Raw genomic sequence first — 57,671 nt, 5'->3', positions numbered from 1 at the left:
AAATAGCGCCGCGGCGGGCGAGCGCGCGGCCGGAAGCCGGATTCGGTGTAGATCGTCGCCATCAGGATCGGAACCGGCACTCCGTATTTGCGTTCCGTTCGTTCGGCAGCCCGTTGCCAGTTGTTGAACCAGCCGTCGCGCTGGTCGAAGATCGCGCAGATGTTACGGGTGTGGCGGGGTGCGGTTGCACAGCCCGCCAGCATGCCGAGCAGCATTACGACCAGAATGGAAACGACGCGGGTACGCATTACTAGAACCTCTTCATTGCTGCGCCGTGCGTCTTTCAAGGGCACGAGATACGCAGCAACAACCTGCCGGCGCATGATCCTTTCCAAAAATTCGAGACCGAGCTTTTGGCGGACCCACGCTCCTAAGATTGCTAGCGCGGAATGATTAAAAACGGGTTGTTTGCCTGTGCCGAAATGGGGCGATTTCAGGGTGTTTTCATGGATTTGCTGCGTCGCGTCATGCCATCAGCGCCAATTCCTCGCGGCGGATTTCATAGAGCAGCGGCTTGCCTTCAATAAAGCGAATGGCTTCATCCACCGCCATCTCGCCGAGGCGCGTCCGTTCCAGCCCGACGGCACCGGCAATATGCGGCGTCAGAAAGACGTTCGGCAGCTCGTAAAGCGCCGAGGCGGCTTCTGGAATTTCCGGATCGGTGACGTCGATGATCGCGTCGATATGGCCGGTTTTCAGCACAGCGATCAAGGCCGCTTCATCGACCAGTGCGCCGCGTGCCGTATTGATGAACGTCGCCCCCTTCTTCATCAGCGAGAGTCGTCCGGCGTCGATCATATGGCGGGTGGCGGGTAGCGAGGGTGCATGCAGCGAGACGATGTCGGCCGATGCCATCAGCGCGTCCAGCTCGGCTTTTTTGACGCCGAGGCGTGTCGCTTCGGGCGCATCGACCATCGGGTCATAGAGCAGGATGCGGTAGTTGAAGGGAGCCAGTAGTTCGATCACCCGCCGGCCGATGCGCGAGGCGCCGATGATGCCTATGGTGCGGCCGTAATTGCCGATGGCTTCGGCCTGCATCGGTACCGTCCGGTTGCGGTTGCGGTCGGCGACGTAGAAGTCGCGAAACCGAAAAACCTTCTTGCCGGCAAAGATGATGGCGGCAAGCGTGAATTCGGCGACTGGCAGGGCATTGGCCTGGGCGGCATGGCTGACCAGGATACCGCGCTCGAAGAGGCTGTCGCCGAGCAGGCCTTTCACCGTGCCGGCGGCATGGACCACCAGTTTGAGGTGCGGCGCCTGTGCGAGCGCGGCAACATCGATCGCCGGCGCCCCCCAGCCGGTGATCAGGATTTCCGTTTCCGCTAGCAGATTGGCTGCACGCTCATCGTCGAAGCGCTGCATCGGTGTGGCATCGAGTACGCGGCCCATGGCATTAAGACGCTGAACGAGTGCTTCCGGCAGCACATGCTGCGTGCGCGATGGCTGCATGGCGAGGGCAATGGCAGGGCGGCTGGAGAGGGATTGCGTCATGGCAGGCGACCCGGCGCTTCGATGGCGCTGACCGTGATGCCCTTGTCCTTCATCAGGGCGTATAGTGCATCGATATCGGGTTTTGCGGGTGGCTTGCTCCAGGCGTGATCGACGGCGGATGGGTCTTTCTCCGCAAGCACGGCAGAGACGAGAATGGTTTGGCCTGCGGGAATAGTACCGCGCAACTGTGGCACCAGCGTTTTGGAGACGATGAGGTTGGTGTTCGGCGGCGCCTTCTGCGCGGCGCCTTCGCGTGCGACCGTCGAGCCGAGGTCGAAAATGCCGCTGAAATCCTCTTCACCGATCGTATAGGCCGAGCCGGTCGTGGAGAAGAGCGTGTCGGTTTCGAAATCCCGCCGCGCGATGGCAAAGCCGCCTTCGGCCGTCTGCAGCGGCTGCGGCGTGTTGATCCTATGCAGGCGGATATGCCAGGGCGAGGCGGGGATAAGCCAGGTCTCCACCGTCACATCCGAGTAGGGGGACCATCTGGCATAGAGTGTGTCGCCGGCAAGCTTTGCCTCTTCATTGGTTTCGCGGACGCGATAGTGCAGGCCGTCGTCGCTGAAGGCGAGCATGCTGTCGAAGGCGCCGCCGGTAAAGATGCGCTCATCGCTCTCGACGCTGAAGCCGTAGCGGGCGGAATAGGCGAATTTCGAGTATTTCTCCGCGCCGAAGCGCATCTGCTGGTTTTCCTGGCCAGAGGAAAGTGCGACGACATCATCCTTGCTGCGCAGCAGGACCATGCCGGGATGTTTTTGCGGGATGATAGCCGGCTCACTCTCCGTCGGCTTTTCTTCTGCAGTCCAGAACGGATGCGTCTCAGGCAGCGCCAGAGGTAGGAAGGCCTTAAAGGCCCAATAGGGCGAGCCGGCGGAATTATAGTTCTCCGACATCAGCAGGTTGGGATAGGCAAAACCGATCGGCAGGGTGCCGTCGCGATGGGCGATCGGCTTGTCGGCCCACCAGCGCAGGTGCCGCAAGCACAGGCCCTTGATTTCGCCCCAAGGCAGCGCCTCGACATCGGCAAAGGCGAGCGCCGACCAGAAGCCGGCGCAGGCGAAGCGATAGGTCAGGCTGCGGCCGAAGGGGATCGTGGCGCCATCGGGCGCGAACCAGTGTCGGAAATCCTTGGCGAAGAGCATTGCCCGTTCCCGGTAGCGCTCGGCGTGGTCGTCATTGACGAGCTTGGAATAGATGAGCCCGTAAAAGTGCATGGCGAAGGGAATGTAATGATCGATGCGGCGGACATTGCCGTCGCGATACCAACCATCGCCGATGTAGAAGCCGTCGAGCTCGTTCAGATAGGTTTCCGTCAGGCTGCGGTCGAAGGAGGCGCCGAGCCGGTCGAGCGCGATATCGACGAAGATGCGGAAGAATTTCCAATTGTTGTCGGCGTAGTCGAAGGTGCGGGCATGCTTGAGATAGGAAATCAGATTGTCGCGCGCACGCTGATCGAGCGGTTCCCAGATCTTTTCGGGCACGAGGGCAAGAGCGAAGCCGAGAGCGGCTAGTTCGACCATGCGCTGGTCGCGGCCGTTGACCGTGCCCCAATATTCCGGATGTTGCGGGTCGACGCCATTGGCGAGGCCCTCGGCATAGCGGTCCCAGTGACTGAAGTCGCCACCGCCTGCGCCGAGGGGAGCCAAGCCCCAGAGCGGACGGGCAAAACCTTCGAGATCGGCGGCGGCGCGGTCGAAATGGGCGCCTGCGCCATCGATGCGAACGCGGGCATTGCCTTCGGAAAAATAGGGCAGCAGCGGATCGAACAGGTCCGTCAGCGCGCGGCGCATGTCTGTAAGGGTCTTCAGCGGGTTGCGGGCAAGCGGATTGGAGCTGGCGGGGTCATAGATCATCGGTTCGGCTTTCTCGATCGTTTCCGCGGCGGGGATTGGACTTCAGATTTCGGGTGGCAGCGTGCCGCCGGCGATCGGCTGGACGCCGTGGCAGATGTGGCGGGCTGGTGCATCGCGGTCGCGGAAGCGTGCGATCATCAGGCCGATGGCTTCCCGGCCAAGGGCTGCGCGATCGACGCGCATGGTTGCCAGCCGCGGATTGGTCATCAGGGCACAGGGAAGATCGTCGAAGCCGACGATGGCAAAATCCTCCGGCACCCGCAGGCCGGCTTCAATGACGGCGTCGAGCACGCCGACGGCGATGAAATCGTTCATGCAGAAGGCGGCGGTATAGCCTTCGCCTGCGGCAAGGATCTCGGCGGTTTTGTCATGGGCTTCCTGGCTGGAGCTGCCGCGAAAACTCATCGGCACGATGCGGCCTTCAGCGCCTTCCTCCGAAGCGATCGCCGCCTCAAAGCCGCGGATGCGCTCGCGGATCGTCTGGCGATGCGAGCCGGTGAGGTGCAGAATGCGGCGATGGCCGGCATCGAGCAGACGGCGGGTTGCGTTATAAGCGCCGAAGAAATTAGAGGGTGAAACGCCGTCGAAGCGCAGCTTCGGATCGGTGCCGTTGACGAGAACGGTCGCCGTGCCGCTTGCCTCAAGCCAGCGGCATAGGTCTTCCGATGGGTCGATGCCGACGAGAAAGAGGCCTTCGGCACCGGCGGTCTGCAGATATTCCTTTACCAGATCGGGCTCGGTTCTCGCCTCGCGAATGAGTCGGATGTCGAAGCGCATGCCGCGCTCGGCAGCGCCTGCGCGAAGGCCCTCCAGAATGCCTTCATAGAAGACGCTCAAACCGCCGGTGACGCTGTCGCTGGCGATCAATGCCAGCCCGCCGGCCGCCGTCTCGGCTGCGGTCTTCAGCGGATAGCCGAGATCACTCGCCACCTTGAAGATGTGCTGGCGGATCGTCTCGCTGATGCCGGGTTCATTGGTGAGGACCCGCGACACCGTCGAGACGGAGACGCCGGCGGCGGTGGCAATGTCTGCCTGCCTGATGCGTTTGGAGCGAATATCGTTCATATCGCAAACGCTATGCAAAATTATGCAAATTTGCAATAGAAAGATTTTTTATTGCACTGTGCAATGAAGTTGCATATCGTCGCGTTGACTTGTCCGCAGAAGGCGTCGGGGAGATCGCCGCGGATGATACGCAAGAGAAGGAGGAATCTCATGCGCATGAATCGTCGTTCTTTCATGATCGGAGCTGCCGGAAGCGCAGCTGGCCTTGCCTTCGGGGGAAGTGCAATGCCCGTTTTTGCCGATGCCACGCAGCTCCGGGCGATGTGGTGGGGCTCGCCCGATCGCGGCAAGCGCACGGTCGCCGTTGCCGAGCTGTTCCATAGCAAGAACCCCGATCTGTCCGTCATCGGCGAGAGCATCAGCGGCGACGGATATTGGGCGAAGCTTGCCACCGGCATGGCCAGCCAGAACATTGCCGATGTCTTCCAGCTCGAGCCGAGCACGATTTCCGACTATTCCAAGCGCGGCGCCTGCATGCCGCTCGACCAGTTCGTGCCCTCGACGCTGAATGTCGACAGCTTCGGCAAGGACGTGCTGAAGCTGACCACCGTCGACGACAAGCTTTATGGCGTCGGTCTGGGGCTCAATTCCTTCGCGATGTTCTATGACGAGGATATGTTCAAGAAGACTGGCCTGACGCCGCCCGGTCCGACCACGACATGGGCCGAATATGCCGATCTCGCGGTAGAAATGACCAAGGCTGCCGGCAAGCGTGGCTATTGGGGCGGCCCTTATGGCGCGCGCTACAATTATGTGCTCGATGTCTGGCTGCGCCAGCGTGGCAAAAGCCTCTTCACGGAAGAGGGCGGGCTCGGCTTCGGCGTCGACGATGCCAAGGAATGGTACAGCTACTGGGAAGAGCTGCGCAAACGCGGCGGCACGGTCTCCGCCGATGTCCAGACGCTCGACCAGAACGTCATCGAGAGTAACTGCCTGGCGCTCGGCAAATCGGCCATCGGCATGGCTTATTCCAACCAGCTCGTGGGCTATCAGCTTGTCGTCAAGAGCAAGCTCGCCGTCACCATGCTGCCGCGCGAGAAGAAGGACGGTCCCTCCGGCCATTATTATCGCCCGGCGCTGATCTGGAGCGTCGGTGCCACCAGCAAGAATGGCGAAGCGGCGGCGAAATTTATCAATTTCTTCGTCAACGATGTAGAGGCCGGCAAGATTCTCGGCGTCGAACGCGGCGTGCCGATGTCGCCCGCCGTACGCGCCGCCATCTTGCCTACGCTCAATCCGGTGGAGCAGCAGACGGTACACTATATCGAGTTGTTGAAAGATCAGGTCGGCACCTATCCCGTGCCGGCGCCGCTCGGATCTCAGGAATTCGACGTTAACGTCGCCCGCCCCCTCGCCGACCAGCTCGCCTTTGGTAAGATCACGGTCGCCGAGGCGGCCAAGCGGCTGGTGGAGGAGGGTACGACGAAGCTGAAGCGGAAGAGTTGAGCCGAGGCTGCATAATTTGCTGAACGGTTGACATCCCCTGGAGTTCTGCCGTGACTTTGCATGCCAAGCCAAACATCCTGCGCGATCTCATGATTGCCCTTGCGGTGGACGGGTAGTGACAGTGCAGCACGTACCCCTGGCTGCACGGGTGCTGTGGTCTCATAAGCTTTACGCCGTAAAAAACCGGGGCCTTTTTCAGGCCCCGGCACTGCCGCATCTCCAAGTGCGGTTGCTTATTTCTTCGCGTCGGCCCAGCTCTTGACCAGCTCGTCGTAGTTGACGGTGATCGGCTTTTCCTTCTCATTGGCGATCTTCAGCTGCGGAGCGAGATGACCGTTCTTGACGGCATCGGCGTTCCAGTAGGCGAGATCATGCTCTTCGGCGAGCTTCGGGCCGATATCGCCCTGAACGCCCGCACGTTCGATGCGCTGCATCACCTTTTCCTGATCGGCGCAGAGCGCATCCATCGCTCCCTGAGCATCCTTGGCACCCGATGCGGCATCGCCGATCGCCTGCCACCAGAGCTGCGCGAGCTTCGGATAGTCAGGAACGTTCGTGCCGGTCGGCGACCACTGCACGCGGGCCGGCGAGCGATAGAACTCGATCAGGCCGCCGAGTTCCGGCGCGCGCTTGGTAAAGCTCTTGTCGCGGATGGTGGATTCGCGGATGAAGGTGAGGCCGACATGGCTCTTCTTTACGTCCACCGTCTTCGAGGTGACGAACTGCGCATAGAGCCATGCGGCCTTGGCGCGGTCGACCGGGGTCGACTTCATCAGCGTCCAGGAGCCGACGTCCTGATAGCCGAGTTTCATGCCGTCCTTCCAGTAGACACCATGCGGCGAAGGCGCCATGCGCCACTTCGGCGTACCGTCGGAGTTCATGACCGGCAGGCCGGGCTTGACCATGTCGGCGGTGAAGGCCGTGTACCAGAAGATCTGCTGGGCGATATTGCCCTGCGACGGAACGGGACCGGATTCCGAGAAGGTCATGCCCTGCGCTTCTGCTGGAGCATAGGCCTTCAGCCAGTCGAGATACTTCTGGATCGAATAGACGGCGGCCGGTCCGTTGGTATCGCCGCCACGCGCGACGCAGGAGCCGACGGGACGGGAATTGGCATCGACCTTGATGCCCCATTCATCAATAGGCAGGCCGTTCGGCAAGCCCTTGTCGCCGTTGCCGGCCATGGACAGCCAAGCGTCGGTGAAGCGCCAGCCGAGCGACGGGTCCTTCTTGCCATAGTCCATATGGCCGAAGACCTTCTTGCCGTCCACGTCGCGACCGGTGAAGAACTGGGCGATATCCTCATAGGCCGACCAATTGACCGGCACGCCGAGCTCATAGCCATACTTGGCCTTGAAATCGGCCTTGTTCTTCGGGTCGTTGAACCAGTCGTAACGGAACCAATAGAGGTTGGCGAACTGCTGGTCGGGGAGCTGATAGAGCTTCTTGTCGGGAGCAGTCGTAAAGCTGGTGCCGATGAAATCGGCGATATCGATGCCCGGATTGGTAACGTCCTTGCCCTCGCCAGCCATCCAGTCGGTCAGGTTGCGCACCTGCTTGTAGCGCCAATGCGTGCCGATCAGGTCGGAATCGTTGACCCAGCCGTCATAGAGGTTCTGGCCGGTCTGCATCTGTGTCTGGATCTTTTCGACCACGTCGCCTTCCTGGATGACGTCATGCGTGACCTTGATGCCGGTGATGGCCGTGAAGGCTGGGGCGAGAACCTGCGATTCATACTGATGGGTCGTCAGCGTTTCGGACACGACCTTGATTTCCATGCCCTGGAACGGCTTGGCCGCATCGATGAACCATTGCATTTCTTTTTCCTGATCGGCGCGCGAGAGCGACGAGACATCGCCGATCTCCTTGTCCAGGAATGCCTTTGCCTCGTTCATGCCGGCGTGCGCGGTGCCGGCAATTGCCAGCAGAGCGACGGCCGTCGTCGCCAAGAGATGTCTTCGCATAAATTCCTCCCTACAGGTTGCGAGTACATGTCAGGACGGCCGGGAACCCCAGCCGCCATATCGGATTGCTCAGACCAGGCGGAAGACGCCGATGGCGTAGACCACGGAAAGAGCAAGAGCCCACCACAGGCTTGGGCCTCCCAAGCCCAGCCAAGCGAGATGAATGAAGGCGGCGCCGAGCAGCGATATGAAGAGCCGGTCGCCGCGCGTCGTTTCGAAGCGCAGGATGCCGAGGCGCGGATTGCCGCCCGGTGAAACATATTCCCAGACCGCCATGCCGATCAAAAGCAGCATGATGGTCGCGAAAAAGAGTGCCGTCGGCAGCGTCCAGGCCATCCAGGAGAAGTCTGTGTTCATGGCGGTTTCCTTCAGACGCGGCCGAGCGCGAAGCCCTTGGCGATGTAGTTGCGGACGAAATAGATAACGAGCGCACCGGGAACCAAGGTGAGCACGCCGGCCGCGGCAAGCAGGCCCCAATCCATGCCGGCAGCCGAAACCGTGCGCGTCATGACAGCGGCGATCGGCTTGGCGTCGGTCGTGGTCAAGGTGCGGGCGATTAGCAGCTCCACCCAGGAGAACATGAAGCAGAAGAAGGCGGCGACGCCGATGCCGCTTGCGATCAGTGGAATGAAGATCTTGATGAAGAAGCGTGGGAATGAGTAGCCGTCGATATAGGCGGTTTCATCGATCTCCTTCGGCACGCCGGACATGAAGCCTTCGAGGATCCAGACCGCCAGCGGCACGTTGAACAGGCAGTGTGCCAGCGCAACCGCGATATGGGTGTCGATGAGGCCGAAGGCCGAGTAGAGCTGGAAGAATGGGAGCGCGAAGACCGCCGGCGGCGCCATGCGGTTGGTCAGCAGCCAAAAGAAGACGTGCTTGTCGCCGAGGAAGCGGTAGCGCGAGAAGGCGTAGGCTGCGGGAAGGGCGCAGGCAACCGAGATCACCATGTTCATGACGACGTAGGTGATGGAGTTGATATAGCCCTTGTACCAGGACGGATCGGTGAAGATTATCGCGTAGTTGCGCAGCGTCGGTTGGTGCGGATAGAGCGTTAGGCCGCCGATAATCTCCTCGTTCGTCTTGAAGCTCATATTGATGAGCCAGTAGATCGGCAGCAACAGGAAGACGATATAAAGCGTCGGCACAAGCCACGCCCACCGGCCCTTTTCGCCGTGACGCCGAGCAACCCGCGTGCCGATTGCACCTGCCGTGTTTGCGGCGGCATCGGATGTTGCCAATTTGTTTATTGTGACGGCATCGGCCGTGGTGGAGAGGGGTTTGCCGCTCATCGGCTTGCTCCCGCATCGTAATTGGTCATGACGGTGTAGAAGACCCAGGACAGCAGCAGCACGATCAGGAAGTAGATCAGCGACATGGCTGCGGCAGGGCCGAGGTCGAACTGTCCGAGCGCCATTTTCACGAGATCGATCGACAGGAAGGTCGTGGAGTTGCCGGGGCCGCCGCCTGTGACCACGAAAGGTTCGGTATAGATCATGAAACTGTCCATGAAGCGCAGCAGCACGGCGATCAGCAAAACGCGGTTCATCTTCGGCAGCTGAATGTAGCGGAAAACGGACCAGCGCGAGGCGCCGTCGATCTTGGCCGCCTGGTAGAAGGCATCGGGAATGGAGGCGAGGCCGGCATAGCAGAGTAGCACGACAAGGCTCGTCCAATGCCAAAAGTCCATGATGATGATCGTCACCCAGGCATCGGCCGGATCGGAGACATAATTGTAGTCGATACCGAGATTGACGAGGACATAGCCCATCAAACCGATGTCGCTGCGGCCGAAGACCTGCCAGATCGTGCCGACGACGTTCCACGGAATGAGAAGCGGCAAGGCCATCAGCACCAGGCAGACCGGAACGCCGATCCCCTTCTTCGGCATATTCAGGGCGATGAAGATGCCAAGCGGCACCTCGATCGCCAGGATGACGATGGAGAAGATGAGGTTGCGGATCATCGAATCCCAGAAACGGCCGGAATGGAGGATCTCCTCGAACCACTGCGTGCCCGCCCAGAAGAATTGATTGTTTCCGAAGGTGTCCTGCACCGAATAGTTCACGACGGTCATCAACGGAATGACGGCGGAAAAGCCGACTAGCAGCAGAACCGGAATGAGCATGAACCAGGCTTTGTTGTTCCAGGTCTTCTCCATCGTCAGGCTCCCATCTCGATGCGCCAGGAGCCGGCGTAGATATTGATGCCGGCCGGATCGAAGGCGATATGCGGCTCGGCCGGCACCGTCTGGTCTTCGCCAATGACGGCGACGATATCCTGGCCGTCGAGCTTGGCGCGGACCACTTTGCGGCGGCCGAGATCCTCGACCTTGGTGACGGTGGCGGGCATGCCCTCGCGGCCGATGCGGACGAATTCAGGGCGAATGCCGAGTTCGGAACGGCCGGCTCGCTTTTCTTTCGGCGCGCCGGGCAGCGCGATCGTGCGGTTGCCGATACGCGCGCTGCTGCCTTCGATTTCGACAGGCATGACGTTCATGCCGGGCGAACCGATGAAATAACCGACGAAAGTGTGGCGCGGGCGCTCGAAGAGATCGTTCGGCGTGCCAATCTGCACCACTTCGCCATTGTACATGACCACCACCTTGTCGGCGAAGGTCAGCGCCTCCGTCTGGTCGTGGGTGACATAGACCATCGTGAAGCCGAAGCGGCGGTGGAGTTGCTTCAGCTGCGAGCGCAGCACCCACTTCATGTGCGGGTCGATGACGGTCAGCGGCTCGTCGAACAGGATGGCGTTCACGTCCGAGCGCACGAGGCCGCGGCCGAGCGAGATCTTCTGCTTGGCATCGGCGGTCAGGCCGCGGGCCTTGCGATGGGCACTGTCGGAAAGGCCGATCATCTCAATGATTTCATCGACCTTGCGCTTAACCTCCGCTTCCGGAACATGCCGGTTGCGCAGCGGGAAGGCGAGATTGTCGTAGACGGTCATCGTGTCGTAGACGACGGGGAACTGGAAGACCTGCGCAATGTTGCGCTCCTGGGTCGACAGCCGCGTCACGTCCTTGCCATCGAAGAGGATGCGGCCTTCGGAGGCCTGCACCAGGCCGGAAACGATGTTGAGAAGCGTGGTCTTGCCGCAGCCCGAGGGGCCGAGCAGAGCGTAAGCGCTGCCGTCTTCCCAGCTGTGATTAACTTCCTTCAACGCATAGTCGGCGTCGGATTTGGGGTGATCGTTGTAGGCGTGCCGGATGTGGTCGAGATCGATGCGGGCCATTGTCCCTCCTCAGGCGGCTTGTTGCAGGGCGGGAGTGACGGCGGCGCCTTCGGTGTCGAAGACCAAGATGTGGCGCGGGTCGATATAGACGTCGATCGCATCGTCGACATCGATATCCTGCACGCCCTGGGTCAGCATCACCCAGCGCTGACCGGCAAAATCGATATGGATGAAGCTCTCCGAGCCGGTGATCTCGGTCACCATCACCCGTGCCGGGGCGGCGACCGCCTCCGGCGTTTGCGGCACAAGCGCCAGATGATGCGGCTGGAAGGCAATCGTGTAGCGGCCATCCGGCCGATCCTCTAAGTCCCTCGGTACAGGCAGGCGAATATTGCTGTCGAGCACGAATTCCCTGCCGCGCTTGTCGAGCGTGATCGTGTTCAGCGGCGGATCGGCAAAGGTGGTGGCGGTAATCAGATCCCGGGGATTGCGGAAGACGTCGATCGTCGATCCGAATTGCGTGATGCGGCCTTCTGCCAGGGTCGCGGTATTGCCGCCTAGGAGCAGGGCTTCGGATGGCTCTGTCGTGGCATAGACGAAGATGGCACCGGATTCGGCGAAGATCTTCGGCAATTCGGCGCGCAGTTCCTCGCGCAGCTTGTAGTCGAGATTGGCGAGCGGCTCGTCGAGCAGCACAAGGCCGGCATTCTTGACGATGGCGCGGGCAAGGGCCGTGCGCTGTTGCTGGCCGCCGGAAAGACTCAAAGGGAGGCGATCAAGGAAGGGACCAAGCCGCAAAAGATCGGCTGCCTTTTTTACTTCCTTGTCGATGGACGCCGCGCTTTTGCCGCTCAGCCGCATCGGCGAGGCGATATTGTCGTAGACGGTCATGGCGGGATAGTTGATGAATTGCTGGTAGACCATGGCGACGTTGCGACGCTGCACCGGTTGGCCCGTGACATTCTTGCCATCGACGTGGATCGTGCCAGTGGTCGGCTTATCGAGGCCGGCCATCAGCCGCATCAGCGACGTCTTGCCCGACAGCGTCGGCCCCAGCAGCACATTCAGCGTGCCGCGCTGCAGCGTCAGATTTGTTTCGGCAATATGCGTTTCGCCGCCGACAGACTTCGACACGCCCCTGAGTTCAAGCACGATAAGTTCCCTCCATGCGCCGCATATCAATGCCGCCGCTAGGATTGCGAATAGACCAAACCGTCCTGTCGTTGCCGGACGGTGCCCGCTGCTGAGATTATGATTGTTCGGAAGTGGATTGTGCCGATCTGCCTGCGGAATCGTCGCGTCGGCAAGGATTGCGCCAGGCGACGTCAGTGGCCATGCGGCCGATGCCGCAAATCATGCCGTTTTCCGTATCGATCTGATTTTCGGACAATTATTCCTCCCCCTGTTTCGATTTACATCCCTCACGCGAAAATCGAAACAAGAACGACGATAAATGAAGATAAAGGAATGTCAAACGAAAACTGATCGCGTTTCAGTTTCGCTTCATGAATCTCATCTCAGGCGTGTTTTAGCGATTTATTGCATGCCATGTAAGTAATTGATTGGAATTGCAAATGCAGGTTGGAACGCCCTTCGTTGCATCAGCGCAGATCGCCGTTGCCGGGAATTCCGCCGCCCATCTGGAACACCGGATACCCGAATTGGAGGTGAAGCCCCACAATGAATGCAAGGCGCGATCTGCAACGTGCAGGGGTAGATTGGGAGAGTCGGTCAATAGCGGGATGCAGGACGGAGCCTCCGCGGAAGCTTCTTTCATCGCGATCCGTGCGATGGCGCCATTATCAGGCTGCAAATGAAACCGCCCCTCAGGCAATGTGAGGAGCGGCAATGTTCGAAATATGCGGGGTGTGTTTAGCGCGCCGCCCAGTTGGCGCCGCGGCGGAAGATGGTCTTCATCTGCGGTACGTCGAATTCCTTGGCCTGGTGGCCGAGCGAGGAATAGAAGACGCGACCCTGGCCGTATTTGCGCTTCCAGGCGACCGGCATGACGACGCCGTCGATCCAGTAGGCATGGTCGCCGGTGAAGGTCGTGGTCGCCAACACCTCGTTCGACGGGTCGACATGCATGTAATATTGCTCCGACGTGTAAGGGAAGTCGGTGATCCCCTCCATGATCGGATCGTCCGGCCGCGTGATATTGACCGTGTAGTCGATGATGTTGCCGGGATGGGCGACCCATTGGCCGCCGATAATGAACTGATACTCGACGCTTTCGCGGAAACTGTCACCCGCGCCACCATGATAGCCGGCGATGCCAACACCGCTTTCGATCGCATCGGCAAGGTTCTTGACCTCCTCCTTCTCGATCTTCGACATGGTGACGATCGGCACGATCAGGCTGAGATCGTGGATCGAAGGATCGGCGAAGGCCTCGGTGCTATTTTCGAGATAGACCTTGAAGCCGTCCTCTTCCAGCATATCGCGGATGATGTGGGAGCATTCCTGCGGTTCGTGGCCGCTCCAGCCGCCCCATACGATAAGTGCTTCACGCATGATAATCCTCCTGAAATTGTGCTGTTAGCGACCGATCTGCCCATCCACCAGGGATTCGGACAGAGGGGCGGGACGCTCCGTTTGCGTCGTGATGGTGACCGTGCGTCCGCTGTCGGAGGCCGTCTGGAAGGCTTCCATGACTTCGAGCACATGCAGCGCCAGGCTGCCATTGGCGCGGTGCGGACGGTTAGAGCGGATGGCATGCGCCATGTCGGCGACACCGAGCGAACGATAATTGCCGTCGGCATAGGGCGCGGTGATCTCGCGCTCGGCGAATTCACCGCCCTTCTTCAAAAACTCCACCGGGCCACCGAAGCGGTTGGGATCGGGCACGATCAACGTTCCTTCGGTACCGTAAACCTCGAGCGGGACGTGCTTGTGACCGGCGACATCGAAGCTCATGCCGATCTGGACGACCGCGCCATTGGCAAAGGCCATGACGCCGGCGACATGCGTCGGCACATGCACGGGGATGTGCTCGCCATTGCGGGGTTCGCTGGTGATGATGCGTTCCTTGCGCGGCGTGACGGCAAAGCCTGCGACCTGGGAGACGGGACCGAGCAGATTGACGAGATCGGTGATGTAATAGGGACCCATATCGAGCATCGGGCCGCCGCCGACTTCATAATAGAAAGCCGGATTCGGATGCCAGCGCTCATGGCCGGGGCACATGAAGGTTGCGGTGCCGCCGACCGGAATGCCGATCGCGCCCTCGTCGATGATGGCGCGCGCCGTCTGGTGGCCGCCGCCGAGGAAGGTGTCGGGCGCTGCGCCGATGCGCAAACCCTTGGCGGCCGCTGCGTCCGCGAGCTTCTTGCCTTCGGCGAAATTGATGCCGAGCGGCTTTTCCGAATAGGTGTGCTTGCCGGCATCGAGCGCTTGCAGACCGACGGCGACATGCGCCTTCGGAATGGTCAGGTTGACAATGATCTCGATCGATGGGTCGGCAAGCAAGTCGGCGATATCGACTGCCTTCAGGCCGAATTCGGCTGCTTTCGCCTCGGCGAGCTCACGATTGAGGTCGGCAACGCCTTTGATGTCGAGAATGGGAAAGGATTTCATGGCGGTGAGATAGGCGCCGGAAATATTTCCGCAGCCAATGATGCCGATGCCGACCTTGTTCATAAGCTTCCTCCAGATGAATTGTCTTTGCTGTCCTGCGAAATCAAAGAGCCGGTGCCGGCCCCGTCGTTCCCCAGGGCGATTCGTAGAGTTCGCGCAGTGCCACGACCGCAGCACCTTGCGCCCAGGTCTCATCCGTCGACTGGTCGAAGACGAGTTCGGTCACGCCCCTGATCGATGGCGGGATCGCCAGCGAATAGGCCTCCCGCAGGCTGTCGAGAAAGGGCTGGCCGAGCGCCAGGCTCGAACCCACAAGAATGACGCGCGGCGGGGCGAACAGCGTGACGATGTTGGCGAGCGCCATGCCGCAGGCCTCGCCGGCGCGGATGGCGGCGCTGATCAGCGTGTTGTCCTCCGCATCGATCAGCGTCTTGGCGTGCGCCATTCCGCGGCCGAGGCGGATGGCTTCGGCAAAGCGGCCGCTCGGCTGGTCGCCGAGAATGGCGCTTTCGCCGGCAAGACTTGCCAGACGAATGATGCCCTGTGGACCCATGCCGAGAACGAGGTCGCCGAGATTGTGGCTGAGGCCGCCGGCGCCGCGAAAAAGCTGGCCGCCATGTAGAACACCGAGCCCTAGCGTCTGTTCCAGCGACACCAGCACCATGTCGTCCAGGTCTCTCGCCTTGCCGAACCAGTGATGCGCCAGCGTGATGGCATGCGCATCGCTCTCGACGATGGTGGTCACGCCCAGCCGCTCGGACATTTCCTTGGCGAAATCGACCCCCGTCTCGCGGAAGATCGGGCTGGTTCGGACATGGCCGGTGCGGTGCTCGACGACGCCGGGCAGGCCGAGGCAGACGGAATCGATCTCGTCCAGAGCCAGATTGGCGTCGACGACGCAGCGGCGCACGCCATCCTCGATGAGATCGGCAATGACACCGATCGGCTGCCGGTCGACACGCAACGCCAGTGTCAGCGTCGAAAGAACCTCGCCGCGAAAGTCCGTCACGACGAAGACCATGCGGTTCGCGGCGATTTTTGCGCCGACGACGCGGGCAGCATCCGGATTGAGCTCCAGCATGACGCGGGGCCGGCCTCGAGCGGCTGCTTCGCGCAGATCGCCTTCGGTGCGCGCCAGGATCAACCCGTCATCCAGCAGCGACGCCGTGATCGCCGACACTGTCGTGGTCGAAAGCTGGGTGCGGTCGCTGATTTCGATACGCGCGATGGAGCCCGCCCGCCGGATCGTATCCAGCACATTGAAGCGGTTTATCGCCCGCATAAGCTCGGGGTCTGCTGTTTTCATGAGATTGACGCCGAATGACGGACCCGCTCGGCTGCGGCCTAGTATTTTTAACGGAATGCGAATTAAATAACCTATGGCCATTGCCCAATGTCAAGCCATTTCGCGGGCAATTTGCCGAAAATTTGACGAAGGCGGTTGACATTTTAGCAAAGCTCCGTTGAATTATTCCGCATAAGGGAAAAAATAGTGAGGCTCTTGGTTCCCTTGGGAGGAGAAAATCATGATCCATCTACGTGGGGCCAAAGCCCTTCGCATTGCTGCTATTGCCGCTACGACCGGACTGGCCATTCTCGCGGGCGCGACCGGAGCTGCCGCTGACACCGTCGTCAAATGGCTGCATCTGGAGACCGATCCGAATTACGTCGCCGTCTGGCGCAAGATCGCGGACCAGTATGAGGCCAAGCATCCCGGCACCAAGATCGAGATGCAGTTCCTTGCCAACGAAGCCTTCAAGGCGAAGCTGCCGACATTGCTGCAATCGAAGGACGCTCCCGATTTCTTCTTCAGCTGGGGCGGTGGCGTGCTGAAGCAGCAACAGCAGACCGGCACACTACTGGATCTGACCGCGGCGATGAATGCCAAGGATGGCGCCTGGCTCAAGAGCTACAATCAGGCAGCTATCAAGGGCCTGACCTTCGACGGCAAGATCAGCGCCGTACCCTATAAGCTCGGCACGGTTTCCTTCTTCTACAACAAGGCGCTGTTCGCCAAGGCCGGAGTCGATGCGAGCGCCATCAAGACCTGGGACGATTATCTGGCCGCAGTTAAAAAGATCAAGGCTGCCGGTATCGCCCCGATCGCCGGCGGCGGCGGGGAGAAATGGCCGATCCATTTCTACTGGAGCTATCTGGTGATGCGCGACGGCGGTCAGCAGGTCTTCAACGATGCCAAGAACGGCAAGGGCAACGGCTTCAACGATCCGGCAATTATCAAGGCTGGGGAGCAGCTCGCCGAACTCGGCAAGCTCGAACCCTTCCAGCCGGGCTATCTCGGCACCACTTGGCCGCAGGCGCTCGGCGTCTTCGGCGATGGCAAGGCCGCGATGATCCTTGGCTTCGAAAATACGGTCGCCAACCAGCGCACCAATTCCGGTGACGGTAAGGGCCTGGCGGATGACAATATCGGCCGCTTCGCCTTCCCAGCAGTAACCGGGGGGGCCGGCCTTCCGACCGATACGCTCGGCGGGCTGAATGGCTGGGCCGTCACCAAGAAGGCCCCGCCCGAGGCGCTCGATTTCCTCGCCTATCTCACCAATGCAGAAAACGAGCGCATCATGGCGCAGGCCGGAATGATCATCCCGGTCGCCGTCGGCGCCGAAGATGGCGTCAAAGGTCCACTGATGCGCGAGGCTGCCGATCAGCTGGCGCATTCGACCTGGCACCAGAACTTCTTCGATCAGGATCTCGGCCCCTCCGTCGGCCGCGTCGTCAATGATGTGGCTGTCGGCATCGTCTCCGGCCAGATTTCGCCGAAGGATGGCGCGCAGCAGGTTCAGGATGCCTTCGAGCAGGACCAGCTCTAGCGCCCTCTGGCGCCGGCCTCTCCCTTGTGCCGGCGCCGGTTTTTCTTCGAAATACAACTGTCGAGACTGCCCATGACCGATGTCAGCGCCACGACCGCCATGCCTTCCATCGCAACAGTAAGGCCCGCAGCGAAACGAAAATCGCCGGCTGCGCGTGGCCGCTTGCCGGTCATCCTGCTCTTTCTGCCGCCGGCGTTGCTGCTTTTCACCATCTTCGTCATCCTGCCGATGGGAGAAGCGGCCTGGTACAGCCTTTATCGTTGGAACGGCTACGGCCCGCCCACCGAGTTTGTCGGCCTGCGCAATTTCCAGGTTCTCTTCAAGAATGAAGCCTTTGTGACGTCGTTGAAGAACAATGCGCTGATCATCGTCGTATCGATCGCGGTCCAGGTGCCGCTTGCCATTTGGCTCGCGACGATGCTGGCGCACCGCATTCGCGGAGTCGTGCTTTTCCGGCTGATCTTCTTTCTGCCCTACGTGCTGGCCGAAGTGGCGGCAGGCCTCATCTGGCGCTTCGTCTATGACGGCGATTACGGCCTGTTTGCCGCGATCGCGCATTTCCTTGGCACGCCAACGCCCTACGTGCTCGCCGACAAGGATCTGGCGATGTATGCCGTGCTCGGCGTCATCGTGTGGAAATATTTCGGTTTTCACATGATGCTTTTCATTGCCGGCATGCAGTCGCTGGACAAGAGCGTGCTGGAAGCGGCCGAAATCGATGGCGCCACCGGCTGGCAGAAGTTCCGCTACGTGACGCTGCCGCTGCTCGGCTCGACGCTGCGTCTTTCCGTCTTCTTCGCGGTGGTGGGATCGCTGCAGCTCTTCGACATGATCATGCCGCTCACCGGCGGCGGCCCGTTCAACTCGACCCAGACGATGGTGACCTTCCTCTACAATTTCGGCGTCACCCGCATGCAGGTCGGTCTCGGCAGCGCCGTCGGCGTCGTGCTGTTCGTGATCTGCGTCACCCTCGCCTTCGGCTACAAACGGATATTTATGCGCAATGACTGATCTGGCCTCATCCGTTCGACTGACCACCGGCACCAAGATCTATCTCTATGTGTCGTTGACCATCATTGCCGCGATCGTGCTGATCCCGCTGCTGACGACCGCGCTCGGCGGCTTCAAGACACTCGGCGATCTCCGCACCAACCCGTTCGGCCTGCCGGCCGAGTGGCATTTCGAGAATTATACCGGCATCCTGTTTGGCGACCGCTACTGGCGGCAGATGATGAATTCCCTGATCATCGCCGTGCTCACCGTATTCCTGACGCTCTCAGTCTCGGCCATGGCAGCCTTCGCCTTCGCCCATGTGAAATTCTTCGGTTCGAACTTCCTGCTGAACTATTTCCTCATCGGCCTGATGTTTCCGGCGGCGACCGCCATCCTGCCGCTCTTCATCCGAATCCGCGATCTCGGCCTGCTCAATACCTATTGGGGCGTTGTGCTGCCGCAGGTGGCGTTCGGTCTCGGCATGAGCATCCTGCTCTTCCGGAATTATTTTAGAAACCTTCCGGAAGAATTGTTCCAGGCCGCCTTTGTCGACGGTTGCGGCTATATCCGTTTCTTCTGGCATATCTCGCTGCCGCTTTCGCGGCCGATCATCGCGACCGTCAGCATCATCTCCTTCGTCGGCAGCTGGAACAGCTACATCCTGCCCCTGATCATGCTGAACTCGGATTCGATCTATCCCTGGCCGCTCGGCATGATGGTCTATAGCGGCGAATTCGGCACGGAATGGGAACTGGTGCTCGCTTTCATCACGCTCACCATCCTGCCCACCGTCATCGTCTTCTTCCTGGCGCAGAAGCACATCATTGCCGGCCTGACTGCCGGCGCCGTGAAATCCTGAGCCTTACTGGAGCGCAAACAAAATGGCATCCGTCGAACTGCACAACATCCACAAGGCCTATGGGGCGCTGACCGTCATTCACGATATCTCGCTTTCGATCGAGGACGGCGAGTTCATCGCGCTCGTCGGCCCGTCCGGCTGCGGCAAGTCCACGCTGCTGCGGATGATCGCCGGATTGGAGGAAATCACCGACGGTGATGTGTCGATCGGCGGTCAGGTGGTCAACGCCATGACGCCGCGCGAGCGTAACATCGCCATGGTCTTTCAATCCTATGCGCTCTATCCGCATATGACGGTCGCCGAGAATATGGGCTTCAACCTGAAGCTCTCGGGCGAAACTAAGCAGGTTATTGAGCAGCGGGTCAATGAGGCCGCGCGCATGCTCGATCTCACCAAGCTGCTCGACCGCAAACCGGCGCAGCTTTCCGGCGGTCAGCGCCAGCGCGTCGCCATGGGCCGCGCGATCGTACGTAATCCCGCCGTCTTTCTGTTCGACGAGCCGCTTTCCAACCTCGATGCGAAGCTGCGCGTGCAGATGCGCTCCGAGATCAAGGCCTTGCATCAGAAGGTGCAGACCACCTCGATCTACGTCACCCATGACCAGATCGAGGCCATGACGCTTGCCGATCGCATTGTGGTGTTGAACCAGGGCAAGATCGAGCAGGAGGGCACGCCGATCGAACTTTACCGCAAACCGGCTAACCTCTTTGTCGCCGGCTTCATCGGCTCTCCGGCCATGAATTTCCTAGATGGTACGGTCGAGGGCGTCGATGGCGCGCCGGCCGTGCGGCTGAAGGACAGCACGGCGATCCGCATTGCCGGGGAACGCAAGGTGAAGGCGGGCCAGAGCGTGAAGATCGGTCTCAGGCCCGAGCATCTGAGCCTTGCCAACGGCGGTTCGCCGCTCACCGGCCAGACGCTGCTCGTAGAGCCGACAGGCGCGCAGACGCATGTACTCTTCGACCTGGCCGGCGAGCAGGTGACGGCCGTTGTCGATGGCGAGGCTCCCGTCCGTTATGGGCAGCCGCTCAATGTCTCGGTAAGCCCGGAGCAGGTCTACGTCTTCGATGCGTCGAGCGGGCTAGCCCTTTAAGCTTTCACATCAATCGAATCGACGCGATCCGGATAGAAGGCCATGTGGTCCTTGATCCGGCTGACGGACGCATAGGGATTTTCATAAGTCCAGATGGCGTTCACCGAACGCCCGCCGCCGGCCGGGATGCTATAATAGGAGCATTCACCCTTGTAGGGGCAATAGGTTTCGTGGCTGGTCCTTTCCAGCAACGACATATCGACATCCTTGCGCGGGATATAGATAACGGCCGGATAGGATGCTTCCTTGAGCGAGAGCGCCTCACGCGTATCGGCGATTACCCTGCCGGCGACGGAGACGATGACATGGGCCTGCTTGTCCTCGATCGTAATCGGGTGATCCGGGCCGGGGATCTTGACTGGCTTTTCCGACATGATAGCTCCTGGGGCGAGGCGTCAGGCAGAGCCGCCGCAATAGCAGAGGTGCCCGACAATCTGTGTCCAAAAAGGGATATAGGAAGCGAGCCGGCAATTATCAGGGCATTACCGCAATTCTGTCTTCGGCGCACCCCAACGCAATCCATCCATCAGCAGACGCACGAGGCGGCGGGACCGGTCGTACCATTCCGGCGAATTGGGCATGGAATAGGTGCCGGACAATGCCTGCAGCACATCGGTACTGTCGACATCGGCACGGATCGTGCCGGCGGCGACCGCGCGGTCGATCAGGCCTGAGAGCACGACCGGCACCTGGCCGTAACTGTCGGCAAAGAGCTTGGAATTGCTGCTGAGAAGGATGCGCAGGCTATCGGCCATGCCGCGTTTCGTTGCGATGTAACCGACGAAGCGGTTCATCCACTCTTCCAGAGCTTCATCCGGCGCTCGCTCGCGCGAAAGCTCTTCTGCGGCATTGCACAGCGCTTCGACCTCGTGACGATAAACCGCTTCGACCAGATGTTCCCGGCTGGGAAAATGGCGATAGAGCGTGCCGATGCCGACATCCGCGCGGCGAGCTATATCTTCCAGGGAGGCGGCGGTACCGTGGCTAGCGAAAGCTTGTGCTGCTACTTCGATCAGCTTGTCATGATTGCGTCGCGCATCGGCGCGCAGGCGCCTGCTCTCAGACGAGGCCACGGGGTTTGCTTCAGGCAACGGCTTGCGCGCCAATTTCTGCTCCTTGCGGGTTGCCACGTGACGATATTCCGGCCTGCCGTCAAATAGTGCGTGGCACCGGCTTCTCCATGGCGACGTACGGGAAGATTGTTACCGCATTCAGCATCGAGGCGCTATTGCTGGCCGACGGAATCGGAAGGAGGCCTCGCCGGCTTTGGGCTTGCTTAAGGAGAGGGGGCGCCGAAATGGTTCGGTCCGAAGCTTGGCCCCAAATTCGCCCCCAGGTTCGGCGCTGAATTCGGCCCGAAGCTCGGCCCTTGCTCGAAGTTGGCGAAGGCGGCTGGCTGATTGTTGCGAGCCGGCGGAACGTCGAGGTAGCTCATGATGTTCTCGACATGATTGACCTGCGAGCGCAGGCTGTCGAGGGACTTGCCGGTCAGATTGGTGCCGGCAGGCAATTGCGCCGTGAGTGGGTTTTCGTAACGGCCGTTGACGCGCAATTCATAATAGAGGTGCGGACCGGTTGAATAGCCCGTCGAGCCGACATAGGCAATGACCTGACCCTGGGTGACGCGCTGGCCGACGCGCAGATCTGGCGGTGTTGCTGAAATATGGGCATAGGTGGTTTCGTAACCGCCATCATGGCGGATGCGGACATATTTGCCGTAGCCGGTTTCCCAGGAAATCTTCTCGACCATGCCATCGCCGGCGGCCTGGATGGGGCTTCCCATTGGTGCGCGGAAATCGACGCCGTTGTGGAATTTCTTCACACCCAGGATCGGGTGAATTCGCCAGGCAAAACCATCGCCGAGCGTGCCGTTCGGCACGGGCCGATGTACAAGCGACTTCGCGATCGAACGGCCGCTCTCGTCGTAGAATTCCGAAGGGCCTTCGCCTTCGTTCTTGTGCAGGTAGAAACGATGCGTGTCGCCATCGGCATGGAATTCGATGAACATCAGCTCGCTCCGGCCGTCGTCCGCCTTGCGGAAGAGCAGATCGACGCTGTCGGGAGCATCGTCGATGCTGGTCAGCGAAATGTCCTTGGCCTTGGCGAGCTTGATAAGCTGCGAAGCGTATTCCTTGGTCAGGCCGGCTCTTTCGAGCTTGTCGCTGACTGCGCGTTCGTCGCTCTCGTCGACACCCTTCAAATCGACCGCGGCAACCTCCGTCGAGGATGGAGCGTCGGCTTGGCTTTCGCTGTAGAGCGTGGAAAATAGCCTGTCATTGGCCATTGGAACGAAGCCGTTGGCATCGTCGCGGGCAACGACGCGCTCCGGCGTCTTGTCGCCGCTGAGGCGGGCCATGATCAGCTTAGGGCGGGCATTAGGCCCCTTTTTTTCAAGCAGGAGTTCCAGGCTGTCACCTGGGGAAACAGTATCGGTCTCCAGCGCACGCTGCAGCTCGTCGCCGGCATCACTGCCGAGGCCGGCAGACGCCAGGATATCCCGAAGATCCTGCTTGTCCTTCGGCATGGAGACGAGCCTGTGGAACTCGCGGCCGGTTTCGCCGGTCGTTGCGCGCGATACGCTGACGTTCAGCGGTATGCCGCGAACCGGAAAGCGAGAGCGGCGCACGGCATCATAATGCGTGGTCTGCGGATAGATGCCGTGGCGGATATCGGAAAGCGAAGGCGGCGAAAATGCCATATTATCGGCGCGCTCTGCGCCATAGGAAGCGTTGATGGCGCTTGCGCCATCGCGCGCCATCGCGGCTTCGTCGGATTTGAAGACCAGCGTCGTGCGATGATAGGTGAAGATGCGAGTTTCGCCGCTGGACAGCTTTTCGGCCACCTGCGCAAAGCGGGCGCCGTCGAAGCGCTGTTTTGCGGCCAGCCGGCCGGCTTTGCGCATGGCAGGCTGAGGGCGCGCGAGCTGAGCAGTGCGCACCGGCGTTGCCGGTTCGATCGTGTGACGGGCCAGCAAGGGATAGAGCACGGTGGCAAGCAAGCCGAAGGATGCGGTGCCCGCAAGCCCGATGACGATCAGATGGCGAAGATGCGCGGAGCGGGGCAGGAATGGAATGTGAAAATCATGATGCGGCCGCGCCTGGATGGCGGCCTCTGCAGGAAATTGAACGCGCAATGGACTTTCGGCCATGAAGTGAGGAACCCTGCAGATTGCGGTGGGCCCAAACTAGGGCAAATCATGGCGAAATCTAGGCAAATATTACGAGGCGGTTAATTGCCGTGATCGTCCACAGGGGCGAGATTTGCGCGTTCCGGGTGATTCGTCAACCGAAGATGGTATCGTAGAGCAGTTTGAAGTTCAGCGCCAGGATGATCGCGGCAATGATCCATGAGAGAACCGCGACGCTTCTCGATATGACGAAACTGCCCATTTTCTCGCGATTTGTCACGAACTGGACCAAGGGAATGACGGCAAAGGGCAGCTGCATGGAGAGAATGACCTGGCTCAACACAAGCAGATTTGCAGTGCCCTTTTCACCATAGATAGCGGTCACGAACACAACCGGAATAATTGCGAGGCCGCGGGTCAAAAGTCGCCTTGCCCAATGCGGAATCCTGAGCCGGAGAAAGCCTTCCATCACGATCTGGCCGGCAAGCGTCGCCGTAACCGTCGAATTGAGGCCGGAGGCGAGCAGCGCCACCGCAAACAGCGTCGACGCGATACCAAGGCCGAGCAGCGGCGACAGCAACTCGTATGCCTGGCCGATTTCGGCGACATCTGAGTGGCCGCTGGTGTGGAAGGCGGCTGCTGCGACGATCAGGATCGCGGCATTGACGAAGAGCGCCAGCATGAGGGCGACCGTGCTGTCGATCGTTGCCCATTTGATGGCGTCGCGTCTGCCTTCTTCGGTGCGCTTGTAGGCGCGGGTCTGGACGATGGAGGAGTGCAGATAGAGATTGTGCGGCATGACCGTCGCGCCGATGATGCCCATGGCGATATAGAGCATCTCGTGATTGGTGACGATCTCCGGCGAGGGAATGAAACCCTGGAGGATCGCTGCCACTGGCGGTGCGGCCGCGATTATCTGGATGGCGAAACACGTGGCAATGACGATCAGCAGCGCGATGACGAAAGCTTCGAGATAGCGGAACCCCTTGCTCATCAGCAGCAGCAATAGAAACGCGTCCAGCGCGGTGATCAGCGCGCCGCCGATCAACGGAATTCCGAAGAGCAGCTGCAATGCGATGGCCGTGCCGATGACTTCGGCAAGGTCGCAGGCGATGATGGCGAGCTCGCAGGCAAACCACAGCGCCAAATTGACCGGCCGTGGATAGTGATCGCGACAGGCCTGGGCAAGATCGCGGCCGGTGGCGATGCCGAGCCGGGCCGAGAGAGCCTGCAAAAGGATCGCCATCAGGTTCGACAGCATGATCACGGTAAGAAGCGTATAGCCGAACTGCGCGCCGCCGGCGAGATCGGTCGCCCAGTTGCCGGGGTCCATATAGCCGACGGAGATCATGTAGCCGGGGCCGACGAAAGCGATCAGGCGCCGAATCCAGCTGCCGCCGTGGGGAACTCTAACGGAACCATTAACTTCGGGAAGGCTCGGACGATCGTCTTCGTCGCGGCTGGCAAACTGCCATCCGCGCCGCTGTGCTGCAGCTTCTTGAACTTGCGTCATGCGGGGCTCCAGGAGGGTCATGCTATGATGCTACTAAATAAATACGACCGATATAAGAATTATGCAATAGGCTATATTTTAATCGAGATTGCATTTTCCCGGCCGCTGGAACGGCTTGCCGACGTCGCGAGGACGCATTGCTGATGCGCGCCCTAAGCCGTGATCTGCGGAATTTGGATCGTAGGTTGGTCGATACGGCTTAGGTGGTTGGGTACTGGCTGCTGCCAATCCATCACATCGGCGGCACGGTGCCGTTGAGGCCGACGGCGACACGGTCGGCAGAGATCGCGGTCTCGCCGGTTTGCTCGCCTATGATAAAGACGCCAGCGCCGGGCTTGAGATCAGCTTTCGTTGCTGACGTCAGCGTTACGACGGGGGTGCCGTCGGGTATCTTGATCTTTCGTTCGCCACCCTTGTAGGTGAGCGTCAAGGTCGGACCGTTGACGGAGGTTACGGCATTGGTGACCGTGGCGTTAGTCATGGAGCCGTTCGGCGCCGAATCCCAGGGACGGTCGCCTTCGCCCGTTCCCTTCATAGAGGCTGGGAAGATGACGACTTCGATCGCGCCATTGATGCCGCTATCGGTCGGCTGCGAGGCGATGCCGACGAAATCGCCGGGCTTGATGTCGCTGATAGCAGCCTTGACGACGCCGCCGACGCTCCAGCCCGATTTCAGCGCGACTGTCACCTCCTTGCCGTCGCGGGACTTGACCTTGAGCGTGTCGCCATCGAGGCTTTCCACGGTGCCGCGCACCCTTACACGCTCGGCGGCCCAGGCGCTTTGAAATGCGGCAAACGTAGCGACGGAGAGCGTCAGCGCAGCGGCGATCAGACGTTTGCGATCCATGGGTGGGGTCTCCCTTGAGATATCCGCCGCGCGATGCGCCGGTTGTGCTTGATAAGAAGGTTGGAATTGGTCGACGGAAGCCGCGGAAAGGCTTCGAAGCCATCTAGATGGCGATCCTATGCGCCGCTTCCATCACCCTCCATTCAAACAAACGTGAGATTGCCGTCTCATCCGACGCTGCAGAAATTCCTGGAAGAAGCCCATTTTTTCGCAGAACATCAAGCTTTGCTTAACGTTTGCCGTTAGACTGCGCTGGTTATCTCGAATTCCCTATCGCGCGTTGCGCTGGGCTGGGGAGATTGGAGAACGAAATGACCGCGATTCGTCCGCTTCTGATCGGAATCCTCCTGATTCTGGCACTGGTTCTGATTGCGCTCAGTATCCTGCTGGTCGATCCCCACCAGCCTGTCCGTCAATCCGACAGCCTTATTCCGCCGCCGACAGAGTCGCCGCAGCGTCCCTAAGTGGGTGCCGGAATGCTCAGCTTGCCGGTGTAAAGCGCGCCACAAGGCTATGGCGATCACCGGGATAGGTCAGGCGGACATGCGTGATCGGACCGGCGGCGCTCCAGGTGCGTCGTTCGACGACGAGGCATGCCGTACCCTTCTGGATATCGAGGTTGGCGGCGGCGTCGCCTTCGGCCGATATGGCGCGGATCTGATGTTCGGCGGTGCTCCACGGCACCTGGTTGAGCAGCCAGGGGCCCGGCGGCAATGTCTCGAAATCAGCTTTCGCAGCTTCCGGCACGGCATCAAGATTAATGACGCGGTCCTCCAGGCAGAAGGGCCGCGGACCGGCATAGTGGATGCAAGTAATCTCGATCACCGGGATAGAGCCGACGAACTGCAGCCTGTGGGCGTCCTCCGGCCGTCCGCGCCGTTTGGCAAGCTTTATCAGCCGGTGTGAATAGGGCAGGTTGAGCGACAGGACCTCGGACTTGATGTCGTGGATCTCGAGCACGGCGGATTGCGCCTGCGGATGCGTGACGAAGCTGCCTGAGCGCTTTCGCCGCTCGATCAAACCAGCGCGCGCAAGCTGGGTCAGCACCTTGTTCACCGTCATGCGCGAGCAGTCATATTGATCCGCCAATTCCATCTCGAACGGAATGCGGTGCCCCGGCGGCCAGGCACCGGAGACGATCTGGCCCTCGATATCGCTGAGAATACGCTGATGCAGGGTCGCCTCTTTGCTCGTGGTCATGCCGCCCGTCTGTTCCGTGTGAGACATGGGATTGTGAGACATGGGATTTCCCGCAAGTTGTTTAGAGGCCAATCAATTGGAGGAAAAGCGATATTTAGGCAATGAGCTCAGCCATCGCCTTGCGGAATCGCGCGGAGATCGCCTCTCTCTTCCGATGGCGCCCGCCTTCGACCTGCTTGCTGCCGAGCGCCCATACGCCATCGACCTTGACGCCGCCGGCGAAAGTCCAGTGATCGAGAATACGGTCGCCGGAGAGATAAGGCACGGCACTTACATCGAGCGAAACGATATCGGCGTGGTTGCCGACGGCAAGGCCGGCCGGCGCCTTCAGAGCCGCGCCGCCACCAGCCAGCGCGCCATCGAATAGCATGCGGGCGGTGGAGCCGCCGGTCGTGGCAATGACATTGCGGGCGCGCAGCGCCAGGCGCTGAGAATATTCGAGCTGCCGCAGCTCCTCCGGCACGGAGATCAGAATATTGGAATCCGAGCCGACTCCGTAGCGGCCACCTTCCTCCAAGAATAGGGGTGCCGGGAACACGCCATCCCCAAGGTTGGCTTCGGTGATCGGGCAAAGGCCGGCGATCGCGCCGCTTCTTGCCATGCGCCGCGTCTCATCCTCGGTCATGTGCGTGGCATGGATCAGGCACCAGCGCTCATTGACGGGCGCATTGTCGAGCAGCCATTGCACTGGCCGGGCACCCGACCAGGCGATGCAGTCCTCTACTTCCTTCACCTGCTCGGCGACATGGATGTGGATCGGCCCATCGCCGGCGATCGGCACGAGCTTTGCGAGCTCTGCCGGTGTCACGGCCCGCAGGCTGTGCGGTGCGATGCCGAGTTCGGCGCCGGGCAGGCGGCTGGTGACCGCGCGGCAGCCGGCCATCAGCGCCTCGAAGTTCTCGATCGAATTGATGAAGCGGCGCTGGCCGTCGATGGGAGAAGCGCCGCCGAAGCCGGAATGGGCGTAAAAGACGGGAAGCAGCGTCAGCGCAATGCCGGTCTCAGTGCTGGCAGCGCCGATGCGCTCGGCTAGCTCGGCGATATTGGCATAATGGCTGCCGTCCTTGTCATGATGCAGGTAGTGGAATTCGCCGACGCGGGAGAAGCCGGCTTCCAGCATTTCCATATAGAGCTGTGCCGCGACGGCCTCGACATGGTCGGGGGTCATCGACAGAGCGAATTTGTACATGACGGTGCGCCAGCTCCAGAAGCTGTCATTGGCCGGGCCGCGGACTTCGGCAAGGCCGGCCATGGCGCGCTGGAAGGCATGGCTGTGCAGGTTCGGCATCGCCGGAACCAGAACATCCTGCCTGTCGTCACCGGCTTCGGGAGCGACATTGGTGGCGATCTCGGCGATGCGGCCGCCTTCGAGGGTCAGTCGCACATTCTCGTGCCATCCGTCGCCAAGCAGTGCGGCGCGTGCATGAAGTCTCGTCATGGTCTCACCCTTTCCTTTCGGACATGGAGTCCAAAATCCCTCTTGTCAGCCTTTCGATTATGTATATACATTATGAGCCAACGAGGAAAGGCGTAAAGCTGATGGGTGGGAATAATTTTTCCGAAGACAGCAGGGAAGACGACGCGGCAAGCCGCGTCTGGCGCAACGCTCGCCTTGCGACCTTGAAAGAGGGCGAGGCCCGGCTCGGCACCATCGAGAAAGGCGCGATCCTGACCAGGGGTGGCCATATCGTCTTTGCCGGCAACGAAGCCGATCTGCCCGATACATCGGGCGCCGAAATCGTCGATCTCGAAGGGCGCTGGGTGACTCCAGGCCTCGTAGATTGCCACACGCATATTATCTATGGCGGTAACCGCGCTCGTGAATTCGAAATGCGGCTGGAAGGCGCGAGCTACGAAGAGATCGCCCGTGCCGGCGGCGGCATCGTTTCCTCCGTCAATGCGACCCGCGCGCTATCGGTAGACGAGCTCGTTGCCGCTGCCTTGCCGCGCCTCGACACGCTGCTCTCGGAAGGCGTAACGACAATCGAAGTGAAGTCGGGCTACGGCCTCAACATCGAATCCGAATTGAAGATGCTGCGGGCCGCGCGCAAGCTGGAGACAGTCCGCCCGGTTCGCGTCGTGACTTCTTATCTCGGTGCTCACGCGACGCCGACAGAGTACAAGGGCCGCAACGGCGATTATATCACTGATGTCGTGCTGCCGGGCCTCAGCCAAGCGCATGCCGAGGGTCTTGTCGATGCCGTCGACGGTTTTTGCGAGGGTATAGCCTTTTCGACGGCGGAAATCGCCCGCGTCTTCGATCTTGCCAAGTCGCTCGGTATTCCGGTGAAGCTGCATGCCGAACAACTTTCCAATCTAGGCGGTGCCAAGCTTGCCGCTTCCTATGGTGCTTTATCAGCCGATCACGTCGAATATCTCGATGGGGACGGCGTCAAAGCGATGGCTGCGGCTGGTACGGTTGCCGTGCTGCTGCCCGGCGCCTTCTATGCCATCAACGAGAAGCAGAAGCCGCCGGTTCAAGCCCTGCGTGATGCGGGCGTCTCGATCGCAATTGCCACGGACTCCAATCCTGGGACCTCACCGCTGACCTCGCTGCTGCTGACCATGAACATGGCCGCTACCCTTTTCCGCCTGACGGTCGAGGAATGCATCGCCGGCGCGACGCGCGAAGGCGCTCGCGCCCTTGGGCTGCTCTCCGAGACGGGGACGCTCGAAGCCGGCAAGTCGGCCGATTTTGCCATCTGGGATGTCGAGAGCCTGGCGGAGCTGGTCTACCGCATCGGCTTCAATCCCCTCCATGCACATGTTTTCAAGGGAAAGAGGTTCAACCGATGACTGTCGTTCTCCATCCGGGTTCCGTCTCGCTGCGACAGCTGGCGACGATCTATTGGAGCGGTGAGCCGGCTAAGCTCGATGCGTCCTTCGACGCCGGCGTTGCCAAGGCAGCCGCCCGCATCGCTGAAATCGCAGCCGGCAACGCGCCGGTTTACGGCATCAATACCGGCTTTGGCAAACTGGCTTCCATCAAGATCGAAAGCGCCGATGTCGCGACGCTTCAGCGCAATCTCATCCTCTCGCATTGCTGCGGCGTGGGGCAGCCGTTGCCCGAAAACGTCGTTCGCCTCATCATGGCGCTGAAGCTCATTTCGCTCGGGCGCGGCGCCTCCGGCGTTCGGCTGGAACTCGTGCGGCTCATCGAAGGCATGCTCGAAAAGGGCGTCGTTCCTGTCATTCCCGAAAAGGGTTCCGTCGGCGCATCGGGCGATCTCGCACCGCTGGCTCATATGACCGCCGTCATGATGGGGCATGGGGAAGCTTTTTATGCCGGTGAGCGGCTTTCCGGTGCGGCAGCGCTCGAAAAGGCCGGTCTGAAGCCGGTCGTGCTTGCCGCAAAGGAAGGGTTGGCGCTGATCAACGGTACGCAGGTCTCGACCGGTCTCGCGCTTGCGGGTCTCTTCCGTGCCCATCGTGCCGCCCAGGCCGCTCTCATTACCGGCGCGATGTCGACGGATGCGGCGATGGGCTCCTCGGCACCCTTTCACCCCGATATTCATACGCTGCGCGGCCATAAGGGCCAGATCGATACCGCCGCCGCCCTTCGCGGCCTGCTCGTCGGTTCGGTGATCCGCGAAAGCCATATCGAAGGCGATGAGCGCGTACAGGATCCCTATTGTATCCGCTGCCAGCCGCAGGTCGACGGAGCCTGCCTCGACCTTCTGCGTACCGTCGGCCGGACACTCGAAATCGAAGCCAATGCCGTTACCGACAATCCGCTGGTGCTGTCGGACAATTCCGTCGTTTCCGGCGGCAATTTCCATGCCGAGCCGGTCGCTTTCGCCGCCGACCAGATTGCCATCGCCGTCTGTGAAATAGGCGCCATCGCCCAGCGCCGCATCGCGCTGCTGGTCGACCCGGCGCTCAGCTACGGCCTCCCGGCTTTCCTCGCCAAGAAACCGGGCCTGAATTCCGGCCTGATGATTGCCGAAGTGACCTCGGCCGCGCTGATGTCGGAAAACAAGCAGATGTCGCATCCGGCCTCGGTCGACTCGACCCCAACCTCCGCCAACCAGGAAGACCATGTTTCCATGGCCTGCCATGGCGCCCGCCGGCTGCTTCAAATGACCGAAAACCTCTTCGGGATCATCGGCATCGAAGCGCTGACGGCTGCTCAGGGCGTTGAGCTTCGCGCGCCGCTGACGACCAGCCCGGAACTGACCCTTGCCATTGCTTCGATCCGCGCCGCCGTGCCGTCGCTGGAAGAGGATCGCTACATGGCAAACGACCTGAAAGCCGCCAGCGAGCTTATCGGCTCCGGCGCGCTCAATGCCTCGATTTCAACCGACATCCTGCCCTCCTTGGAGATGTGACATGACCAACCCACGCCATAATATCCGCGAAATCCGCGCGCCTCGCGGTCCGGAGCTCAACGCCAAGAGCTGGCTGACCGAAGCGCCCTTGCGCATGCTGATGAACAACCTCGACCCGGACGTCGCCGAAAACCCGAACGAGCTGGTCGTCTATGGCGGCATCGGCCGCGCCGCTCGCACCTGGGACGATTTCGACCGTATCGCCGCGACGCTGAAGACGCTCAACGAAGACGAGACTCTGCTCGTGCAGTCCGGCAAGCCGGTCGCCGTGTTCCGCACCCACAAGGATGCGCCGCGCGTACTGATCGCCAATTCCAACCTCGTGCCGCACTGGGCGACCTGGGATCACTTCAACGAGCTGGATAAGAAGGGCCTTGCCATGTACGGCCAGATGACGGCCGGCTCGTGGATCTACATCGGCACGCAGGGCATCGTGCAGGGCACCTACGAAACCTTCGTCGAAGCCGGCCGCCAGCACTATAATGGCAACCTGAAGGGCAAGTGGATCCTGACCGGCGGTCTCGGCGGCATGGGCGGCGCACAGCCGCTCGCGGCCGTCATGGCCGGCGCCTGCTGCCTCGCCGTCGAAAGTGACGAAACCCGCATCGATTTCCGCCTGCGCACCCGTTATGTCGACGAGAAAGCAAAGACGCTCGACGAAGCGCTTGCCTTGATCGACAAGTGGACGAAGGCCGGCGAAGCCAAGTCCGTCGGCCTGCTCGGCAACGCCGCAGAGATATTCCCGGAACTCGTGAAGCGCATGAAGGCCGGCGGCCCGCGTCCGGATATCGTCACCGATCAGACCTCCGCCCACGATCCGCTGAACGGCTATCTGCCGATCGGCTGGACGGTGGCCGAACATCGAGCCAAGCGCGAGAGCGACCCGAAGGCCGTCGAAGCTGCCGCCCGTGCCTCCATGAAGGTGCATGTCGAAGCCATGGTCGCTTTCTGGGATGCCGGCGTGCCGACGCTCGACTATGGCAACAATATCCGCCAGGTCGCCAAGGAAGAGGGTTTCGAAAACGCCTTCGCTTTCCCGGGCTTCGTGCCGGCTTATATCCGCCCGCTCTTCTGCCGCGGCATCGGTCCGTTCCGCTGGGCTGCCCTCTCGGGCGATCCGGAGGATATCTACAAGACCGACGCCAAGGTGAAGGAGCTGCTGCCCGACAACAAGCACCTGCACAACTGGCTGGACATGGCGCGCGAGCGCATCGCTTTCCAGGGCCTGCCGGCGCGCATTTGCTGGGTCGGTCTCGGTGATCGCCATCGCCTCGGCCTAGCCTTCAACGAAATGGTTAGAAACGGCGAGCTGAAGGCTCCTGTCGTCATCGGCCGCGACCATCTCGACTCCGGCTCGGTCGCCTCGCCGAATCGCGAAACCGAAGCCATGAAGGACGGCTCGGATGCCGTTTCCGACTGGCCGCTGCTCAACGCCCTGCTCAACACCGCATCGGGTGCCACCTGGGTATCGCTGCACCACGGCGGCGGCGTCGGCATGGGCTTCAGCCAGCACTCCGGCATGGTCATCTGCGCCGACGGCACGGATGATGCGGCCAAGCGCCTGGAGCGCGTTCTCTGGAACGATCCGGCGACCGGCGTCATGCGCCACGCCGACGCCGGCTACGACATTGCCCTCGACTGGGCCAAGAAGCAAGGCTTGCGCCTGCCGGCCATCCTGGGGAACTAAGATGAAGCTGCTGCGCGCCAGTGACCACAAGCGCATGCCCTGGAAAAACGGCGGCGGGGAAACGGTGGAGATCGCCGTTTCGCCCGAGGGCGCTGGGCTTGCCGACTTCGACTGGCGCGTCAGCATGGCAACCGTTGCGACGGATGGGCCGTTTTCAATTTTTCCCGGCATCGATCGCACGCTATCCATCCTTGATGGCGAGGGCATGACCCTCTTCATCAAGGGGCGCGCACCCGAACGCCTGACGCAGGCGAGCGAGCCGCTGCCCTTTGCTGCCGACGCGCCGACTTCGGCGACGTTGATCGATGGGACGATTACCGATCTCAACGTCATGACGCGGCGGGGCCGTTTTACGCATTCGGTGCAGCGCGTTTTGGTCGACGGGCACAGTGAAGTCGCGTTTGAAACCGGGACCAATCTGATTCTTTGCCATCGAGGCCATGTCGAGGTTGACGGCAACGCGCTTGATGCGGGCGATTGCCTTTTGATTTACAACGACAGCGCCGCGCGGCATTCAATCTCGGGGAAGGCGCAGCTGTTCCATATCGCCGTCGCGGCAATATAGTCAGCTATCTGCCGTTCCTTGACTTGACACCCGCCCGGCTCGGTTATCTCCTTTCTGCGCAGCAGAGAGGACACCGGCATGAGCGACGATCAGATCCCCGCCGATAGCAAGCTCACCACTTCCAAGCGCCGATGGGCGGCGGAGGGCAAGTTTCTGACGGGGCGCATCAGCCGGCCCGAAACGGAGCGGCTGCCACCGGGGCAGCATCTCGTGAAGAACTGGCCAGTACTCGATCTCGGCGTGCAGCCGCAGATTTCTCTGTCGAGCTGGCGGCTCGATGTAATCGGCTTCGTGGAGAACCGCCTCAGCTTGGATTGGGCGACTTTCCAGGCGATAGAGCAGACCACCCGTGTCAGCGATATTCATTGCGTGACGACCTGGTCGCGCTATGACAATCGCTGGGAAGGGGTTTCTACACGCGATCTGCTCGATCTCGCCATGCCGACGGCGGAGGCGCAGCATGTGCTGCTCACGAGCTATGACGGCTATACCACCAATCTGCCGCTTGCGGATTTTGCGGCTGAGGATGCGATCCTCGCAACCGCCTGGGAGAATCAGCCGCTGACGCGTGAGCACGGTGGCCCGATGCGCCTCGTCGTGCCGCACCTCTATTTCTGGAAGAGCGCCAAGTGGCTGAACCGCATCGAGCTCATCGGTGCCGATAGGGCCGGCTTCTGGGAGAAGAACGGTTATCACATGTATGGCGATCCCTGGCGCGAGCAGCGCTATTCGGACGATTGACGCTCTGGGCGCTTCGCAAGTGAGATGCCCGGCACTGGCCCTCCCACATCGCGATTCTTATGTCACCGTGGCAATTTTTGATGGCGACGGTTGGGTTTGTGGCTTTGCAAGCTACCATCATGGGCGTATTCAATGATCGTATGATTACGGCCGACAATGCGCGGCTTCCTTGAACGCCAATCTCCGAAATTTCATCCCATGACCGTTGCCAGGACCATAGAAGAGCCTTCCGAAGTAAGTTTCGGCCGGCAGTCCCGCATCATCGCCTTCGTTGTCGCCGTCTCCTTCTTCAGGCAGATCCTGGACGGCACCATCGTCACCACCTCGTTGCCGCAGATGGCGGCAACCTTTGGTGTCGAGCCGGTTTCGATGAGCATCGGCATCACGGTCTATCTGCTCACCATGGCGGCTTTCGTGCCGCTGGCCGGCTGGGCGGGCGATCGCTATGGTGCACGGCGAGTGTTCCTGGCCTCGATCACCATCTTCACCGTGGCATCGCTGTTTTGCGGACTTTCGGCCAATTTGACCGAGTTCATCATCGCTCGCGCCATTCAGGGTATCGGCAGCGCGTTGATGACGCCAGTCGGGCGCATCATCGTGCTGAAAAACGCGCGCAAATCCGATCTGGTGCACGCGATGTCGATGATCACTTGGCCGGCACTGACGGCGCCTGTCATCGGCCCCGTGCTCGGCAGCTTCATCACCACCTATTTCAGCTGGCACTGGAATTTCCTCATCAATATCCCGATCGGCATCATCGGCCTTGGCCTCGTTCTGCGCTTCGTGCCGGATCAGCGGGAGGAAAAGGTCGCCCGCCTCGATTTCATCGGCTTCCTGCAGTCGGCGGCGGGGCTGACCTTCCTGCTCGCCGGCCTCGAATTCGTGGTGCAGGGCACGACGGGGCTGGCGCCCAGCATTGGGTTGATCGCTGCAGGCGTGGTTTTCTCCATCCTCGCCACCCGACATTTCTTGACGGTCGATGCACCCTTGCTCGATCTCTCCGCCTTCAAGGTACAGACCTTCGCCATGTCTACGCTTTCGGCGGGTACGGCGAGCCGGGTCGCGATCAACGCGACGCCCTTCCTGATCCCACTGCTCTTCCAGGTCGGCTTCGGCCGCACGGCAATCGATGCGGGCACCTATCTGCTGTTCTATTTCGCCGGCAATCTCGGCATGAAGGCGATCACGACGCAGATGTTGAGAATCTTCGGTTTCCGCAACGTGCTCGTCGTCAACGGGTCGATCTCGTCGGCCAGCATTGCCGGATGTGCACTTCTGTCTCCGGCGACGCCGGATACGTTAATATATTGCCTGCTATTCATGGCTGGCCTGTCGCGCTCGATGAACTTCACGGCGCTGAATACGCTGGGGTTTGCTGACATCCATGCCGCACAGCGCAGCTCCGCCTCGACATTGTCGAGCATGCTGCAGCAGGTTTCACTGCTGCTTGGCGTGGCCGTCGCTGCTGCGGTCCTCAATCTCTCGCGCACGATTCATGGTGGGGAAACGCTCTCGCTCATCGATTTTCGCTGGGCTTTCCTCGTCATTGGTCTTATCGGTGGCATCTCCGCATTGCGTTTTATCAGCCTGCCGCACGATGCCGGCGCAGAGGTATCCCGCCATAAAGTGAAGACCTGATCAAAACCTTCAAATTCTTAATGATATTGACAGGCAAGCCGCTGTAAAGTGGCCTGCCGGTTCCCATATGAAACTCGCGTCAACTCCCACAGGAGGCAGTCCCATGCTGCTCAGAACCCTCGCTATCTCCGCTCTCGTCGTCGGCGTATCCAGTGCCGCCATGGCCGAGCAGGTGCACAAGCATCACCCCAAGCGCGTCAATGTTGAGGCGTTCCAGGCCGATGTCGGCAGCGTCGACCATTCGAAGGATGCGATCCTTCCCGACGGCACGATCAACACCGACCCGTCGGTAACGGGCCCGATCCGCGCCGGCGACTCGATGTCCCGTCTGCAATGCGCTGCTGCTCCGAACGCCGTCGGTGTTCGCTCGAATACCTTTGCGGCTGGCCCTTCCTCGCTTTGCCCGTAAGAGCAAGATCGTAGCGGGCTGGCTCCGTTGGAGCGGCTCAGGCCAGCTCGATATCCGTCTGCTTGAAGCGGTCGCTGCTCGACAATAGCGGCTGGCGATAATAGCGAGCGCAGGCATAGGTCATGCAATCGTCAAGGCCGAGGCGAGCCATATGGTCGCCTTGGCCATAGCGCTCGTAAGCCTCGGTCGCGACGACGGCAGCGCGAGGTGGCACCGCGAGCAGTTGGATGTTCATCAGCTGCAGGAACGTGCGCACCGCTTCGCTTGCCTCTGTCGGCGACAATCCCAAAGCACTGGAAACCTGGATTGCGGCAATCGCTGCGACAACCGGCGAGGTCATGCGAGCTGTTGCCGGCTGCATGCGAATGGCGAAGGCGCGGGCCTCTTCCTCGTCGGTCATCATTGCCGACAGCACCGAAGCGTCAATGAACATCAGGCTTCTCCGGTCGTGCCAGTGCTTACGCCTTTGGCGGAGGCTTTCTGCTTGAGATTGCGGCAAAAGGCGACGGCGACATCGGCAAGGGCCGGCTTGGTCAGTTCCTCATCCAGCGCCTTTTGCAAGGCGAGCCGCACCGCTTCCGTCTTGGTGGCAGCCTTGGTCAGCGCCTGATAGCGTCGCGCCAATCGATCTATGGCGTCGTCTTTAATGTAAAGCGGCATTGGATATCCTTTCTAGTTTTGGGGATATCCTTAGAGCCTTTCTGGTTTCAGGGCAATCGCGTCTGATGCCTGCTTGTGCTCCGATTTCATCGATATTTAGATGACGGATATCATCTAACGTGCTAGCAATGACATTAAGCTGTTTGCTTGACCGTGAGGAGATGTCATGCCTGCTATCGATCCCGTTGTCATCGTTTCCGCCACCCGCACGCCGCTCGGCCGTTTCCAGGGCGATCTTTCGCCCCTGCAGGCGCCCGAGCTCGGTGCGCATGTCATCCGTGCTGCGCTGGAGCGCGCCGGACTTTCGGCGGAGAGAGTGGATGAGGTTCTGTTCGGCTGCGTCCTGCCCGCGGGGCAGGGGCAAGCGCCGGCCCGGCAGGCTGCGCGCGGGGCAGGCCTGCCGGATGCTGTCGGGGCAACTACGATCAACAAGGTCTGTGGTTCCGGCATGAAGGCGACCATGTTGGCGCATGACCTGCTTCTCGCTGGTTCGGCCTCAATCACGGTTGCTGGCGGCATGGAATCCATGTCGAATGCGCCCTATCTGCTTGCCAAGGCCCGCAGCGGCTATCGCATGGGCCATGACCGGATCTTCGATCACATGATGCTCGACGGGCTCGAGGACGCCTATGAGAAGGGCCGCTCCATGGGTGATTTCGGCGAAATGGCAGTCGAGGCCTATCAGTTCAGCCGCGACGATCAGGATGCTTACGCGGTCGAAACCCTTTCGCGCGCCCGCAATGCGCTTGAGACCGGCGCTTTCGAAGCGGAAATCACGCCGATCTCGGTGAGTGGCAAGGGTGGTCCGGTCACGGTCGCCAAGGATGAGCATCCGCAAAAGGTTTCGCCCGAAAAGATCCCGACGCTCAAGCCGGCATTCCGCAAGGATGGCACGATTACGGCCGCCAGTGCCTCGGCGAATGCCGACGGTGCGGCGGCGCTCATCCTGACGCGCCGTTCGCTTGCCGAGCGCGAGGGATTGCCCATTCTCGCTGAAATCAAGGCGCATGCCACGCATTCTCAGGAACCTGCCTGGTACACCACCGCGCCGATCCCGGCGATCCGCAAGGTACTCGATAAGACTGGATGGAAGGTCGGCGATGTCGATCTCTTCGAGATCAACGAGGCCTTCGCCGTCGTCGCCATGGCGGCTGCCAAGGAACTTGGCATTGCGCGCGACCGCCTGAACGTCAATGGCGGCGCCTGCGCGCTCGGCCATCCCATCGGCGCCACCGGGGCACGGCTGATCGTGACGCTCCTACATGCGCTCGAGCGTCAGGGAGCAAGGAAGGGTGTTGCGGCGCTTTGCATCGGCGGCGGTGAGGCGACGGCGATTGCTGTGGAGCGGGTCGGCTGACTGGAGGGATATAGGGGCTGGTCATGCACGCCTATTGATGCCGCAGCATGATGTCATGGCCCCTCATCCTAGCCTTCTCCCCGCTTGGTGGGGAGAAGGGACGACCGCGCCAGAGGACGAGTTCCTAACAATATCGTATGCTATTGGCGCTCTATTTCGCCAGCCGCAGCCTCAGTGCATTGCCGATCACCGAGACTGACGACAGGCTCATTGCTGCGGCCGCGATCATCGGTGACAGCAGCAGACCGAAGACCGGGTAGAGCACGCCAGCTGCCAGCGGCACGCCGAGCGCATTGTAGCCGAAGGCGAAGGCGAGGTTCTGCTTGATGTTGCGGATGGTCGCTTCCGAGAGGTGGCGTGCCCGCACGATGCCATTGAGATCGCCCTTTACCAGAGTGATCCCGGCGCTTTCCATGGCGACATCGGCGCCTGTGCCCATGGCGATGCCGACATCGGCTGATGCAAGTGCCGGAGCGTCGTTGATGCCATCGCCGGCCATGGCAACGATGCGACCCTTGGCGCGTAGTTCGTCGATCAGTGCCTTCTTGCCTTCCGGCAGCATATCGGCGCGCACTTCGTCGATGCCGAGCTGCTTCGCGACGGCGGCAGCGGTCTTGCCGTTGTCGCCGGTTGCCATGACGATGGTCAGGCCGCTTTCGTGCAACGCCTTGATGGCGGCTGCCGTGGTCGGCTTGATCCGGTCGGCGACAGCGACAAGGCCGGCCAGCTTCCTGTCGATAGCGACAAACATGACGGTCTTGCCTTCGCCGCGCAGGCGCTCCGTCTCAGCCTTCAAGTCATCGATCGAGACGCCAAGATCGGACATCATCGCCGCGTTGCCGAGGGTGATCGCGGTTTCGCCGGTGCGGCCCTCGACGCCTTTGCCTGTTACAGCCGAGAAGCCCGAGATCTCGACGAAGTGCGCCTGGCGCTCCTTGGCGCCGGCGACGATCGCTTCGGCAAGCGGGTGTTCGGAGCCACGCTCCAAGCTGGCGGCGAGCGAGAGAAGGCGTGCCTCGTCCGTGCCCGCCGCGGTGACGATATCGGTCAGGTTCGGTTTGCCTTCCGTCAGCGTGCCCGTCTTGTCGACGATGAGTGTGTCCACTTTGGCGAAGCGTTCGAGCGCTTCTGCATCGCGCACCAGCACACCCTCCTGCGCGCCGCGGCCGGTGGCGATCATGATCGACATGGGGGTTGCCAGCCCCAGCGCACAGGGGCAGGCGATGATGAGCACCGCAACGGCGGCAAGCAGCGCATGCGCCAGCCTCGGTTCCGGCCCGACAAAGGCCCAGACGGCGAAGGCGATGATGGCAGCTGCGACAACGGCCGGCACAAAGACGGCAGAGACGCGGTCGACCATCGTCTGGATCGGCGCGCGCGAGCGTTGCGCCTTAGCAACAAGCTCGACGATGCGAGAGAGCGTGGTCTCGGCGCCGACCTTTTCGGCTTGCATGATAAGCGCGCCATTTTTGTTGATCGTGCCACCGGTCAAGGCATCGCCCTTGGTTTTTTCGACCGGCAGGGGCTCGCCTGTGATCATCGATTCATCGACGGTAGATTGGCCTTCGATAACGGAACCGTCCACGGGAACGCGCTCGCCGGGCCGCACCCGCAGCCGGTCGCCAGCCTGGATCTCATCGACGGGCACATCGGTTTCGCTGCCATTGGCGCCGATCTTCCGTGCCGTTTTCGGCGCGAGATCGAGAAGCGCGCGAATGGCCGAGCCGGTACGTTCGCGGGCTTTCAATTCCAGTACCTGGCCGACGAAGACCAGGGCGACGATAACGGAAGCCGCCTCGAAATAGACGGGCACGCTCTCGCCATGCCCGCTGAAGCTCATGGGGAAAAGGCCGGGGGCGAGCGTGGCGATGACGCTGTAGACATAGGCGGTGCCGACGCCGAGGCCGATCAGTGTCCACATATTGGGGCTGCGATTGACGAGCGAATTCCAGGCGCGGCGAAAGAAGGGCAGCGCTGCCCAAAGAACGACCGGCGTTGCGAGAACAAGCTCGAGCCAGATGGCGATTGGTTCGCCGATCCAGTCGCGAATGGGAAGGCCGATCATCGGCCCCATGCTGATGGCAAGCAACGGCAGCGACAGGGCGGCGCTGATCCAAAGCCGGCGCGTGAAATCGACAAGCTCCGGGTTCGGGCCTTCATCCGCGGCGGGGACTCCCATGGGCTCCAGCGCCATGCCGCATTTCGGGCAGTCGCCAGGATGGTCGCTGATCACCTCGGGATGCATCGGGCAGGTATAGAGCGTGCCCTTCGGCACCGGCTTTGGCGGCGGCTTGTTGCCATCGAGATAAGCCGATGGCTCTGCTTCGAACTTCGCCTTGCAGCCGGCCGAGCAGAAATAGAATTTCTCGCCTTCGTGCTTCGTTAAATGGCGGGCGGTGGCGCGATCGACCGTCATGCCGCAGACGGGATCCTTGGCCGTGAGATAGTTTTCCGGCGCAGCCTCGAATTTTACGCGGCAGCCATTGCTGCAAAAGTGGAATGTGCGCCCGCGATATTCCAACGACGGCTTGCCGGCCTCAGGATCGACGGTCATGCCGCAGACGGGATCGCGGATCATTTCATCCTGCGTGTCGGCATGGTGGTGATCGTGACCATGATGGCTGTGATCGTGCTCGTCGTGTGGTCTCATGTCATACTCCTTTGCCCGAAGGGGCTTCGGACAGGTTTATGGACCTTCCCATCGCTGGAAGGTCAAGCCGGAAAATAGTGATTGCCATCCACAGTTCACAGGGCCGCTTTCCTATCTCACCATAGATGGCGATGATAAGTTCCGTAAGATCGATGCAATGATGTGATTCCAATGCGATATGATCTGAGCACGCTGCCGCTTGCCACGCTTCTGCCTGCCGTCGTCAAGTCGGAAGACATGCTGGCGCGTCTGGATGAGCGCGTGCTGAGGCATGCGGTGGCGAATGGCTTTCGCGAGCGTGGACATTTTTTCGATGCTGCCGGTGCGCTCTGGGTGGGCGGTGAACTCGTACATGTCGAGGATCTCGTTCTGCATGATGCGCGCATGGATACGCGCACCCCGACTCATGAATTGACCATCGCCCATTCGGTGCTGCGTAGCCGTCGCCGCCTATGGGCCGCCGATCCGTCCTGGGGGCTGGAGCCGGCTGGCCTTGCCGTGCTGCGCGGCGAGGTCGGCGAGACCGACGAGGGTAGCACGCCGCGTTCGACCTCTGCCCGGGCCATCGAGCCTGACGAGCCGGAGGACGGGGAGGATGATTTCGGCGTCGATTTCGCCGAGATCGACGCGATCCTCGCTCGATCCGACAAGATTCTGAATGGCGGCGTTCCAGAACCTCGGCAGCCGATTATCGACGCCCAGGATCCCCTGGCACTCATCCGAGACGAGGATTGGGATGAGGATGAGCGGCTGGACAGCTGGCGTGCCGTCATTCGCGAGGCGGATCTGCTGCCGGCCACCTTGGGGGCCGCGGTGCTCTTCGATGCCTGGGAAAGGATCGAGCCTCTGCGGCGGCAACATTGGCTCGGTGGCTTGCTGCCCAGCGCCTATCTGCGCAGCCGGGGCAAGGTTACGTCTCATCTCTTCTGCCTGAATGTCGGCCTGAAGGCCGTCCGACATGACCGCCGGCGCGCACCCGATCGCACTACGCGGCTGACGGCGTTTCTCGAGGCCATGGCGCTTTCGGCCGATTCGGGCCTGAAGGAACTCGACCGGCTTTCGCTTGCCAAGCTGCAGATGGAAGTACGACTCAAGGATAGGCGATCGAACAGCAGCCTGCCCGAGGTCATCGATATCGTGCTATCGCGGCCGATCGTTTCGGCGAAAATGATCGCGCGCCATGTCGGCATTACCTCGAGGGGCGCGCTCAATCTGGTGACCGAACTCGGCTTACGCGAAATGACGGGGCGCGGGCGCTATCGGGGCTGGGGCGTGCTCTGATGGGCTGCAACGGGCGGTTTGGGTAGAACCGCCGTTTCTTGCAACCACAACCCTGGTTTTTCGTCCAATGTTACAGTTTGTTACGCTAAGTGGCGCTAAAATGGACAAAATTTAATGCCCATACCAAATTCCTAAGCGACACGATGCAAGCTAAGGTCGCGCCATGAATAGCGGGGGATCGCCGATCACCCGGGCTTTGAAGAAAGGTGCATGAATGGCTCGGACGTTTCGGGTCGTCGTTTGGTTGGCAGTGATTGGCGCAGTCGCGTATGGCGCCTATGTGACCCGCGATCGTTGGCTTGCGCCGGCGGAGAAACTACTCGGTTATCAGAGCGCGACCGCGCCGGGGGAGCAAGCCCAGGGTGAGCGCCGCGGCGGTCAGGGGCAGGGCGGCGGCAGGCGGCGCAGCATGTCGCAGTTCAGTGGACCGGTTCCCGTGCTGGCCGCCGATGCGACGACCGCCGATGTGCCCGTGTACATCAATGGTGTTGGGTCGGTGAAGGCCCTGAATACAGTGACGGTGCGCCCGCAGGTCAGCGGACGAATTGTCGAAATCAATTTCGTCGAGGGCCAGGACATCAAGAAGGGCGACGTCATCGCCCGCATCGACGATTCCGTCTATAAGGCGCAGCTCGATCAGGCGATCGCCAAGAAGGCGCAGGACGAAGCTCTGCTCGCGGGTGCCCAGCGCGATCTAGCCCGCTACCAGACGATGGTGAAGAGCGCATCCGGCACGCAGCAACAGGTCGATACGCAGACCTCGTTAGTGGCGCAATATACCGCGCAGGTCCAGGCGGATGTGGCTGCCATCGAGAGTGCGCAGGCAACGCTCGATTATACGACGATCAGGGCAGCCTTCGATGGGCGCACCGGCATCCGCAACGTCGATGTCGGCAATCTCGTCAGTTCGTCCGATGCGACCGGTATCGTGACGCTCTCGCAGATCAAGCCGGTCTCCGTGCTGTTTTCCATTCCGCAGCAACAGCTTGCCCGCGTCAATGTGGCAAGTGCGGCCGGAACGCTTTCCGTCCAGGCCTTGGGCAACGACGGCGAGACGGTGGTCGACAATGGTTCGCTCGGTGTGGTCGACAATCAGGTCGATCCCACCACCGGCACCGTCAAGCTGAAGGCGAATTTTCCGAACGAAAAGCTCGCGCTATGGCCCGGCGCCTTCGTCAACGCCCGACTGCTCGTGGAGACGCTGAAGGGCGTCACCGTCATCCCGAGCGGCGCCGTGCAGCGCGGGCCGAACGGCACTTTCGTCTATATCATCGGCCAGGATCAGACCGTTGCGATGAAGCCGGTGAAGGTGCGACAGCAGGACGATACGCTTGCCGTCATCGCCGATGGCGTGACGCCCGGCGACAAGGTTGTGACAACGGGCTTTGCACGGCTGCAAAATGGATCGAAAGTGCAGATTTCGACCAATCCGGATCAGGCGTCGCCGGCTGCTCCGGCACCCGACAATAACGGACAGCCTGTTGCAGAGAACGACCAACAGAATGCTGCTCCAGGCACCGCGAATGCGGGCGAACGTCCGCATCGCCGCCACAATGGCCAAGGTGGAAACGGCGGCCAGGGCGGCCAAGGTGGGCAGGGCGGTGCCGGCGGCCATAATGGCCATCGCGGCCAGGATGGTCAGCCTGGCGCCAGCAGCGCGCCGGGCGCGGATACGGGCGGGGGCTCGGCCGCCAATAATTCTTCCGCTACGCCGACGCAGCAGCAATGAACGTCTCGTCGCTCTTCATCTCCCGACCGATCGCCACCTCGCTTCTCGGGGTGGCGGTGCTATTGGGCGGCATTCTCGGCTTTCTCTTTCTGCCCGTCGCGCCGCTGCCGCAGGTGGATTTCCCGACGATCCAGGTGACGACGCAGCTTCCAGGTGCCGATCCGGATACGATGGCGGCGCTGGTAACGGCGCCGCTGGAGCGGCCGCTCGGCCAGATCCCGTCGCTTGCGTCGATGACCTCATCGAGCGCCTTCGGTATCAGCCAGATTACGCTGCAGTTCGATCTCGGCCGCGATATCGATGGTGCGGCTCAGGACGTGCAGGCAGCGATCAACGCTGCCGGCTCGACCTTGCCACGCACGCTTCCCTATCCGCCGACCTATTCGAAGGTGAACCCGGCCGATACGCCGATCGTGACCCTGGCGCTGCGCTCCAACAGCTATTCAATTCGCGAGCTCAGTGATTTTGCCGATACCATGATGGCGCAGCGCTTGAGCGAAGTGTCGGGGGTCGGCGACGTCAACATCCAGGGCGGCGTCAAACCCGCCATCCGCATCCAAGTGGATCTGCCGCGTCTCGCTTCCTATGGTCTTGCCCTGGAGGATATCCGCACCGCCATCACCGGTGCAAGCGTTGCCGGCGCGAAGGGTTCGCTCGATGGCACGCAGCAAAGCTTCACGCTTGCCGCCAACGACCAGATCGTCGATCCGAACGTCTATAAATCGGTCATCGTCGCCTATCGCAACAACGCACCAGTGCAGTTGAAGGACGTCGCGACTGTCGTCGAAGGACTGGAAAACAACCGTGTCGGCGCCTGGTATCAGGGACAGCCCGCCGTCATTCTCGATATCATGCGCCAGCCGGGCGCCAACGTCATCCAGACCGTCGAGAATGTCCTGAAGCAGATCCCGAAGCTGAAGCAGGCGATGCCGGCCGGCGTCTCTCTCGATATCGTCAATGATCGCACGGAGACCATCCGCGCCTCGATCCATGATGTGCAATGGACGTTGGTCATCAGTATAGGTCTCGTCATCCTCGTCGTCCTGCTCTTCTTGCGGACGATGACGGCGACCTTCATTGCCGGTGTTGCGCTGCCGCTGTCGCTGATCGCGACCTTCGGCGTCATGTGGTTCGCTGGCTTCAGCCTCGACAATCTCTCGCTCATGGCGCTGACGATCGGCACCGGCTTCGTCGTCGACGACGCTATCGTGATGATCGAGAATATCGCCCGCCATATCGAAGAGGGCGAAAACCCGATGCAGGCGGCCCTGAAGGGCGCCGGCGAGATCGGCTTCACGATCATTTCGCTCACCGTCTCGTTGGTGGCCGTCTTCATTCCGTTGCTGTTCATGACCGGCATTGTCGGCCGTATGTTCCGCGAATTCGCACTGACGCTCACCATTGCCGTGGTCGTGTCGGCCGTGGTCTCGCTGACACTCACGCCGATGATGTGTGCGCGCATCCTGCGCAAGCCGAAAGAGCATCAGGGCGGCTTTCTGGCCGGCGCCGACCGTTTCACCGACTGGATGGTCGAAGGCTATCGGCGCAGCCTTGTCTGGGCCGTGGATCGCAGCCGCCTCATGCTGCTAGTAACTGTGGTGACGCTGGCTGCGACGATCGCGCTCTATGTCGTCATCCCCAAAGGATTCCTGCCGGCTCAGGACACGGGCCTGATTACAGCAGTGATCGAGGCCGAGCCGACGACCTCCTTCGAAACCATGAAGCAGATCCAGGCTGACGTGACCTACCGGCTGCGCAAGGATCTGGATGTTACCGGCGTCGTTGCCGTCATCGGTGCCAGCGCCAGCAATCTAACGCTGAATACCGGCAATCTCAGCCTCGTCTTGAAGCCGCGCAGTGAGCGTACCGCCTCCGCCGATCAGATCATCGACAGGATGCGCGACGAGGTGACAGGCATGCCCGGCATTCACGTCACCTTTCAGAGCGTGCGCGACATCTCGATCAGCACCAGAGCCAGCCGTGCGCCCTATCAATATACATTGACGGGCACGGACACGAACACGGTCGTCGACTGGTCGCAGAAGCTCGCGCAGCGGCTGCAGGAAAGCCCGAAGCTGATTGATGTCGCCTCCGAAGTGGAGATGGGTGGCGGGCGCATCTTCGTCGACGTCAATCGCGAGACCGCCTCGCGCCTCGGCGTGTCGATGCAGGCCGTCAGCGATACTTTGAATGATGCCTTCGGCCAGCGGCAGATCGCGACAATCTATGGGCAGGCCAACCAGTATCGCGTCATTCTGGAGGCTGCGCCACAATATCAATCCGACCCGAAATCCCTCGACAAGCTCTATGTCGCCGGTGCCAGCGACACCCAGGTGCCGCTCAACGCCTTTACGACGGCGAGTTTCACGACCGCGCCGCTGGTCATCAGCCATGACGAGCAGTTTCCGGCCGTGACGCTCAGCTTCGACATCGCCAAGGGCGCGTCGCTCAGCGATGCCGTCGCCGAGATCAAGGCGGCGGAGCTGGACATCGGCATGCCCGACAATATCCAGCGCAAATATTCCGGCGATGCCGAGGAGTTCGCCTCGTCGCTCGCGGGCGAGCCCTGGCTAATCCTGGCGGCTATCGTGACGATCTATATCGTGCTCGGCCTACTCTATGAGAGCGCCGTCCATCCGGTGACGATCCTTTCGACGCTGCCTTCGGCCGGTGTCGGCGCGCTGCTAGCGCTGATGCTGTTCGGGCAGGACCTGTCGATCATCGCGCTGATCGGCATCGTGCTCCTGATGGGTATCGTCAAGAAGAATGCGATCATGATGATCGACTTCGCGCTGGAGGCGGAGCGCAAGGAAGGTCTCGAGCCGCGCGAGGCCATTCTGAAAGCCTCGATCCTGCGTTTCCGGCCGATCATGATGACGACGCTCGCCGCGCTCTTCGGGGCCTTGCCGCTGGCGCTGGCGCAGGGCACGGGCGCAGAATTGCGCATTCCGCTCGGCATCACCATCATCGGCGGCCTCGTGCTTTCACAGTTGTTGACGCTCTATACGACGCCGGTGATCTATCTTGCCTTCGAGCGTCTGCGCGCCAAGGTCGTCGGCCGCACCAGCGGCACACCGAGCGTCGAGATGAACGAATTGGCGGGTGACGAGAGATGAATATCTCCGAGCCGTTTATCAAACGCCCTGTCGGGACGACGCTTCTGGCGATCGGGCTGATGATCCTCGGCATCGTTGCCTATCGCTTCCTGCCGGTTGCAAGCCTGCCGACTGTCGATCTGCCGACCATCGTCGTTTCCTCAAGCCGCCCCGGGGCCGATCCGGCCAGTATGGCGGCGAGCGTGGCCTCTCCGCTGGAGCGTCACCTCGGAACCATTGCCGGCGTCACTCAAATGACGTCCGTCAGCTCGCTCGGATCGAGCACGATCATCATCCAGTTTGACCTGTCGCGCAGCGTCGATGGTGCCGCGCAGGATGTACAGGCGGCATTGAACGCGGCTGCGACGGACCTCCCCGGCGATCTGCCCACTCTCCCGTCCTTTCGCAAGATCAATCCGGCGGCGGCTCCCGTTCTGATTCTCGCACTGACATCGGACAATGTCCCAGCAAGCGCCATCTATGATGCAGCCGATACGGTGGTCGTCCAACGCATCTCGCAGGTGGATGGAGTCGGCGGCGTGACGGTCGGTGGCGCCGACCAGCCGGCGGTGCGTGTCAGGCTCAATCCCGATCGGCTTTCGGCGATGGGCCTGTCGCTCGATGCCGTCCGTACAGCGATCGTCAATGCCAACGTGCTCGGTCCTTTCGGCTCCATCGACGGTGCCGGCGGCGCTTTCTCCGTCGCTGTCAACAGCCAGTTGAAGACGCCGGAAGCATTCGGGCGGATCGTGGTGCGCAGCGGCGATGGCACGGCGGTTCGCCTTTCGGATATCGCCACTGTCGAGCCAGGTGTACGCAACAGCCGCTCGGATGCCTGGTATGACGGCAAGCCGGCTGTGCTGCTCAACATCACCAAGCAGGCGGACGCGAACGTCATTGCCACCGTCGACGGCGTCAAGCAGCTCATCCCGGAGCTGAAGCGGCTCATTCCGGCCGGAGTGAATGTTTCCATCCTTTCCGACCGCACGACGACGATTCATGCCAGCGTCAACGATATGCAATGGACGCTGCTTGCGACAATCTGCCTGGTCATGGCCGTGGTCTTCGTTTTCCTCCGAAGGGCAATGCCGACCTTTGCCGCCGGCGTGACGGTGCCCCTGTCGCTTGCCGGCACTTTTGCCGCGATGTGGCTCTTCGGGCTGTCAATCGACAATCTCTCCCTTATGGCCCTTGCCGTTTCCGTCGGCTTTGTCGTCGACGACGCCATCGTCATGATCGAGAACATCTACTCCAATCTGGAAAACGGCATGAAGCCCATGCGGGCAGCACTCGAAGGGGCGAAGCAGATCGGTTTTACCGTCGTTTCGATCAGCCTGTCGCTGCTTGCCGCCTTCATCCCGCTATTCTTCATGGGCGGTATCGTCGGCCGGTTCTTCCAGACCTTCTCACTGACGCTCGGCTTCACCATCGTCGTTTCGACACTGGTATCCCTCACGCTGACGCCGATGATCTGCGGCCATCGCCTGCGCCAGCACGATATCGATGCTCGACCAGGCCCGTTCGGTCGCATCGTCGAGGGGACGCTTGGCGCCGTTACGAACTTTTACGGCCGCACGCTGCGGGCTGTGCTGCATCACCGCCTCCTTTCGGTCGTCGTCATCATCGCTTGCGTGGTCATGACGGGCTATCTCTACGTCAAGGTTCCGAAAGGTTTCATTCCGCAGGACGACACCGGCTTTATACAGGGCGGCACGGAGGCTGCGACCGATATTTCTTATCCGGCCATGGTGAAGCTCCAGCAGCAGGCGGCGGATATCGTCGCCAAGGACCCGGCGGTGTCGGGTGTCGGCTCTTCTGTCGGCGGGGGAGGCTTTTCCAGCTCCGTCAATCGTGGCCAGCTTTTCATCTCGCTAAAGCCGGAATCGGAGCGTGCGCCGACCGCCGATATCATAGATCGGCTCCGCAAGCAGCTGATGGCGGTTCCAGGCCTCAGCACATTCCTGTTTTCGCCGGGCGATATCCGCGCCGGCGCGCGCCAGTCGCAATCGCAATATCAATTCACGATCTGGGGTGCGAACTACGACGAGCTGGTGCAATGGGCGCCCAAGGTGATGCAACGCCTGCAGACCCTTCACGAGCTGACCGATGTTGCCACTGACAGGCAGCCGAACGGCCTGCAGGCGACCGTCAATATCGATCGTACTCTCGCTTCTCAGCTCGGCGTCAGCATCCAGTCCATCGATTCAGCGCTCAACAACGCCTTCGCGCAGCGGCAGATCTCGACGATCTATACGCAGCGCAACCAATATCGTGTCGTATTGGAGGCGAATCCCGACTATGCGCTCGATCCCCACGATATTTCCAAGCTTTACGTGCCGGCCTCCGGCGGCACGCAGGTGCCGCTGAGCGCAGTGGCGTCCATCGACCGGACGCTGGCGCCGCTGGTGGTCAATCACCAAGGCCAATATCCCGCCGTCACCATCTCCTACAATCTGGCGCTCAATACGCCGCTGCAGGTCGCGAACGACGCCATCCAGAAGGCGGTACTCGACATGCATCTGCCCGATACGCTGCATGCGGACTTCGCGGGCGATGCGGCGAGCGTTACCCAGTCGTCCGGCAGCCAGCCCCTGCTGCTCCTGGCGGCATTGCTGACGGTCTATATCGTTCTCGGCATTCTCTATGAAAGCCTAGCACACCCGCTGACGATCATCTCGACACTGCCCTCGGCCGGCCTCGGCGCGCTGCTGGCACTTGCGATCAGCGGCACGGAGCTGACGATCATCGCCTTCATCGGCATCATTCTCTTGATCGGCATCGTTAAGAAGAACGGCATCATGATGGTGGATTTCGCCCTGCAGGGCGAGCGCACGCTCGGCTTGCCTTCGGAAGAAGCCATCTATGAGGCATGCCTCAAGCGTTTCCGCCCAATCCTAATGACGACGCTTGCAGCACTTATGGGCGCCATTCCGCTGATTATCGCAACCGGCCCCGGCGCGGAGCTGCGCCGCCCGCTCGGGATCACCATCGTCGGTGGCCTTGTCGTGTCGCAGGTGCTGACGCTCTATACCACGCCGATCATCTACCTGATGCTTGCCAAGCTGCACGCAAAATGGTCGCCGAAGGCGCAAGCCACGGCGGCGGCTCCTGCTTCGTCGAGCTAACGAGCCACACACTCTCTCAAGGAGCGCGGCCGGCGCATATGAAATGAGGTCGCTGCGGTGTCCACTTCTCCTCGAGGGGAGAGGAAACTTGTAAAACCAAAAAGGCTCCCGCGGTAATCCGGGAGCCTTTTTCATTGAGGACACCGCCCGCTTCTCGATACCGAGGGCGGGCGGTGTTTCGTTAATGCGTCGTGGTACCGCTATCGGTCGCCGGCGTTTCCTGTGTGGTCACCGGACCGATCCTGCCCTTGAAGATGCGGCGGACGGAGACGAAGAGCAGCGGGATGAAGAAGATACCGAGCACGGTTGCCGAGATCATGCCGCCCATGACGCCGATGCCGATCGAGTTCTGGCTGCCGGAACCCGCCCCATTGGCGATCGCCAGCGGCAGCACGCCGAGAATGAAGGCGAGTGAGGTCATCAGGATCGGGCGCAGGCGCTGGCGCGATGCTTCCAGCGTGGCGTCGATCAGGTTCTTGCCCTGGTTCTGCTGCTCGATGGCGAATTCGACGATCAGGATGGCGTTCTTTGCAGCCAGACCGATGGTCGTCAAAAGGCCGACCTTGAAGTAGACGTCGTTCGACTGGCCGAACAGGGTTGCGGCCAAGAGCGCGCCGAAGATGCCGATCGGCACCGACAGCATGACGGCGAGCGGGATCGACCAGCTCTCATAGAGAGCGGCAAGAGCCAGGAACACGACCAGGATGGAGATGGCGTAGAGCTGGCTCGCTTGGTTGCCCGAGAGCTTTTCCTGGGCCGAGAGGCTCGTCCATTCGTGGCTGAAGCCCGGCGGCAGGCTCGCCATGATCTTGTCGATCTCGTTCATGGCATCGCCGGAGGAGACGCCCGGCGCGGCCGCGCCCTGGATTTCGACGGCGGAGGAGCCGTTATAGCGCTCCAGGCGCGGCGAACCGTAATTCCATTCGCCGTTCGAGAAGGCCGAGAAGGGCACCATGTCGCCGCTGGAGTTGCGCACGTACCAGCGACCGAAATCCTCGGGCTGCATGCGGAAATCCTTGTTGGCCTGAACATAGACGGGCTTCACACGACCACGGTCGATGAAGTCGTTGACATAGGTGCCGCCCCAGGCGGTCGACAGGGTCGAGTCGATATCCGCCAGGCTGATGTTCAGAGCGCTCGCCTTTTCCTCGTCGATGTTCAAGGAGAATTGCGGCGTATCTTCCTGGCCGTTCGGGCGAGTGCCGAAGAGCTTCGGATTCTTGGCGGCCGCCCCCAGCAACTGGTTACGGGCAGCGATGAGTGCCGCATGACCCGCGCCGTTTATATCCTTGATGAAGAAGTCGAAGCCACTCGAGCTGCCGAAGCCGGGGATGGCCGGCGGCGCCAGCGCAAAGACGTTCCCGTCCTTGATCTTCGAGAAAGCGCCCATTGCGCGGCGCGCGATCGCTTGCGCCTTGGATTGCGGTGTCTTGCGCAGGTCGAAATCCTTCAGCCTCACGAAGACGAGGCCGACATTCTGGCCCTGACCGCTGAAGCCAAAGCCGGCGACAGCGAATGCACCTTCGACATAATCCTTCTCGGTATTGAGATAATAGTCCCTCACCTGGTCGAGCACGGCCTTGGTGCGTGAATCCGTGGCGCCTGGCGGTAGCTGAATGGCGGTCAGCAGAATGCCCTGGTCTTCATCCGGCAGGAAGGAGCTCGGCAGGCGGTTGAACAGAGCCGCAACGGCACCGCCAACGAGGACAAATATCAGCAGGAAGACGATGCTGAGGCGGATCATGCCGTGAACGCCGCGCTGGTAGCGATGCGTTGCCCGCTCGAAGTTGCGGTTGAACCAGCCAAACAGACCGCGCTCTTTGGCGCCATGCTTGGGCTTTCTCAAAATGGTGGCGCAAAGGGCAGGCGTCAGGATGAGGGCGACGATGACGGACAGCACCATCGCGGAGACGATCGTCACCGAGAACTGCCGGTAGATGACGCCGACCGAACCCGAGAAGAAGGCCATCGGGATGAACACGGCCGAAAGCACGGTAGCGATGCCGATTAGCGCGCCGGTGATTTCCTGCATCGATTTAATCGTCGCCTCGCGCGGCGACAGTCCCTCTTCCTCCATCACGCGCTCGACGTTCTCGACAACGACGATGGCATCGTCGACAAGCAGGCCGATGGCGAGCACCATGCCGAACATCGTCAATGTATTGATCGAGTAGCCGAATAGCGCCAGCACGCCGAAGGTGCCGAGAAGTACGACCGGGACGGCAAGCGTCGGGATGAGCGTGGCGCGGATGTTCTGCAGGAAGACGAACATGACGATGAAGACGAGTACGATCGCTTCGAACAGCGTCTTGACAACGTCCTCGATCGACAGCTTCACGAAGGGCGTCGTATCGTAGGGATAGACGATCTCCACATTCGGCGGCAACGTCTGGCTGAGATTGTTGATGGTCGTGCGGACCGCTTCCGCCGTGTTGATGGCGTTGGCGCCCGAGGCGAGCATCACGGCGAGGCCGGCAGAGGGATGGCCGTTATAGGTGCTGGACGTCGTGTAGCTCTTGGCGCCGAGTTCGACCGAGGCGACGTCATTCAGGCGAACCAGCGAACCGTTCGGCTGGCTCTTGAGGATGATGTTGTTGAACTGCTCGGGCGTCTGCAGGCGGCTCTTGGCCGTGACGGTCGCATTGAGTTCCTGGCCCTTGCGCTGTGGCAATGCACCGAGCTGGCCGGCCGAGACCTGCGAGTTCTGTGCCTGGATGGCAGACACGACATCCGACGTCATCAGCTGGTATTTGGCAAGCTTGTCTGGATCGAGCCAGATGCGCATCGCGTAGCCGGAGCCGAAGATCTGTGTGTTACCGACGCCCTCGATGCGCTTCAGCGTGTCGTTGAGGGTGCTGTCGACATAGTCGGCAAGGTCGTTCGAGTTGAGCTTGCCGTCGGTCGACACGAAGCCCACGACCATCAGGAAGTTCGACGTCGACTTGGAAACCACGATACCCGTGGATTGCACGGTCTGCGGAAGCTGTGCGGTGACGAGCTGCAGCTTGTTCTGCACCTGCATCTGCGCGACGTCGGGATCGGCCTTGTTGGTGAAGGTCAGCGAGATCGAGGCCTGGCCCGTCGAGGTCGAGGTCGAGGTCATGTAGTCGAGGTTGTCGATACCCGTCATGCCCTGCTCAATGACCTTGGTCACCGAGTTTTCGACGGTTGCCGCGTCAGCCCCGGAATAGGTGGCGCTGATGCTAACGGTCGTCGGCGCGATTTGCGGATATTGCGAAATCGACAGCGAGAAGATCGAAAGTGCGCCCGCCAGCATGATGACGATTGCGATCACCCAGGCAAAGATCGGCCTGTCGATGAAAAAACGAGACATCGTCTAACCTCACTTCTGGACGCCGGAGGCGGCTTTCGCATCGGTCTTTTCAAGGCCGGCCTGCTCCGAAGACGGCTTGCTATCGGCGGCAGATTGCTTCACTTCGCCGGTTGCATCGTCGATCGTTACCGGAGAAACAGTCACTTCCTGACCATCACGGACACGCTGAACGCCCTCGACGATCACGCGGTCGCCGTCAGCGACGCCCTGGTTGACAAGCCAGCTGTTGCCAATGCTACGTTCCACCTTCAACACACGCTGCTGCACCTTGCCATCCGCGGTCACGAACATGGCGATCGGTTCGCCCTTCGTGTTGCGCGTCACGGCGCGCTGCGGCACCAGGAAGCTGTTTTCGGCAATGCCTTCCTGAATGGTGGCGCGAACATACATGCCCGGCAGCAGGATGCGATCCGGATTCGGAAAGACAGCGCGGACGGTGATCGTGCCGACCGTTTCCGCAACGGAGGATTCGGCAAACTGCAGCGTGCCGGTTTCCTTGTACTGGCTGCCATCTTCGAGCGTCAGATGTACGGAAACGTTGTTTCCACTGGTCTTGAGGCGGCCTTCCGCGACGGCGCGGCGGAATTCAAGCAGGTTTGTGCTCGACTGCGTGACATCGACATTGATCGGATCGAGCTGACGGATGGTTGTCAGCGCAGTCGTCTGATCGGCGGTGACGAGAGCGCCGACCGTGACCGTGGAGGCATCGACGCGGCCGCCGATCGGCGCACGCATCTTGGTGTAGTCGAGATTGATGCGTGCCGTTTCCAGCGCAGCCTTTGCGGATGCCACGTCGGCATTGGCCTGGGCCAATGTGGAAATCGCGTCGTCGAGGTTCTGCTTGCTGACCGCGTCCTGCTGAGTGAGGCTCTTGTAGCGATCGACCTTCGACTGCGCGCTCGGCAAGGCGCCCTGCGCCTTCTGCAAGGCGGCGGCGGCGCTGTCATAGGACGCCTGGTAAGAGGACGGATCGATCTCGTAGAGCACGTCGCCTTCCTTGACTTCGCTGCCTTCCTTGAAATTGCGGCTGCGGATGATGCCGCCGACCTGCGGGCGCACTTCGGCGACAAGATAGGCGCTGGTGCGGCCCGGCAGCTCGGCGGTGATGGCGACGGATTGCGGATGCAGCGACATCGCGCTGACCTCTGTCTTGACGACGGGGGCATTGTTTTGCGCGGAATTCTGCTGGTTGCAGCCAGCCAGCAACATCGCAGCAATCAATCCTGCGGCGGTCAGCGAAGAGCGGCCGATTGAAAGGCTGTTGGTTGTCACCGGATATGCGAGCGCAGAAGTGGGAGGAGCGGGCTTTCGCACGTTGCTATTTCCTGTTGCCTTATTTATAGTACCAAGTCGTACTGAAAATATTTATACAGCGTCAAATGTCAATCGTATTCGGTTGTGGGGATCGAGACGGCGTGCTGACAAAGGAACGAACAGACCAAGCTGCCAAACGCCGTCCGCGCGGCCGTCCGAAAACCGTGACCGACGAGGAGCGCCGCGCGGAGATCGTCCGAGAGGCGCGCGCGATCTTTTACGAACTCGGATATGCCGGCACAACCATGGATTTGGTTTCTAGCCGATGCCGGATTTCGAAACAGACCCTCTACAGGCTCTTTCCGAGCAAGACCGATCTGTTTGTGGCCATCATCGCCGAGCATCGCGCATCCATGCTGGCCCTGCCGCGGCCGGAGGACGAGGACTTGCCGTTCGACAAGGCGCTCGAGCAGATATTCATGATAGATATCGATGAAGATCAGGAGCGTGAACGGGACGCTTTTATTCATCTCGTCATCAGTGAATCGCAGCAATCTCCGGAGATCGCGATGTTGCTGCACACTTACGGCGGCAAGCAATCGCAGCGGATGCTGGCGGATTGGCTTCTCGAGCAACAGCGGCGCGGCATGATCGAGATTGCCGATGCGGAAAGCGGTGCGCGCATGCTGATGAGCATGATCTTCGATGCGATGATCTCGAGGCCGGGCCGTCCGAAGGATTGGACGGACCGCGAAATGCGGCTGCGCCATCTGCGTCATTGCATCGCAATCTTTGCTGCCGGCGTCCGGCCGCGCAAGGGCAGCTGCTAAACCGCGCCGCGATCTTTAAAATCCTTGGGCTTCGAGTTTGTACATGTTGCTGTCGCAAAGCCGTTACGGCTCTGCGCGGCATGCGCTAACCTCGTCGTCCCGACTCACCACATAAGAAAAATGCCGATATGGCCTGGGGAGCCATACCGGCATCATTCCTTATCCGGCAAGGGCCGGAATTACTTGAATTCAGTGTGCCACCACTTTTGCTGTGTCCGTTCCCTCTTCGAACAAGGGATTGGGCAAGCCATTTTCATACATTTCCTGCAGCACGGCCCCGAGCGCCAAATCTAGGCACCAGACCGGGAATTCCGCGTTCAGGTTTTTGGCGCTTTGCCGTGCATAGGTGATAAGCCGAGCGATTGATGCCAGTTCCTTGAGTGACTCAGGATCCTGGTATGCTCCGTCGATCGGAAGTGCTGCTGTCATTTCGTACCCTCTATTGCCCCCGTCCCCGGCAGACGAATCGTGTCTGGCCGGGAACATGAGGAAACCGTAACGAATGTTTTGCAGCTTGGCGCGTGACATGCAGCGTGACACGACGCTTGGTTGCGGCAAAATTCTGCCCTTACTGCTTCTAAAGGGTCAGGCGCGGGGAAAATTGCAGCGAGGACCAACCTTAGCGGATCACTTGATTGGCGAGATCGACCTCGCACGTCGATTTTCGCAGTAATCCTCCGCCGGTCCAAAGCATCGTCTTTCGGCTTGCCTCGGATCGGCCGGATCGCCATTCTTGCGGCAGGCGCAGCCTTAGTTGCGCAAGGCGGCCGACACGTCCGTTACATGCGGAATGTGACTTGGCAGAACATCGGAAGCATTTGCCAATGACTTGATCAGCGTCAGCACGGACTGGCGAATGCTGGGATCGGTGATCTTCATAAATGCCTTGTTGAGGCTCAGGCCTTCCTTGGACGTCAGGAAATCCGACAGATCCTCCAGACCAGTGATCGCACCAAGGCCATCAGTGTTCAGCGGCTGTGAATTGTCCTGCTGGAAAAAGAAGGCAACCGGTACGGCCAGCACGCCGGCAATGGCCTGCAGCCGGCTCGCGCCGATGCGATTGGTGCCCTTTTCGTATTTCTGTACCTGCTGAAACGTCACGCCGATCTGTTCGGCAAGCCGCTCCTGACTCATGCCAAGCATGAGACGGCGCGTGCGCACGCGAGAGCCTACATAGGCATCGATCGGATTCGGTACTTTTGCACTCACTGCGCAATCTCCTTATCACTTAGGGGCTGGTGGAAACACCATGCTCGTACCCTTCTCGGGAAGGGACGCGTCCTTCATCTGCCCGCAAAATGTGCGTTAAATATGAGTGTAACTCAACTAAAGGTCTTTTGCTGCAAAGTTTTTATAGCCCGTTGTCCGCATAAACTGCAGAAAAGCCGATCCGCGTCAATGCGGATTGAAGATCGAGGACGGCTTGCAACTGTAGACAGGGCAGAGCGGGTTATCTTTCGTGGGAACGTAAGAGCGGCTAGCATAGTCGGAGATGTCGCATTGCCCGCGGCCGGCTACATAGCGGTCGTAGAGAACGGGGCCGCCACGGGACGATGGATAGCGTAGTATCACCGCACGTTCGGCCGCGATAAGTTGCTGCACCGATGCACAGGTCTTGCCAAGCGACTCGTACCGGGAAATCGCCGATGCCGGCCCCGCTATCGTGATCATCATCAGAACAAGGGCTGCGGCAATGATCCTCATCGTTGATCCCTCCCAACGAAAGCGTTCCTTCCTAGATAGTCGCGATGCGGGAAATGCCAAGACGGAGGAATGCTTCTCGTTGTACGAAAATCGGGCTTTCCGTCGCCGCTGCGGCAAACCGCACGCATTCGAAGCCAACAGGCGATAGCCAAAGAGTACTTTCAGTTCAATGACAGGTTGGGCGTGCATGTCTTTCCTGCTTCAGGAGGAAGCGCGTACCGGGCCGCCGTCAATCGGTGCCGGTACACAAATGGA

Annotated in this window: 48 protein-coding genes (1 of these 48 running past the window's edge); 20 read left to right on the top strand and 28 right to left on the bottom strand. The window is 61.0% G+C overall.

All coding sequences use genetic code 11. From position 1 onward, the window contains the following. The 4 genes from ACYJRZ_RS22485 to ACYJRZ_RS22470 form a co-directional block, all read right to left on the bottom strand. Positions 1–248, bottom strand: partial view of a transglycosylase SLT domain-containing protein gene (locus tag ACYJRZ_RS22485; protein ID WP_459462984.1) — the 5' portion only. Its footprint begins 340 nt before the window's first position; 248 of the gene's 588 nt are visible here — the first part of the coding sequence; it begins with the start codon at positions 246–248; its stop codon lies beyond the left edge, outside the window. 217 nt (positions 249–465) lie between these two features. Beyond that, on the bottom strand, positions 466–1,491 hold the full coding sequence (locus ACYJRZ_RS22480) for a hydroxyacid dehydrogenase (RefSeq protein ID WP_459462701.1): 1,026 nt from the start codon (positions 1,489–1,491) through the stop codon (positions 466–468). Then, positions 1,488–3,344 carry a DUF2264 domain-containing protein gene (locus tag ACYJRZ_RS22475; protein WP_459462699.1) on the bottom strand — a complete coding sequence of 619 codons (1,857 nt, stop codon included), beginning with the start codon at positions 3,342–3,344 and terminating at the stop codon, positions 1,488–1,490. The genes ACYJRZ_RS22480 and ACYJRZ_RS22475 overlap by 4 nt, the downstream gene beginning before the upstream one ends. A 42-nt stretch (positions 3,345–3,386) precedes the next feature. After that, positions 3,387–4,409, bottom strand: a complete 1,023-nt coding sequence (locus tag ACYJRZ_RS22470) for a LacI family DNA-binding transcriptional regulator (RefSeq protein WP_459462697.1) — start codon at positions 4,407–4,409, stop codon at positions 3,387–3,389. Between the two features lie 150 nt (positions 4,410–4,559). Here ACYJRZ_RS22470 and ACYJRZ_RS22465 point away from each other — a divergent pair, with 150 nt between their 5' ends. Beyond that, positions 4,560–5,855 (top strand): ABC transporter substrate-binding protein, encoded by a 1,296-nt coding sequence (locus tag ACYJRZ_RS22465; protein ID WP_459462695.1) that lies wholly within the window; start codon positions 4,560–4,562, stop codon positions 5,853–5,855. Between the two features lie 233 nt (positions 5,856–6,088). Here the strand turns inward: ACYJRZ_RS22465 and ACYJRZ_RS22460 are convergent, their stop codons facing one another. The 9 genes from ACYJRZ_RS22460 to ACYJRZ_RS22420 form a co-directional block, all read right to left on the bottom strand. Further along, positions 6,089–7,819, bottom strand: coding sequence for an ABC transporter substrate-binding protein (locus tag ACYJRZ_RS22460; RefSeq protein ID WP_459462693.1), 1,731 nt, complete (start codon positions 7,817–7,819; stop codon positions 6,089–6,091). A gap of 69 nt (positions 7,820–7,888) precedes the next feature. Then, positions 7,889–8,176 (bottom strand): DUF2160 domain-containing protein, encoded by a 288-nt coding sequence (locus tag ACYJRZ_RS22455; RefSeq protein WP_459462691.1) that lies wholly within the window; start codon positions 8,174–8,176, stop codon positions 7,889–7,891. Positions 8,177–8,187: 11 nt separating this feature from the next. After that, positions 8,188–9,111: a carbohydrate ABC transporter permease gene (locus tag ACYJRZ_RS22450; protein WP_459462689.1), complete on the bottom strand. Its 924-nt coding sequence runs from the start codon at positions 9,109–9,111 to the stop codon at positions 8,188–8,190. Beyond that, positions 9,108–9,980: a carbohydrate ABC transporter permease gene (locus ACYJRZ_RS22445; protein ID WP_459462687.1), complete on the bottom strand. Its 873-nt coding sequence runs from the start codon at positions 9,978–9,980 to the stop codon at positions 9,108–9,110. The genes ACYJRZ_RS22450 and ACYJRZ_RS22445 overlap by 4 nt, the downstream gene beginning before the upstream one ends. Positions 9,981–9,982: 2 nt before the next feature. Continuing rightward, positions 9,983–11,053, bottom strand: a complete 1,071-nt coding sequence (locus ACYJRZ_RS22440; RefSeq protein WP_459462685.1) for an ABC transporter ATP-binding protein — start codon at positions 11,051–11,053, stop codon at positions 9,983–9,985. A gap of 9 nt (positions 11,054–11,062) precedes the next feature. Beyond that, positions 11,063–12,145 (bottom strand): ABC transporter ATP-binding protein, encoded by a 1,083-nt coding sequence (locus ACYJRZ_RS22435; RefSeq protein WP_459462683.1) that lies wholly within the window; start codon positions 12,143–12,145, stop codon positions 11,063–11,065. Between the two features lie 720 nt (positions 12,146–12,865). After that, positions 12,866–13,507: a ThuA domain-containing protein gene (locus ACYJRZ_RS22430; RefSeq protein WP_459462681.1), complete on the bottom strand. Its 642-nt coding sequence runs from the start codon at positions 13,505–13,507 to the stop codon at positions 12,866–12,868. 24 nt (positions 13,508–13,531) lie between these two features. Further along, a complete protein-coding gene (locus ACYJRZ_RS22425; RefSeq protein ID WP_459462679.1) occupies positions 13,532–14,632 on the bottom strand; it encodes a Gfo/Idh/MocA family protein in 1,101 nt (366 codons plus the stop codon). 40 nt (positions 14,633–14,672) lie between these two features. Beyond that, complete coding sequence (locus tag ACYJRZ_RS22420; protein WP_112341519.1) at positions 14,673–15,875, bottom strand: ROK family transcriptional regulator; 1,203 nt, start codon at positions 15,873–15,875, stop codon at positions 14,673–14,675. Between the two features lie 220 nt (positions 15,876–16,095). On the opposite strand from ACYJRZ_RS22420, the gene ACYJRZ_RS22415 reads away from it, so the two are divergent. From ACYJRZ_RS22415 to ACYJRZ_RS22400, 4 genes are all read left to right on the top strand, one after another. Beyond that, entirely contained in the window at positions 16,096–17,397 is a 1,302-nt protein-coding gene (locus ACYJRZ_RS22415) for an ABC transporter substrate-binding protein (RefSeq protein WP_459462677.1), read from the top strand. A 72-nt stretch (positions 17,398–17,469) separates the two neighbouring features. Further along, positions 17,470–18,408, top strand: a complete 939-nt coding sequence (locus ACYJRZ_RS22410; protein ID WP_459462675.1) for a carbohydrate ABC transporter permease — start codon at positions 17,470–17,472, stop codon at positions 18,406–18,408. Next, complete coding sequence (locus ACYJRZ_RS22405) at positions 18,401–19,249, top strand: carbohydrate ABC transporter permease (protein WP_015341575.1); 849 nt, start codon at positions 18,401–18,403, stop codon at positions 19,247–19,249. The genes ACYJRZ_RS22410 and ACYJRZ_RS22405 overlap by 8 nt, the downstream gene beginning before the upstream one ends. 22 nt (positions 19,250–19,271) lie before the next feature. Then, a complete protein-coding gene (locus tag ACYJRZ_RS22400; protein WP_459462673.1) occupies positions 19,272–20,342 on the top strand; it encodes an ABC transporter ATP-binding protein in 1,071 nt (356 codons plus the stop codon). Here ACYJRZ_RS22400 and ACYJRZ_RS22395 read toward each other — a convergent pair. From ACYJRZ_RS22395 to ACYJRZ_RS22375, 5 genes are all read right to left on the bottom strand, one after another. After that, positions 20,339–20,716 (bottom strand): DUF427 domain-containing protein, encoded by a 378-nt coding sequence (locus ACYJRZ_RS22395; protein WP_459462671.1) that lies wholly within the window; start codon positions 20,714–20,716, stop codon positions 20,339–20,341. The two genes, ACYJRZ_RS22400 and ACYJRZ_RS22395, sit on opposite strands and share 4 nt — an antisense overlap. A gap of 108 nt (positions 20,717–20,824) precedes the next feature. After that, entirely contained in the window at positions 20,825–21,472 is a 648-nt protein-coding gene (locus ACYJRZ_RS22390) for a TetR/AcrR family transcriptional regulator (RefSeq protein ID WP_459462669.1), read from the bottom strand. A gap of 146 nt (positions 21,473–21,618) precedes the next feature. Continuing rightward, positions 21,619–23,490 (bottom strand): peptidoglycan DD-metalloendopeptidase family protein, encoded by a 1,872-nt coding sequence (locus ACYJRZ_RS22385; protein WP_459462667.1) that lies wholly within the window; start codon positions 23,488–23,490, stop codon positions 21,619–21,621. 133 nt (positions 23,491–23,623) lie between these two features. Then, the gene (locus ACYJRZ_RS22380; RefSeq protein ID WP_459462665.1) at positions 23,624–24,982 is read right to left on the bottom strand and encodes an Nramp family divalent metal transporter; all 1,359 of its coding nucleotides are present in this window, start codon (positions 24,980–24,982) and stop codon (positions 23,624–23,626) included. A gap of 232 nt (positions 24,983–25,214) precedes the next feature. Next, on the bottom strand, positions 25,215–25,829 hold the full coding sequence (locus tag ACYJRZ_RS22375; protein ID WP_459462663.1) for a hypothetical protein: 615 nt from the start codon (positions 25,827–25,829) through the stop codon (positions 25,215–25,217). 311 nt (positions 25,830–26,140) lie between these two features. On the opposite strand from ACYJRZ_RS22375, the gene ACYJRZ_RS22370 reads away from it, so the two are divergent. Next, on the top strand, positions 26,141–26,293 hold the full coding sequence (locus ACYJRZ_RS22370) for a hypothetical protein (RefSeq protein WP_459462661.1): 153 nt from the start codon (positions 26,141–26,143) through the stop codon (positions 26,291–26,293). 16 nt (positions 26,294–26,309) lie between these two features. Here the strand turns inward: ACYJRZ_RS22370 and hutC are convergent, their stop codons facing one another. Together hutC and ACYJRZ_RS22360 are read right to left on the bottom strand one after the other, a co-directional pair. Then, a complete protein-coding gene (hutC, locus tag ACYJRZ_RS22365; protein ID WP_459462982.1) occupies positions 26,310–27,029 on the bottom strand; it encodes a histidine utilization repressor in 720 nt (239 codons plus the stop codon). Positions 27,030–27,123: 94 nt separating this feature from the next. Further along, on the bottom strand, positions 27,124–28,467 hold the full coding sequence (locus tag ACYJRZ_RS22360) for a formimidoylglutamate deiminase (RefSeq protein ID WP_459462659.1): 1,344 nt from the start codon (positions 28,465–28,467) through the stop codon (positions 27,124–27,126). A 101-nt stretch (positions 28,468–28,568) separates the two neighbouring features. Between ACYJRZ_RS22360 and hutI the strand changes: the two genes are divergently transcribed. The 7 genes from hutI to ACYJRZ_RS22325 all read left to right on the top strand — a co-directional run bounded on the left by hutI (position 28,569) and on the right by ACYJRZ_RS22325 (position 36,397). Next, complete coding sequence (hutI, locus tag ACYJRZ_RS22355) at positions 28,569–29,825, top strand: imidazolonepropionase (RefSeq protein WP_459462657.1); 1,257 nt, start codon at positions 28,569–28,571, stop codon at positions 29,823–29,825. Further along, entirely contained in the window at positions 29,822–31,357 is a 1,536-nt protein-coding gene (hutH, locus tag ACYJRZ_RS22350; protein WP_459462655.1) for a histidine ammonia-lyase, read from the top strand. The genes hutI and hutH overlap by 4 nt, the downstream gene beginning before the upstream one ends. Before the next feature lies 1 nt (position 31,358). Then, positions 31,359–33,044 carry a urocanate hydratase gene (gene hutU, locus ACYJRZ_RS22345; protein ID WP_459462653.1) on the top strand — a complete coding sequence of 562 codons (1,686 nt, stop codon included), beginning with the start codon at positions 31,359–31,361 and terminating at the stop codon, positions 33,042–33,044. A gap of 1 nt (position 33,045) precedes the next feature. Further along, positions 33,046–33,609, top strand: a complete 564-nt coding sequence (locus tag ACYJRZ_RS22340; protein ID WP_459462651.1) for a HutD/Ves family protein — start codon at positions 33,046–33,048, stop codon at positions 33,607–33,609. Between the two features lie 78 nt (positions 33,610–33,687). Further along, positions 33,688–34,350 (top strand): sulfite oxidase-like oxidoreductase, encoded by a 663-nt coding sequence (locus ACYJRZ_RS22335; RefSeq protein WP_459462649.1) that lies wholly within the window; start codon positions 33,688–33,690, stop codon positions 34,348–34,350. Positions 34,351–34,548: 198 nt separating this feature from the next. Further along, entirely contained in the window at positions 34,549–35,988 is a 1,440-nt protein-coding gene (locus tag ACYJRZ_RS22330; protein WP_459462647.1) for an MFS transporter, read from the top strand. 103 nt (positions 35,989–36,091) lie between these two features. Next, positions 36,092–36,397: a hypothetical protein gene (locus tag ACYJRZ_RS22325; RefSeq protein WP_459462645.1), complete on the top strand. Its 306-nt coding sequence runs from the start codon at positions 36,092–36,094 to the stop codon at positions 36,395–36,397. Positions 36,398–36,434: 37 nt separating this feature from the next. Here ACYJRZ_RS22325 and ACYJRZ_RS22320 read toward each other — a convergent pair whose 3' ends face one another. Together ACYJRZ_RS22320 and ACYJRZ_RS22315 are read right to left on the bottom strand one after the other, a co-directional pair. Continuing rightward, positions 36,435–36,830, bottom strand: a complete 396-nt coding sequence (locus tag ACYJRZ_RS22320; RefSeq protein ID WP_459462643.1) for a type II toxin-antitoxin system VapC family toxin — start codon at positions 36,828–36,830, stop codon at positions 36,435–36,437. Further along, positions 36,830–37,057, bottom strand: a complete 228-nt coding sequence (locus tag ACYJRZ_RS22315) for a type II toxin-antitoxin system VapB family antitoxin (protein WP_459462641.1) — start codon at positions 37,055–37,057, stop codon at positions 36,830–36,832. Before ACYJRZ_RS22315 ends, ACYJRZ_RS22320 begins: the two co-directional genes overlap by 1 nt. Before the next feature lie 166 nt (positions 37,058–37,223). Between ACYJRZ_RS22315 and ACYJRZ_RS22310 the strand changes: the two genes are divergently transcribed. Continuing rightward, positions 37,224–38,414: an acetyl-CoA C-acyltransferase gene (locus ACYJRZ_RS22310; RefSeq protein ID WP_459462639.1), complete on the top strand. Its 1,191-nt coding sequence runs from the start codon at positions 37,224–37,226 to the stop codon at positions 38,412–38,414. A gap of 151 nt (positions 38,415–38,565) precedes the next feature. Here the strand turns inward: ACYJRZ_RS22310 and ACYJRZ_RS22305 are convergent, their stop codons facing one another. Further along, positions 38,566–41,064, bottom strand: a complete 2,499-nt coding sequence (locus tag ACYJRZ_RS22305; RefSeq protein ID WP_459462637.1) for a heavy metal translocating P-type ATPase — start codon at positions 41,062–41,064, stop codon at positions 38,566–38,568. A 171-nt stretch (positions 41,065–41,235) separates the two neighbouring features. Between ACYJRZ_RS22305 and ACYJRZ_RS22300 the strand changes: the two genes are divergently transcribed. From ACYJRZ_RS22300 to ACYJRZ_RS22285, 4 genes are all read left to right on the top strand, one after another. Next, on the top strand, positions 41,236–42,345 hold the full coding sequence (locus tag ACYJRZ_RS22300) for an RHE_PE00001 family protein (protein WP_459462635.1): 1,110 nt from the start codon (positions 41,236–41,238) through the stop codon (positions 42,343–42,345). 214 nt (positions 42,346–42,559) lie between these two features. Beyond that, entirely contained in the window at positions 42,560–44,074 is a 1,515-nt protein-coding gene (locus ACYJRZ_RS22295; RefSeq protein WP_459462633.1) for an efflux RND transporter periplasmic adaptor subunit, read from the top strand. Then, positions 44,071–47,190 carry an efflux RND transporter permease subunit gene (locus ACYJRZ_RS22290; RefSeq protein WP_459462631.1) on the top strand — a complete coding sequence of 1,040 codons (3,120 nt, stop codon included), beginning with the start codon at positions 44,071–44,073 and terminating at the stop codon, positions 47,188–47,190. Before ACYJRZ_RS22295 ends, ACYJRZ_RS22290 begins: the two co-directional genes overlap by 4 nt. Beyond that, positions 47,187–50,294, top strand: a complete 3,108-nt coding sequence (locus ACYJRZ_RS22285) for an efflux RND transporter permease subunit (protein ID WP_459462630.1) — start codon at positions 47,187–47,189, stop codon at positions 50,292–50,294. The genes ACYJRZ_RS22290 and ACYJRZ_RS22285 overlap by 4 nt, the downstream gene beginning before the upstream one ends. 181 nt (positions 50,295–50,475) lie before the next feature. Here ACYJRZ_RS22285 and ACYJRZ_RS22280 read toward each other — a convergent pair whose 3' ends face one another. Both ACYJRZ_RS22280 and ACYJRZ_RS22275 read right to left on the bottom strand, forming a co-directional pair. Next, positions 50,476–53,628, bottom strand: coding sequence for an efflux RND transporter permease subunit (locus ACYJRZ_RS22280; RefSeq protein ID WP_459462628.1), 3,153 nt, complete (start codon positions 53,626–53,628; stop codon positions 50,476–50,478). A 9-nt stretch (positions 53,629–53,637) separates the two neighbouring features. Next, positions 53,638–54,942 carry an efflux RND transporter periplasmic adaptor subunit gene (locus ACYJRZ_RS22275; RefSeq protein ID WP_459462626.1) on the bottom strand — a complete coding sequence of 435 codons (1,305 nt, stop codon included), beginning with the start codon at positions 54,940–54,942 and terminating at the stop codon, positions 53,638–53,640. A gap of 101 nt (positions 54,943–55,043) precedes the next feature. Between ACYJRZ_RS22275 and ACYJRZ_RS22270 the strand changes: the two genes are divergently transcribed. Beyond that, a complete protein-coding gene (locus ACYJRZ_RS22270) occupies positions 55,044–55,712 on the top strand; it encodes a TetR/AcrR family transcriptional regulator (RefSeq protein WP_459462624.1) in 669 nt (222 codons plus the stop codon). Between the two features lie 189 nt (positions 55,713–55,901). Here the strand turns inward: ACYJRZ_RS22270 and ACYJRZ_RS22265 are convergent, their stop codons facing one another. The 3 genes from ACYJRZ_RS22265 to ACYJRZ_RS22255 all read right to left on the bottom strand — a co-directional run bounded on the left by ACYJRZ_RS22265 (position 55,902) and on the right by ACYJRZ_RS22255 (position 57,416). Continuing rightward, positions 55,902–56,141: a hypothetical protein gene (locus ACYJRZ_RS22265; protein ID WP_459462622.1), complete on the bottom strand. Its 240-nt coding sequence runs from the start codon at positions 56,139–56,141 to the stop codon at positions 55,902–55,904. Positions 56,142–56,462: 321 nt separating this feature from the next. Next, positions 56,463–56,921, bottom strand: coding sequence for a helix-turn-helix domain-containing protein (locus tag ACYJRZ_RS22260; protein ID WP_459462620.1), 459 nt, complete (start codon positions 56,919–56,921; stop codon positions 56,463–56,465). Positions 56,922–57,107: 186 nt separating this feature from the next. Beyond that, a complete protein-coding gene (locus ACYJRZ_RS22255; RefSeq protein WP_459462618.1) occupies positions 57,108–57,416 on the bottom strand; it encodes a hypothetical protein in 309 nt (102 codons plus the stop codon). A 69-nt stretch (positions 57,417–57,485) separates the two neighbouring features. Here ACYJRZ_RS22255 and ACYJRZ_RS22250 point away from each other — a divergent pair. Then, positions 57,486–57,671: hypothetical protein (locus tag ACYJRZ_RS22250; protein ID WP_459462616.1), on the top strand; the 186-nt coding region annotated here is incomplete at its 3' end.

The sequence above is a fragment of the Rhizobium sp. No.120 genome, from assembly GCF_054558365.1.
Note: the sequence above shows the minus strand (reverse complement) of the source record. Positions and strands in the feature narration are given on the sequence as shown.

What these genes read in the sequence shown, in the direction of transcription:
- ACYJRZ_RS22480 (WP_459462701.1), bottom strand. Translation starts at nt 1,491, where the DNA reads ATGACGCAATCCCTCTCCAGCCGCCCTGCCATTGCCCTCGCCATGCAG.
- ACYJRZ_RS22475 (WP_459462699.1), bottom strand. Translation starts at nt 3,344, where the DNA reads ATGATCTATGACCCCGCCAGCTCCAATCCGCTTGCCCGCAACCCGCTG.
- ACYJRZ_RS22470 (WP_459462697.1), bottom strand. Translation starts at nt 4,409, where the DNA reads ATGAACGATATTCGCTCCAAACGCATCAGGCAGGCAGACATTGCCACC.
- ACYJRZ_RS22465 (WP_459462695.1), top strand. Translation starts at nt 4,560, where the DNA reads ATGCGCATGAATCGTCGTTCTTTCATGATCGGAGCTGCCGGAAGCGCA.
- ACYJRZ_RS22460 (WP_459462693.1), bottom strand. Translation starts at nt 7,819, where the DNA reads ATGCGAAGACATCTCTTGGCGACGACGGCCGTCGCTCTGCTGGCAATT.
- ACYJRZ_RS22455 (WP_459462691.1), bottom strand. Translation starts at nt 8,176, where the DNA reads ATGAACACAGACTTCTCCTGGATGGCCTGGACGCTGCCGACGGCACTC.
- ACYJRZ_RS22450 (WP_459462689.1), bottom strand. Translation starts at nt 9,111, where the DNA reads ATGAGCGGCAAACCCCTCTCCACCACGGCCGATGCCGTCACAATAAAC.
- ACYJRZ_RS22445 (WP_459462687.1), bottom strand. Translation starts at nt 9,980, where the DNA reads ATGGAGAAGACCTGGAACAACAAAGCCTGGTTCATGCTCATTCCGGTT.
- ACYJRZ_RS22440 (WP_459462685.1), bottom strand. Translation starts at nt 11,053, where the DNA reads ATGGCCCGCATCGATCTCGACCACATCCGGCACGCCTACAACGATCAC.
- ACYJRZ_RS22430 (WP_459462681.1), bottom strand. Translation starts at nt 13,507, where the DNA reads ATGCGTGAAGCACTTATCGTATGGGGCGGCTGGAGCGGCCACGAACCG.
- ACYJRZ_RS22425 (WP_459462679.1), bottom strand. Translation starts at nt 14,632, where the DNA reads ATGAACAAGGTCGGCATCGGCATCATTGGCTGCGGAAATATTTCCGGC.
- ACYJRZ_RS22420 (WP_112341519.1), bottom strand. Translation starts at nt 15,875, where the DNA reads ATGAAAACAGCAGACCCCGAGCTTATGCGGGCGATAAACCGCTTCAAT.
- ACYJRZ_RS22415 (WP_459462677.1), top strand. Translation starts at nt 16,096, where the DNA reads ATGATCCATCTACGTGGGGCCAAAGCCCTTCGCATTGCTGCTATTGCC.
- ACYJRZ_RS22410 (WP_459462675.1), top strand. Translation starts at nt 17,470, where the DNA reads ATGACCGATGTCAGCGCCACGACCGCCATGCCTTCCATCGCAACAGTA.
- ACYJRZ_RS22405 (WP_015341575.1), top strand. Translation starts at nt 18,401, where the DNA reads ATGACTGATCTGGCCTCATCCGTTCGACTGACCACCGGCACCAAGATC.
- ACYJRZ_RS22400 (WP_459462673.1), top strand. Translation starts at nt 19,272, where the DNA reads ATGGCATCCGTCGAACTGCACAACATCCACAAGGCCTATGGGGCGCTG.
- ACYJRZ_RS22395 (WP_459462671.1), bottom strand. Translation starts at nt 20,716, where the DNA reads ATGTCGGAAAAGCCAGTCAAGATCCCCGGCCCGGATCACCCGATTACG.
- ACYJRZ_RS22385 (WP_459462667.1), bottom strand. Translation starts at nt 23,490, where the DNA reads ATGGCCGAAAGTCCATTGCGCGTTCAATTTCCTGCAGAGGCCGCCATC.
- ACYJRZ_RS22380 (WP_459462665.1), bottom strand. Translation starts at nt 24,982, where the DNA reads ATGACGCAAGTTCAAGAAGCTGCAGCACAGCGGCGCGGATGGCAGTTT.
- ACYJRZ_RS22375 (WP_459462663.1), bottom strand. Translation starts at nt 25,829, where the DNA reads ATGGATCGCAAACGTCTGATCGCCGCTGCGCTGACGCTCTCCGTCGCT.
- ACYJRZ_RS22370 (WP_459462661.1), top strand. Translation starts at nt 26,141, where the DNA reads ATGACCGCGATTCGTCCGCTTCTGATCGGAATCCTCCTGATTCTGGCA.
- hutC (WP_459462982.1), bottom strand. Translation starts at nt 27,029, where the DNA reads ATGACCACGAGCAAAGAGGCGACCCTGCATCAGCGTATTCTCAGCGAT.
- ACYJRZ_RS22360 (WP_459462659.1), bottom strand. Translation starts at nt 28,467, where the DNA reads ATGACGAGACTTCATGCACGCGCCGCACTGCTTGGCGACGGATGGCAC.
- hutI (WP_459462657.1), top strand. Translation starts at nt 28,569, where the DNA reads ATGGGTGGGAATAATTTTTCCGAAGACAGCAGGGAAGACGACGCGGCA.
- hutH (WP_459462655.1), top strand. Translation starts at nt 29,822, where the DNA reads ATGACTGTCGTTCTCCATCCGGGTTCCGTCTCGCTGCGACAGCTGGCG.
- hutU (WP_459462653.1), top strand. Translation starts at nt 31,359, where the DNA reads ATGACCAACCCACGCCATAATATCCGCGAAATCCGCGCGCCTCGCGGT.
- ACYJRZ_RS22340 (WP_459462651.1), top strand. Translation starts at nt 33,046, where the DNA reads ATGAAGCTGCTGCGCGCCAGTGACCACAAGCGCATGCCCTGGAAAAAC.
- ACYJRZ_RS22335 (WP_459462649.1), top strand. Translation starts at nt 33,688, where the DNA reads ATGAGCGACGATCAGATCCCCGCCGATAGCAAGCTCACCACTTCCAAG.
- ACYJRZ_RS22330 (WP_459462647.1), top strand. Translation starts at nt 34,549, where the DNA reads ATGACCGTTGCCAGGACCATAGAAGAGCCTTCCGAAGTAAGTTTCGGC.
- ACYJRZ_RS22325 (WP_459462645.1), top strand. Translation starts at nt 36,092, where the DNA reads ATGCTGCTCAGAACCCTCGCTATCTCCGCTCTCGTCGTCGGCGTATCC.
- ACYJRZ_RS22320 (WP_459462643.1), bottom strand. Translation starts at nt 36,830, where the DNA reads ATGTTCATTGACGCTTCGGTGCTGTCGGCAATGATGACCGACGAGGAA.
- ACYJRZ_RS22315 (WP_459462641.1), bottom strand. Translation starts at nt 37,057, where the DNA reads ATGCCGCTTTACATTAAAGACGACGCCATAGATCGATTGGCGCGACGC.
- ACYJRZ_RS22310 (WP_459462639.1), top strand. Translation starts at nt 37,224, where the DNA reads ATGCCTGCTATCGATCCCGTTGTCATCGTTTCCGCCACCCGCACGCCG.
- ACYJRZ_RS22305 (WP_459462637.1), bottom strand. Translation starts at nt 41,064, where the DNA reads ATGAGACCACACGACGAGCACGATCACAGCCATCATGGTCACGATCAC.
- ACYJRZ_RS22300 (WP_459462635.1), top strand. Translation starts at nt 41,236, where the DNA reads ATGCGATATGATCTGAGCACGCTGCCGCTTGCCACGCTTCTGCCTGCC.
- ACYJRZ_RS22295 (WP_459462633.1), top strand. Translation starts at nt 42,560, where the DNA reads ATGGCTCGGACGTTTCGGGTCGTCGTTTGGTTGGCAGTGATTGGCGCA.
- ACYJRZ_RS22290 (WP_459462631.1), top strand. Translation starts at nt 44,071, where the DNA reads ATGAACGTCTCGTCGCTCTTCATCTCCCGACCGATCGCCACCTCGCTT.
- ACYJRZ_RS22285 (WP_459462630.1), top strand. Translation starts at nt 47,187, where the DNA reads ATGAATATCTCCGAGCCGTTTATCAAACGCCCTGTCGGGACGACGCTT.
- ACYJRZ_RS22280 (WP_459462628.1), bottom strand. Translation starts at nt 53,628, where the DNA reads ATGTCTCGTTTTTTCATCGACAGGCCGATCTTTGCCTGGGTGATCGCA.
- ACYJRZ_RS22265 (WP_459462622.1), bottom strand. Translation starts at nt 56,141, where the DNA reads ATGACAGCAGCACTTCCGATCGACGGAGCATACCAGGATCCTGAGTCA.
- ACYJRZ_RS22255 (WP_459462618.1), bottom strand. Translation starts at nt 57,416, where the DNA reads ATGAGGATCATTGCCGCAGCCCTTGTTCTGATGATGATCACGATAGCG.